This window comes from Nonomuraea sp. NPDC001831, from assembly GCF_042892035.1.
Classification (GTDB): Bacteria; Actinomycetota; Actinomycetes; order Streptosporangiales; family Streptosporangiaceae; genus Nonomuraea.
In genome coordinates this window covers 1-47706 of sequence record NZ_JBIATU010000033.1, presented here as the reverse complement: position 1 = coordinate 47706, position 47706 = coordinate 1, and the positions used below count along the sequence as shown (strand labels likewise).

41 protein-coding genes and 1 pseudogene are annotated in these 47706 nt (G+C 66.7%); 9 read left to right on the top strand and 33 right to left on the bottom strand.

The genetic code is table 11. The features are described 5' to 3' along the window. Positions 1–292: 292 nt before the first annotated feature. The 3 genes from ACFYYW_RS48510 to ACFYYW_RS48500 all read left to right on the top strand — a co-directional run bounded on the left by ACFYYW_RS48510 (position 293) and on the right by ACFYYW_RS48500 (position 4978). Positions 293–2488 (top strand): hypothetical protein, encoded by a 2196-nt coding sequence (locus tag ACFYYW_RS48510; RefSeq protein ID WP_387661266.1) that lies wholly within the window; start codon positions 293–295, stop codon positions 2486–2488. A gap of 458 nt (positions 2489–2946) precedes the next feature. Beyond that, entirely contained in the window at positions 2947–3567 is a 621-nt protein-coding gene (locus tag ACFYYW_RS48505) for an SLATT domain-containing protein (RefSeq protein ID WP_387661263.1), read from the top strand. Next, positions 3557–4978 carry a reverse transcriptase domain-containing protein gene (locus tag ACFYYW_RS48500; protein WP_387661260.1) on the top strand — a complete coding sequence of 474 codons (1422 nt, stop codon included), beginning with the start codon at positions 3557–3559 and terminating at the stop codon, positions 4976–4978. Before ACFYYW_RS48505 ends, ACFYYW_RS48500 begins: the two co-directional genes overlap by 11 nt. A 91-nt stretch (positions 4979–5069) precedes the next feature. On the opposite strand, the gene ACFYYW_RS48495 is transcribed toward ACFYYW_RS48500, so the two are convergent. From ACFYYW_RS48495 to ACFYYW_RS48435, 13 genes are all read right to left on the bottom strand, one after another. After that, the gene (locus tag ACFYYW_RS48495) at positions 5070–5207 is read right to left on the bottom strand and encodes a hypothetical protein (protein WP_387661257.1); all 138 of its coding nucleotides are present in this window, start codon (positions 5205–5207) and stop codon (positions 5070–5072) included. A gap of 49 nt (positions 5208–5256) precedes the next feature. Continuing rightward, positions 5257–6669: a tyrosine-type recombinase/integrase gene (locus ACFYYW_RS48490; protein WP_387661254.1), complete on the bottom strand. Its 1413-nt coding sequence runs from the start codon at positions 6667–6669 to the stop codon at positions 5257–5259. After that, the gene (locus tag ACFYYW_RS48485; RefSeq protein WP_387661251.1) at positions 6669–6866 is read right to left on the bottom strand and encodes a helix-turn-helix transcriptional regulator; all 198 of its coding nucleotides are present in this window, start codon (positions 6864–6866) and stop codon (positions 6669–6671) included. Before ACFYYW_RS48485 ends, ACFYYW_RS48490 begins: the two co-directional genes overlap by 1 nt. 196 nt (positions 6867–7062) lie before the next feature. Next, positions 7063–8400 carry a hypothetical protein gene (locus ACFYYW_RS48480; RefSeq protein ID WP_387661248.1) on the bottom strand — a complete coding sequence of 446 codons (1338 nt, stop codon included), beginning with the start codon at positions 8398–8400 and terminating at the stop codon, positions 7063–7065. Beyond that, positions 8397–9320 (bottom strand): bifunctional DNA primase/polymerase, encoded by a 924-nt coding sequence (locus ACFYYW_RS48475; protein WP_387661245.1) that lies wholly within the window; start codon positions 9318–9320, stop codon positions 8397–8399. Before ACFYYW_RS48475 ends, ACFYYW_RS48480 begins: the two co-directional genes overlap by 4 nt. A 100-nt stretch (positions 9321–9420) precedes the next feature. Next, on the bottom strand, positions 9421–9642 hold the full coding sequence (locus ACFYYW_RS48470; protein WP_387661243.1) for a hypothetical protein: 222 nt from the start codon (positions 9640–9642) through the stop codon (positions 9421–9423). Between the two features lie 142 nt (positions 9643–9784). Further along, positions 9785–12004, bottom strand: coding sequence for a cell division protein FtsK (locus ACFYYW_RS48465; RefSeq protein ID WP_387661240.1), 2220 nt, complete (start codon positions 12002–12004; stop codon positions 9785–9787). Continuing rightward, positions 12001–13104, bottom strand: a complete 1104-nt coding sequence (locus ACFYYW_RS48460) for a DUF2637 domain-containing protein (RefSeq protein ID WP_387661237.1) — start codon at positions 13102–13104, stop codon at positions 12001–12003. The genes ACFYYW_RS48465 and ACFYYW_RS48460 overlap by 4 nt, the downstream gene beginning before the upstream one ends. Further along, positions 13101–13322, bottom strand: coding sequence for a hypothetical protein (locus ACFYYW_RS48455; protein WP_387661235.1), 222 nt, complete (start codon positions 13320–13322; stop codon positions 13101–13103). The genes ACFYYW_RS48460 and ACFYYW_RS48455 overlap by 4 nt, the downstream gene beginning before the upstream one ends. Beyond that, positions 13319–13483: a hypothetical protein gene (locus ACFYYW_RS48450; RefSeq protein ID WP_387661232.1), complete on the bottom strand. Its 165-nt coding sequence runs from the start codon at positions 13481–13483 to the stop codon at positions 13319–13321. Before ACFYYW_RS48450 ends, ACFYYW_RS48455 begins: the two co-directional genes overlap by 4 nt. 178 nt (positions 13484–13661) lie before the next feature. Continuing rightward, positions 13662–13961 (bottom strand): WhiB family transcriptional regulator, encoded by a 300-nt coding sequence (locus ACFYYW_RS48445; RefSeq protein ID WP_387661229.1) that lies wholly within the window; start codon positions 13959–13961, stop codon positions 13662–13664. Continuing rightward, a complete protein-coding gene (locus tag ACFYYW_RS48440; protein WP_387661226.1) occupies positions 13958–14173 on the bottom strand; it encodes a hypothetical protein in 216 nt (71 codons plus the stop codon). Before ACFYYW_RS48440 ends, ACFYYW_RS48445 begins: the two co-directional genes overlap by 4 nt. A gap of 89 nt (positions 14174–14262) precedes the next feature. Further along, the gene (locus ACFYYW_RS48435; protein ID WP_387661223.1) at positions 14263–14430 is read right to left on the bottom strand and encodes a hypothetical protein; all 168 of its coding nucleotides are present in this window, start codon (positions 14428–14430) and stop codon (positions 14263–14265) included. A gap of 291 nt (positions 14431–14721) precedes the next feature. On the opposite strand from ACFYYW_RS48435, the gene ACFYYW_RS48430 reads away from it, so the two are divergent. After that, positions 14722–16107, top strand: a complete 1386-nt coding sequence (locus ACFYYW_RS48430; protein ID WP_387661221.1) for a hypothetical protein — start codon at positions 14722–14724, stop codon at positions 16105–16107. A gap of 93 nt (positions 16108–16200) precedes the next feature. On the opposite strand, the gene ACFYYW_RS48425 is transcribed toward ACFYYW_RS48430, so the two are convergent. The 6 genes from ACFYYW_RS48425 to ACFYYW_RS48400 all read right to left on the bottom strand — a co-directional run bounded on the left by ACFYYW_RS48425 (position 16201) and on the right by ACFYYW_RS48400 (position 21700). Continuing rightward, positions 16201–16710, bottom strand: a complete 510-nt coding sequence (locus ACFYYW_RS48425; RefSeq protein WP_387661218.1) for a hypothetical protein — start codon at positions 16708–16710, stop codon at positions 16201–16203. Positions 16711–16787: 77 nt separating this feature from the next. Next, positions 16788–18245 carry a S1 family peptidase gene (locus tag ACFYYW_RS48420; RefSeq protein WP_387661215.1) on the bottom strand — a complete coding sequence of 486 codons (1458 nt, stop codon included), beginning with the start codon at positions 18243–18245 and terminating at the stop codon, positions 16788–16790. 174 nt (positions 18246–18419) lie between these two features. Further along, positions 18420–19334: a phosphotransferase enzyme family protein gene (locus ACFYYW_RS48415; protein ID WP_387661212.1), complete on the bottom strand. Its 915-nt coding sequence runs from the start codon at positions 19332–19334 to the stop codon at positions 18420–18422. Between the two features lie 3 nt (positions 19335–19337). Continuing rightward, positions 19338–19823, bottom strand: coding sequence for a GntR family transcriptional regulator (locus ACFYYW_RS48410; protein WP_387661209.1), 486 nt, complete (start codon positions 19821–19823; stop codon positions 19338–19340). A 560-nt stretch (positions 19824–20383) separates the two neighbouring features. Continuing rightward, complete coding sequence (locus ACFYYW_RS48405) at positions 20384–20971, bottom strand: nucleoside-diphosphate kinase (RefSeq protein ID WP_387661206.1); 588 nt, start codon at positions 20969–20971, stop codon at positions 20384–20386. A gap of 369 nt (positions 20972–21340) precedes the next feature. After that, on the bottom strand, positions 21341–21700 hold the full coding sequence (locus tag ACFYYW_RS48400; RefSeq protein ID WP_387661203.1) for a hypothetical protein: 360 nt from the start codon (positions 21698–21700) through the stop codon (positions 21341–21343). Between the two features lie 175 nt (positions 21701–21875). Here ACFYYW_RS48400 and ACFYYW_RS48395 point away from each other — a divergent pair, with 175 nt between their 5' ends. The 3 genes from ACFYYW_RS48395 to ACFYYW_RS48385 are packed head-to-tail and all read left to right on the top strand — an operon-like array spanning position 21876 to position 24397. Beyond that, complete coding sequence (locus ACFYYW_RS48395; RefSeq protein WP_387661200.1) at positions 21876–23228, top strand: hypothetical protein; 1353 nt, start codon at positions 21876–21878, stop codon at positions 23226–23228. Beyond that, positions 23225–24124 carry a phosphotransferase family protein gene (locus ACFYYW_RS48390; protein WP_387661197.1) on the top strand — a complete coding sequence of 300 codons (900 nt, stop codon included), beginning with the start codon at positions 23225–23227 and terminating at the stop codon, positions 24122–24124. Before ACFYYW_RS48395 ends, ACFYYW_RS48390 begins: the two co-directional genes overlap by 4 nt. Before the next feature lie 27 nt (positions 24125–24151). After that, a complete protein-coding gene (locus tag ACFYYW_RS48385) occupies positions 24152–24397 on the top strand; it encodes a Tn3 family transposase (protein ID WP_387661194.1) in 246 nt (81 codons plus the stop codon). A 159-nt stretch (positions 24398–24556) separates the two neighbouring features. Here the strand turns inward: ACFYYW_RS48385 and ACFYYW_RS48380 are convergent, their stop codons facing one another. The 7 genes from ACFYYW_RS48380 to ACFYYW_RS48350 form a co-directional block, all read right to left on the bottom strand. Beyond that, the gene (locus ACFYYW_RS48380) at positions 24557–27256 is read right to left on the bottom strand and encodes an AAA family ATPase (RefSeq protein ID WP_387661191.1); all 2700 of its coding nucleotides are present in this window, start codon (positions 27254–27256) and stop codon (positions 24557–24559) included. 90 nt (positions 27257–27346) lie between these two features. Further along, positions 27347–30130, bottom strand: coding sequence for an ATP-binding protein (locus ACFYYW_RS48375; RefSeq protein WP_387661188.1), 2784 nt, complete (start codon positions 30128–30130; stop codon positions 27347–27349). Positions 30131–30226: 96 nt separating this feature from the next. Next, on the bottom strand, positions 30227–33013 hold the full coding sequence (locus ACFYYW_RS48370) for an ATP-binding protein (protein WP_387661269.1): 2787 nt from the start codon (positions 33011–33013) through the stop codon (positions 30227–30229). Positions 33014–33027: 14 nt separating this feature from the next. Continuing rightward, positions 33028–33930 (bottom strand): alpha/beta fold hydrolase, encoded by a 903-nt coding sequence (locus ACFYYW_RS48365; protein ID WP_387661185.1) that lies wholly within the window; start codon positions 33928–33930, stop codon positions 33028–33030. Between the two features lie 88 nt (positions 33931–34018). Continuing rightward, the gene (locus tag ACFYYW_RS48360) at positions 34019–34999 is read right to left on the bottom strand and encodes an RNA polymerase sigma factor (protein ID WP_387661182.1); all 981 of its coding nucleotides are present in this window, start codon (positions 34997–34999) and stop codon (positions 34019–34021) included. Positions 35000–35072: 73 nt separating this feature from the next. Then, positions 35073–35909: an alpha/beta fold hydrolase gene (locus ACFYYW_RS48355; protein WP_387661179.1), complete on the bottom strand. Its 837-nt coding sequence runs from the start codon at positions 35907–35909 to the stop codon at positions 35073–35075. 96 nt (positions 35910–36005) lie between these two features. Then, positions 36006–36698 (bottom strand): alpha/beta fold hydrolase, encoded by a 693-nt coding sequence (locus ACFYYW_RS48350; protein ID WP_387661177.1) that lies wholly within the window; start codon positions 36696–36698, stop codon positions 36006–36008. Between the two features lie 1524 nt (positions 36699–38222). Here ACFYYW_RS48350 and ACFYYW_RS48345 point away from each other — a divergent pair. Then, positions 38223–39147 (top strand): annotated as a pseudogene (locus tag ACFYYW_RS48345) (IS5 family transposase). A 300-nt stretch (positions 39148–39447) separates the two neighbouring features. Here the strand turns inward: ACFYYW_RS48345 and ACFYYW_RS48340 are convergent. Continuing rightward, complete coding sequence (locus ACFYYW_RS48340) at positions 39448–40356, bottom strand: HIT family protein (RefSeq protein WP_387661174.1); 909 nt, start codon at positions 40354–40356, stop codon at positions 39448–39450. Further along, the gene (locus ACFYYW_RS48335) at positions 40350–40838 is read right to left on the bottom strand and encodes a TIR domain-containing protein (RefSeq protein WP_387661171.1); all 489 of its coding nucleotides are present in this window, start codon (positions 40836–40838) and stop codon (positions 40350–40352) included. Before ACFYYW_RS48335 ends, ACFYYW_RS48340 begins: the two co-directional genes overlap by 7 nt. Positions 40839–41187: 349 nt before the next feature. Between ACFYYW_RS48335 and ACFYYW_RS48330 the strand changes: the two genes are divergently transcribed. Continuing rightward, positions 41188–42429: an IS256 family transposase gene (locus ACFYYW_RS48330; RefSeq protein WP_387661168.1), complete on the top strand. Its 1242-nt coding sequence runs from the start codon at positions 41188–41190 to the stop codon at positions 42427–42429. Between the two features lie 91 nt (positions 42430–42520). Here the strand turns inward: ACFYYW_RS48330 and ACFYYW_RS48325 are convergent, their stop codons facing one another. From ACFYYW_RS48325 to ACFYYW_RS48305, 5 genes are read right to left on the bottom strand one after another with little or no spacing between them, the layout of a single operon-like run. Further along, positions 42521–42931, bottom strand: a complete 411-nt coding sequence (locus ACFYYW_RS48325) for a hypothetical protein (protein WP_387661165.1) — start codon at positions 42929–42931, stop codon at positions 42521–42523. 7 nt (positions 42932–42938) lie between these two features. After that, the gene (locus tag ACFYYW_RS48320; protein ID WP_387661162.1) at positions 42939–43958 is read right to left on the bottom strand and encodes a hypothetical protein; all 1020 of its coding nucleotides are present in this window, start codon (positions 43956–43958) and stop codon (positions 42939–42941) included. 20 nt (positions 43959–43978) lie between these two features. After that, entirely contained in the window at positions 43979–45868 is a 1890-nt protein-coding gene (locus ACFYYW_RS48315) for a hypothetical protein (RefSeq protein WP_387661159.1), read from the bottom strand. Continuing rightward, positions 45865–46596, bottom strand: a complete 732-nt coding sequence (locus tag ACFYYW_RS48310) for a TIR domain-containing protein (RefSeq protein WP_387661156.1) — start codon at positions 46594–46596, stop codon at positions 45865–45867. Before ACFYYW_RS48310 ends, ACFYYW_RS48315 begins: the two co-directional genes overlap by 4 nt. 31 nt (positions 46597–46627) lie before the next feature. After that, entirely contained in the window at positions 46628–47590 is a 963-nt protein-coding gene (locus ACFYYW_RS48305) for a transcriptional regulator (RefSeq protein WP_387661153.1), read from the bottom strand. Positions 47591–47706: the final 116 nt, after the last annotated feature.

Here is a 47706-nt window from a genome sequence, read left to right as displayed (position 1 = left end):
TGTTGATCGCGGTGGTTGCCTATGTCCCGAGACACACTCTGTTGAAGTTTCCTATGTCTCGCGACATGGGTTTCCTATGTCCTGAACCAGCACACTGCCGGGGGCACCAGGCTCTACCAGCAACAAAGCGCCCTTGACCAGCGGGAACATCGGTCAAGGGCTTCCTGATGTGTCCGGCGCTGTCCGGCTGTCACTGATCGTCTGCGGTTGATCCTTCCCAATGCCTTCCCACAGGCAGTCGTCGCTGCCGTTGAGATGGCGGCACCAGCCCGGTGCGGCCTAGCGTGGAAGAGTGATCAGGCGGTTCTACCCCCGGGCGTTCGAACACCTCCAAGCTGCACATCACGCGAAGTCGACGATGGGCTCGTTGTGGCAGACATTGCTCGATGCTGGATGCATCGACAACACCGTCACAACCTATGGAGACGGTTCTGGACACGTCCTTGCACAGATCGACTGGAATCCAGTAACTCGGCGAGATTTCACAGAGCAGTTCAGGACATGCCTAGACGAGCTCTGGGCGTGCCTCGACTCTCTCGTCCTGGAGACGGTCGAGATGTTCAGTGTGCGCAAACGGCCCCGAAACCCTGCTCGTCCCCGGTTCTTCCCACTAGCGGACTCCCTGGATGGCTTCGAGGCACTTCTGGAGGAATCCTGTCTGGACGGTGTCCTGCAGCTCCATTTCGACATGATCCGTGACTGCCAACCATTTCAGCCTTCCTCAAACGACCAGCGAATCGATGCCCTTCGCGACGGGCTTCGCGACCTCCTTGTCTGGCAGCATGCGTTGGAGGCCGGAGGACAAATCGGCGCGTGGGCGACTCCTGTCGAGCCGGAGGTCTGCATCGAAGACCCCCTGGAGTTGGAGCGCCTCGAAGTCTCCGAGCCCGGCGAACTCAACGACGAGCGGGTGGTGGCCGAGTTCCGACTCCGCAACTACAGCGTCGGTCTTCCCGTGGCAGCACAAGCCGGGACCTATGTAGATCTTGGCTTCGCCGATGGATTCATCCCCGCAGGAGTCGACGATACCTTCGGCCGTCGCCTGGGCGCAGTGATCGAAGCTGTCCTCCGCATCGCGGCTTCCTTCGCTTGGCTCTCCGCTCAGGTGCCCGGCTCAAGGCGCGTGCTGATCGGACACAACACCCAAGAGACAACATGGACTGACGCCACCCGGTCGGTACACCGCTGGTCTGAAGAGGAACTCGCGGGTATTGCGAGCTCGGATATAGGACTAGGGGTAGCGCCGCAGGCCAAGGTACTCACGCTCATCGTGGCCACACCTGACGGAGTGTTTGAACGATTGGTCCCTCATGCAACGCCGCTGCGCAGCCACGATCGTCCCGGCCTCGCGGCAGAAACCGCCGTGCAAGACGCGGCCGCGACCTGGGGCCTCCCTGATTTCGTGATGCTGCCGACTGTCGAGCGCAAAGGACCAGGGGTAAGGGAGATCAGCGACGGTCTGATCGTGGTCGGCGAAATCGGAGTCATCGTCCAGGTCAAAACCCGCGAGACCGGGCCGGGCACCAGCGCCCGTGAGACGTCTTGGATCACGAAACAGATCAGTGCCGCTGTCAAGCAAGTGAACGGTACCGCGCGTCGGTTGGCGGCCGAGACCACAGAGATGGTGAACGGGCGAGGACAGAGCATTCGTATCCATGGCCCCTCAACCCGCTGGGGTGGCGTGGTCATCATCGAGCACCCTGACCCACCATGGAACTATGAGATACCAATAACCGAGAGTCGTATCCCGGTCGTGGTCTTGCTGCGACGAGACTGGGAATTTCTATTCAACCAGCTCCACTCCTCGCACGCAGTAGTCAGCTATCTCCACCGCGTTGGCGTCTCTACAGAGGTCCTCGGCGAGGAGCCGCAACGCTACTACGAACTGGCTGCCGCCGACGCCGAGGCAAGTCCTGGCCCTATCGATCCGACAATTCAAGGACGGGGCGATTTTCGGTCCGTGCCACTGCTTCCATCCGCACCAGCCGGCAGCGATGACGACGAAGCTCACGGCATGGTGCGCCTCATGCTCGAAGACATCGCTAACACGCACATCGAAGCCGAGCACGTGCAGGATCGGCAAAGGTTCCTGGCTTCCCTCGACAGCTTGCACGTGGGCAACCGTAGCGAGCTGGGACGCATGCTCCTCGACGGTCTACAGCAGGTGCGCCTAACAGGAGCCGACTCCATCTCATGGCGTTTCCGGACCTTCCTGGCTGGCCAGAATCGCGACCAACTCGGTTTCGGCGTCTGCTCTACCCTTACCGAGACCACGCGATTGGCTTTCAGAGCGTGGCTCCTGTTGCGCCACCATGAACGAGGCCCGCGGGAGAACCTGTCAGAGCTGACATCAATCGGCGTGCTGCTCACACCGAGGATCGATGGCCATCGAGACTGGGACACCACGATGATCGCTGTGCAAGGCGACCCTGAACTTACCGAGGAAGAACTCCAGCAGTATCAGCAACTCTGGAACACTCCCCGGTGACTTGTGATGCCTGACTATCGGCAAGCATGGGCCTTGGACGGCAGGGCGATGCCTCCCCGGGACGTCGGCCATAGCTGTGGGCCAGTGGGGTGTCCTGGTTCGAAGCGCCACTCCTCCGACGTCGCCACGGTGACAGGCCGTGGAATGGCCACCGCCCGTTTCACCGGTCGTACTAGGTGCGGTAGGAGTTTGATGGACTGCGCGAGCTGCGGAAACGGGGCGCCAGCATGCATGAGGCTCGCATCAGAGCAAAGTGTACGGTAACTGCTATGGTTGAATGCGGCTCGGCCACTTGCCCATGCGCCGCCGCCGCTTCGGGGGACATGTCGCATGGGTAGCAGTAGTAACATGCCGTAATACTGCGGGATTACGGTTCGCCTTAGAACTGAATCTAGGGCGAGGCTCGCGCCGATAGGATCGCGGGTGATTTTGTCGAGAGGTCAGGGCAAGGGAGACCAGTGGCCGGGCTGCCAGACGACATCTCGCCAGCGATAGAACGGCTGGAGAGAAGAAGTTATACTACATATCTGAGTCGGCTCAACGCCTACCGCCGCCTAGCGCATGCGAATACAGCCTGGAATGTCGCCCTTGTTGCACTGTCGACTTCGACGGTAATCGCTTCCGTTGGAATGCTCGTCGAGAAAGAGATGTACGGCAAGGGCGGCGACGCCCTAATGGTCGCCTTGGCAGTGTTTTCTCTATCAATCTCGCTTGTAGTTTCCAGTGTTGGGTATGGAACGAGAGCGAAGGCGATGGAGGAAAATTATAAAAGAATTCAGCAAATATCCGTCTCGACAGAAAACTTGAAGGAGTATACCGGCCCGGATAGGCGCGAAAAATACCAGAAGCTGCGAGATGAGTATGACGTAGCGATGGCATCTTCCGAGAACCACACCGAGCATGATTATCGGAGGACACAGTCCATACCGCCCCGCTCCGGATTTGGCTTCTGGCGCCGCGCGCGTGGGTTCTTCGGCTGGCTAAGATATTGCACAGCCATGGCCTTTCCCTACGTGAGCCTGGTCGTTCCAGTCGCACTTTTAGTTCCGTTCGGCGTTTGGTTCGTTAATGGCCTCTGATTTAGCTAACGAAATCTCGACAGATACTTCCGCTCCCCCGGCTCCGCATACAGGTTGGCCAATTTCCCTGCCAGAGCAGGCCTCAGCTTCAACGCTGTTCAGATCAATAACGTCGCCATCCAACCTCAGGCGCCTATATCATCATTATGTCGAGGACAAGGGAGCTCTCGGCAGGGACGGAATCCATCCCAAATCGCTTGCTAGCGATCTTGACGCAGTCACGAAACTCATCTCACGAAAAATGAGGACGGGATCGTATCGGTTCACTGGGTATCGCGAAGTGCTGGAACTTAAAGGGGCCGGTAAGGCGCCGCGAGTTCTTTCGATTCCCACCGCACGCGATCGAATAGTTCTTAGGGCGCTTGCTGAATGCCTTACCAGGCTGTTTCCGCATACGCGAGGCGTTATACCGCATCAGCGAGTGTTCGAGGTAGCCACTGTGGTTGCCGCTGGCACGTACGACTCGTATGTCAAGCTTGATGTGCAAAACTTCTATCCGTCAATTATGCATAGTCAAATCGAGCAGAAGTTGCGAACCAGGATCCGAAAGAAGGAGATCCTTGGTGCTGTTCTAGGCGCCCTGAGAACACCAACGGTCCCAAATGGTCAACGGAACCGCACGCCGAATCAGCGAGGAGTGCCGCAAGGCCTGGCTATCTCAAACTTGCTCGCCGAGCTAGTGATGAGTAAGATTGACGCCGCCGCCTCGGCGCTAGATGACTGCGCATATTTTCGCTATGTAGACGACATCCTCATCCTTTGTAACAGCATTTCAGTCAATCGAGTGCGAGACAGTATTGCCAGCCAGTGCGAAGAAGCCGGTCTGAAAGTTCACTTGGCGACCGCTGGCGACGCAAAATCGAGCAGTGGCTCTATTTCGGACGGGTTCAGTTATCTCGGCTACAAGTTCAGTAGCAATAGGGTTTCCGTTCACAGGAAAAGTATCCAGAATATCGAAAGATCAATTGCACGCATATTCACGCGATACAAGTATGACAGAGATCTCCAACAACTGCAGGGACGGATCGATTCAATCGTCACCGGCTGCGTTTATGGAGGCGTTTCATATGGCTGGCTCAACTACTATCGCCAGATGAATGACATCGCGCTGCTTAAACGCCTAGATGTCATGATAGAAACAATGAAGAGCCGCCACAAGATACCCACAACCTTTAGAACTAAGCGCTTCGTGCGGGCATATTGGTCGATTAAGCATCCGTTCGGAAAAGACCGGAGCTATGTGCCCAACTACGACTCAGCAGATATGGCGCAGATGCGCATGGTGTTGATAACTCATTACGGCGAAGAAGAAGTAGCTAGGATTCCCGACAGCAATGTACCCACCGCATTCAAGCGCGTAATGCGAAAAGTAATCATTGATCTAGAAAAGGACATTGGCCACATATCTTGAGCCTTCCCCTCGCCGTGGTCGCCGTCATCGCCGTTATCGAGCTTGGATTCGTGATGTCGTCATGACGGAGTTGAGACGAGTCCAGTGCCGATCAGGCAGGCCTCCAGCACGTGGGGCAGTACTGGAGGCGGCGTAAGCCCTGCCGGACGGCGGCGATCATCTCGTCGGGCGTGAAGAAGGCACGATTGGCCACGGAGGTGCGGCGCAGCACCGACCAGATCCCCTGCACCGATTTGTGGTTAGCCTGGCACGTGACCAGCCTCCCCACGTAGGGTCACTTACTCGCTGAGGGCAGCAGAGATTCTTTGCTTGGCTGTTTCATCCTGACCGACGATGCACTTGGCATAGATGCGCAGAAGCACGTCAACGCTATGCCCTGCCCACTCCGCCACCTGGGGCGCAGGAACTCCGGCATTCAGCCACGTGGAGACGCAGGCGTGGCGCAGGTCGTACAACCGAGCAGCCAGAGGCGAGGCGAACTCCTTCTCTGTCAGGGCGGTCTGGCGAGCGGCCTTCCAAGCGCGTCGATAAGTGATGAACGGCAATTCGCCTCCTTGGACGCCGTAGAAGAGCCGACCGTGTGCGCCCTTGTCGAAGATTGTGAGGTGGGTGCGGAGGATGCGGACCAGGGGTGGCGGGATCGGCACGGTCCGGCTCTGGCCGATCGCGCGGTGTTTGAGTGCGCGTTCCTCTCGTGCTCTACCGCTGTCGGTCCAGTCTCGGCCAGCGTAGGGCGCGGCCTTGAGGAGGTGTAGTTCTCCCCAGGCGTTGATGGGTTCTTCCATCTGCCCAGTCTCTGGGTTCCGGCTTAGGGGTGGAAGGGTGATGTTGTCTCGGCGTAGGTTGACGACCTCCTCTGGGCGCAGGGCGGCGTAGTACATGAGGGCGAAGAAGGCCACGAGACGTTCGCCGCTCGGCTTCTGGGCGGCCACGGCGGCGAGGAGTGCCTTGGCCTGGGTGTGGTTGACAACGCTGCGTCGGTCCACTTCGTAGGCGTTGTTCGGCCGCTTCCACTTCAGGGTCTTGAGTGGGTTGGCGGGTAGGAGCTTAAGTTCTACGGCGTAGTCGAGGGCGTTGGACAGGAGCATGCGGTGCTTGCGGACGGTGCTGGGAGCGGCGCGGGTGCCGTCCAGCAGGGATGTGGCAGACTCCAGTAGGTCGCGGGCGAGGCCGGCATCGTCGATGAGTGCCGAGATGGGCTTAGTGTTGTCGGCCAGCCAGCGCAACGCGTCTTCGGCCTCGATTGGTGCTTGCTGGCGTTGCTTGGTATTGAAGCCCCAGCGGTGCATGGCTGAGCGCAGAGTGCGGTCTTCCGGCTTGCCGCGCGTCGTGATGTACATAGCGGGTGTGGCGGCGGTGAGGGCGCGGGCGATGTCCTGGCGGTACTTGGCGGCGGCGTTCTTCCACTTCATGTCGGCGAACTTGCAGGCAAAGTCGTACCAGCTCATCTCTGGACGGTCGGTGCGGGCCCAGGAGACGGGTTCGCCGGTGAGGGTGCTGAAGGCTTCGCCGTTGCGGGCGGCGGTAAGCAGGGCTCCTCGGAAGGTGTCGGCCTGGGCGGCGAGCTTGAACGTGCGCTTCCAGGTCTTCGTGGTGGTCTGCCAGGCCACGCGGTAGGAGGTGACCTTGCCTGCCGCGTTCCTGCGGGTCTCGATGGCGTAGACGCGGACGTTGTAGGTGATGTCCTTCATCAGGCGGCCTCCTCCATCGTGGCGAGCCAGCGGTCCAGGTCGGCGCGGCGGATGCGGAGATCGCCGTTGGGCAGCTTGAGGCAGCGCGGGGCGCGGCCCTTGGCTCGCCAGTCGTAGAAGGTGGAGCGGGAGATCTGGAGTTCGACGCAAAGGTCGGCGAGGGTGAGCATGCCTCGCTGGGTGGTGCCGGTTGCCAAGTGCGGCTCCTTGCGGATCAGGCAGTTGGAGTGTTCGGCCCCGTTCTTGGTGGCTGTGGGCCAGGTGTTGATCAGGACGAAGGAAGAAGAAAGAACGGGTCGGTGCGGTGGAGCCCCGATGGTGGTGATCGACTTCGTTCGTGGCCTACGAAGAAAGGGCTGTCCCTTGTCACTGCTGCTTGCTGAGCTGCGTCGGTCATGAGGTCTTGTTTCTTCTTTGTTCGTTCGGCCTGGTGCGGCGGTAGCGGACGGACGGGCGGCCGCCGGTCGGCGTGGTGAAGGTCTCGTACTGGCCGGTGGCCGTCAGGCTGGTCAGGAGCTCGTCGAGGGTCTGTTTGGGCACGTTGCGGGAGAACAGGGCGCTGATCTCCGAGCGAGTCAGGCCGGTGTCGGCCGCCTGGTCGAGGGCGCGGCGTATGCGGTCGATCTTCGGGTCGCGCATCTGCTTGTCCAGGACGAAGACGGCTGAGGCGATGGAGTAGCGGACCAGGCTGGCGGCTGCTCCGAGGTCTTCTGTGGCGATGTGGGTGCGGGCGTCGAGGGCGGCGTAGAGGGCGGCGATGCGCAGGCAGTACGGCGCTGAGCGGCGGGTGAACTCGGTCCAGGCATGGTCTTCGTCGTCGGCGGCGGTGAACTCCTCGTACAGCTCCGTCGACCACAGAACGCGGGCGTCCTCGTCGAGGACAATGCGCCTGATCTGGCGAGCCCCCTTGACGGCGTCGTGGAGCCTGCCGCTGAGGCTGGCCAGTAGGTCGGGTGCGACTCCTTCCGGGATGGGCAGGCGCTTGGAGCGCTCGACGTAGATAGGCAGGAAGCGGTTGTAGGAGCCGCCGGCCATGTCCGCTTCGGCCAGGCGCATGCGGAACTCTTTAGGCGTGATGTGGCCGATGATCGCGATGTGCGGGTTCGAGGCTCGGTAGGCGTTGCGGGTCAGCACGGCGAGCGTCCGGCCGTCCCATGCCTGGCGGAGCATCGTGCCGAGCGTGGAGCCCTCGCGCTTGGCGCGGGCCATGACGGTGGAGAACTCCGGCTCGGTGACCGACAGGCGCTTGTCCATGGTGCCGCCGGGGTCGTCCGGGCTGTCGGGGTCGCGGATGCGCTCGATCAGTCCTTCGCCGGAGGACAGGCCGGTGACGCAGAGGTCGCCGTAGCCGATGCCGGCGTGGTGCAGGAAGATCTCGGCGGTGTCGGTGGCCTGGCCCTTGCGGCCGGAGCCGGTGCGGCCGAACAGCAGTGGCCAGATCAGGAGCGGGTGGCGGGTGTTGCCGATCTGGACGTACGGTCCGGGGCCGATGACCGCACCGCAGGCGGACAGCGCGGAGACCAGGACGCCAACCGGGTCAGCCTCGGTGGACGGGTCGGCGACCTTCACCAACTCCCCCGGCAGCCCGTAGAACATGGCCGGGTCAGCGGCCGGCGGCGGGACCGGCAGGCCGAGGGTCAGGTCGCCGGACTGGTCGCGGTGCAGGCGGGTGATGGTGGCATGGGCGTCGAGGTTCTCCAGGATGGTGGTGGCGTCGAGTGGGTTGGTCATGCGATCCCCCGGCGTGGCTGGCGTGCTCCGGCGGTCAGGCCGGAGCGGATGGTGGCGGCCGCCTCTCGGGGGGACAGGCCGATGGCCTGGGCGGCGGTGTGCAGGGCGTCCTCGGTCAGGCGGTGCGGCAGGAGGCCCGTGGCGACGAGCTGGCCGAGGGCGAAGGCGGCGGCGTTCAGGGTGTGGTTGCGGGTTCCCGGCCCGGCGTCGAGGACGTGCTGCAGCTCGTTGTGGAGTGCGGTCATCGCGTAGCCCGTGGACTGGTTGCCGAGGGCGGCCAGGACGTCATGGACCGAGACGTGGACCGGCTGGTGCTCGTGGTCGGAGCGGGCCAGCCGCTCTGCCAGCCAGGACGGCATCGGGGCGGGCTCGGCGGCGTGGATGGTGTCGTAGGTTCCGGTGCCGTCCGGGAGGTCGACGTAGCTGCCTGGTGCGACGACGTAGCCGCCGCTGGAGCGGGTGTCGATCAGCCAGCCCAGTCCTTGGCCCTTGGCCCCGGAGGTGTTGCCGAGTGTCAGCCCTTCGGGTGCGGTGAAGTACAGGTGGGTGCCGCCGCGCCGGGTCCGGACCTGGAAGGTCTCCAGGGGTAGCGGTTGGCCGGCCTGCTCGCACAGCAGGGCCAGGGCGTCCGCCCCGTCGTTGACGCCGGGTCGGTTCCAGGGCGGTGGGGGCTGCTCGCCGTTCTTCGGGGTGTCCAGGTCGATGACGACGAGGTTGGACGGGCCGGTGGCGATGCCGATGTTGTACGAGGTGCCGGTCCAGAAGCGGCTGATGGTGTCGGCGTCGGTCGTGTGGTGTTCCTTCCACTTCCAGCCCTTGAGCGGCACCTTGTCGCCCGGCGTGAGCGGGAAGACGTGCCAGCCTCGGGCGGCGGCGGCCAGGGCGTAGGACCGCGTCTGGCGGGGCGGATGAGGTGTCATGCTGGTGGTTGCTCCTTGAGTCGGCCCCGCGGGGCCGGTGATCGGTTGGGGCGTGGGCCCCGGCGTCGTGCTTGGTGGCTGTGCGCCGGGGCCGCTCCCGTCAGTGGTGCAGGTGGCGGACGTAGTTCCAGACATGGCGGCCGAGACGCAGGCGAAGGCCGGTGGCGTCGCAGCGGCGGCAGTAGCGGATGCTCCGGCGCTGCGGGAAGCGGCCTTTGCCCTGGCACTTGCGGCAGCGGCCGAACGGGCTCACGTAGCACTTCGTGGCGTAACAGAGCGTGCTGATGATCGCGGTGATAGCGACGAGCAGAGCGAGGTACACGACAGCCTCCTGGGCCGACTTTCGGGCGTGGTCGGGGAGGGCCGCTAGCGTGCTAACGGCCTGTTCAGGGCGCATTTCTGGTGCTAGCGGGGGTGCTAGCGCTAGCAGGCTCGACTACTAGCGCTAGCAGCCCCGTGACCGGTCAGCCGGAGCGCTTCTGACGGTTACGCTCGGCGATGACCTCGGTGAGATCATCGAGGCGGATGCCGCGTCGGGTGACGGGCTTGCCGTCGATGCGGCGGCCAATGTCACCGACCCGCAGGCCGTGCGGCTTGAGGGCGCTGGTGAGCTGTTCGGACTTCCAGCCGGTGTAGACGTCGGGACGTAGTTCGGTCAGGCGGGTGCACAAGGCTTCGTTCCAGGCCGCCGTCTCCCCGGCGGGCCAGACCTCGGCGAGGTCGGCCAGGACGTCGAAGACGGGTGCGTCCTCGCGGGCCTGAGTGCCGGGTTCGGGCAGGGTGCCGGCCAGGCCGCGGAGCCGCTTGGCGCGGACGATGACCTTGTCGGCGTCGGTGGTGTCGAGGTAGTAGGAGCGGCGGGCAGCGGGCTTGCCGAGGCCAGCGAGGATGCCCCAGCCGGCCTCCATCACCGGCTGGAACACCGTGGCGCGGTAGCCCTGCTTGTACATCGAGGTGCCGAGGATCATGTCGTTCGCGGTCTGGTCGGCGACGCTCATGCAGTAGCGGGTGTTGACGTTGCGGGTGATGCCGGTCGGCAGGCTGTCCTTGTCCGGGATCTGGGTGCCCAGGAGCAGGATCACGCCCAGTGCGCGGCCGAGCTTGATGACCTTCTCGCAGATCTCGCCGGCTTCCTTGCCGTACTGCGGGTGCAGGAACAGCTCTTGGATCTCGTCCACGGTCACGATCAGCGGGTGCAGGCCCGAGCCCTTGAGTGAGGCCAGTTCGGGTGTGACCTTGTTCTCGGGTGCCTTGCCGAGGGCGTGGTAGTGGGCGATGCGCTTGGAGCGGCGTTCGCACTCCTTGTAGAGCCAGGCGAACATCGCGGCGCAGCGGGCGATCGTCTCGTCGTCGAAGCCGTTGCCGTATTCGGTGCAGACGGGTTCCAGGACCTTGAAGTCCCCCACTCCCTTCAGTTCGTAGATGCGCAGCTCGGCGCGCGGGTCGAGTGCGGCGGCCAGGACCGCGAGCCTGAGCCCGAACGTCTTGCCGGAGCCGGGCTGCCCGCCGACGAGCCAGTTGCGGAACACCAGCTCGGCGTTGACGGTCTCCATTCGTGGTGTCGTGGCGAACGGGAACGGCTTGAACACGTCCACCTGGCCGTCGCGCAGTAGCGGCCAGGGCGGCTGCTTCATCTGCGAGGAGGGCTCGTAGCCGACCCACAGGGCGAGGCGGCCGGGGTGGCCGGCGGCCGGTTCGGGCCAGACCTGGTCCATGGGGAGGCGCATGGCCGAGGCGAGGCGGCCTCGGCGGGCCACCACCTCGGCTGCTTCCACGCCGAAGGGCAGGTCGATGATGGCCAAGTGGCCGGGGCCGTCGCGGTGGATCTCCTGCGGGAAGCTGATCGCATTCGGATCCTTGCTCACGGCCTGGTTGATGCCGGAGATGCCGCAGTGCATCAGAGCCCGACGGACCAGTTCGGCGGTGAGCTTGCGGTAGCGCGGACCGTCGCTCACACGGTCCGTGATCGGGCTGTCGGCGGGACGACCGGCTCGGGCCAGCAGCGGGACGGCCAGGACCAGCGCGCCGAGGCGTGCCCAGCCAGGCAGGTCCGCCGCCAGGAAGACCAGCAGGCCGGCCAGGGCCGTGATGGTGAGCGCCAGCACGACCGACCAGCGCCAGCGGGACTGGCGTTGGCGCTGCTTGTCGAGCTTGAGCCACATCTCGGGGTCGTTGCGGTCGGCGGCGTACTGGCGCAGCGCCCAGTTGCCCTCTTCCGCCGTCGCCCAGTGCAGCAGCCGGCCGATGGACTTGAAGACGCCGGGCACCGCGTACCAGAGCACCTTGAGCAGGTACTTCGGCGAGCGAACGGCGTGATAGCCCAGGACGTACGCGGTGTCGCGGGCCTGCCAGACGATCATCGCGCGGACGGACTGCCAGGTACGGAGCCAGGCCGGGATGATGGGCGCGCGACTCTGGGCGGTCCGTGCCGCAGGCGGTACCGCGTCCTCGTCAGGCGGGTCGACCGGCGGGCCGATGACACGGTCGACGATGTCGATGGACTCGTGGTCCAAGACCTCGTCGTCCGGCTCGGCGTCCTCGGTCTGGCGGGCACGCCGGCGGGAGTCGAGAGGGACGACCTCGGCCTCGCCGTTCTCGTCCTCATCGCGGTCGGGCCACTCGAAGCCGTGCAGTTCACGACCGTGCTCCGGACGGCGGTCGGGCTCGTGCGGTGTGTGGGTCATGATGAGTACACCTCGTGTGCCTTGGCGGTAGCGGGGTGGCGGGGCGCGGCCGCTGTTCTTGGCGGAGTGGGGGCCGCGCCCTGCTTCTGTGACGGTGTGCGGTCGGACCGCGCTTCGTCCGGTCGGTCGTCCGCGGTCAGGCCGTGCGGTCCGACCGCCTCAACGGCAGCGGTCGGGGTCCGGTCCGGCGGTCCTTCCGTCCGCAGGCGGGCCAGGAGTGCTCCGGCGCGGTCGGTGGAGACTGACTGACCGGTCTGCCGGATGGCATCCCGAAGCCGGTCACGGGTGAGCTGGACCTTGCGCGTCTCGTGGTCGGCGGCGATCTGCCGGCCGAGTGGCATCAGGTCGTCCACGTCGGCACGGGGTCGTCGGGCGGTCTTCTTGGTTGCCTTGTGCTTGGGCTTCGGTGGCAGGGCGGGACGCTCGGGAACGGGCGCGAGTCGGATCCGGTCAGGAGTCAGCTCGCCGAGCCGGTAGAGCGCTCGTTCGCGGCGGGTGGCCTTGAAGCGCCACAGCCGGCCGTACCGATCCTGAAGGTCGGTGCGGGCGAGGATGCGGTCGCGCTCGCGGCCGAGGGCGTTCGGGTAGGAACGGATCTCCCACAGCACCATCCGCCGCCACAGCGCGAACGTGGACGGGAAGGCCAGCACCCACCGGGAGAGCCGGATGGACTCCATGTGGTCGGGCCTGGTCAGGTCGGCACGCTTGCGGATGGCGTACGCACCGACCTCCACCGCCACCACCCACAGGCCGGGAAGCATCGCGTGGGCGATAATCCCGAACAGGGTGTCCTCGGCGGCCACGTTGAGATAGACCGTCGCGGCGGTCAGCGCCCAGGGCACGAGTCGGAGCAGGCGGAGGCGCATGCCGAGCCTGGCCAGGACGATGTCGAGCGCCGAGAAGACCGCGATGCCGAGGTCGATCCCGAGTGGAACGATCCACGCGAACCAGCCGAAGGACGGTTCGGCGGCCCTGGCCACCGTGGCGAAGCTGATGACGAAGCCGAGCAGGCCCAGGCTCGCCACCGCGGCGGCGGTGACCGAGACGGCGGTCTGTTCGCCCTCGCTCAGCGGACGAGGCCCGTAGACAGCGGCGGTCATCGGCCCCACCGTCCCCAGCAGCGCAGGCAGCTGGGCCGGTTGCACCAGTTGGCGCGGCGGCTGGACCAGACGCGGAGCACCTTGTCGGGCGATCCGGCGGAGTGGACGCTGAAGCGTACGACCTGGTGGATCCGGAACCGTTCCTGGGCGATGCGTACCAGCTCGCAGGCCAGGAAGCCGGCGGCGAACACCACCAGATAGAGCAGAACAGTGATCATGCGGTTCTCCTGAGCGGGACGTGAATCTCGGGGTCGAGGTCGGCGGCGAACACCGAGCGGCGGCAGGCCGCGCAGTAGAACTGGACGGGGCCGCCGTCGAGCTGGGCCTTGCAGCGTGGGCAGCACGTGCCCGGCCACGGCGAAAGGCGGATGGCGTTCATGTGACCTCCCTTCAGATGCCGGACTGTGAGCGGGCGAGGATGCGGCACATACGGCAGCCGGGCAGGCAACGGGTGCCGTGAGCCGTACAGACCTCGACCTGGCGACGGACGCCGCAGCCGCGGCACCCGAACGGGCTGCGGGAGCGCCGGCCGCAGTCGGCGCACTGGAAGCGAGCCATCAGGCGGCCACCTCCCGCAGGTCGCGGAGCTCCTCGACGGTCAGGCCGGCCCAGACGCCGGCCTCGGGAACCACGGCCAGCGCGTACGCCAGGCAGGCGGCGCGGGCCGGGCACTCGGCGCACAGCGCCTTGGCCTTCGCCTCGCGGGCCTCCCGGACGTCGTCCGGCTCGGGCTCGAACAGGTCGGGGCCGGTGAAGAGCTCGGCGTCGTCGCTCTCGCAGGCCGGGTCGGCGTTCAGCAGGACATCGCGAAGGTCGGACAGCTGCTCGTCGCCCCGGCTGGTGGTCACCTCGTTCATCGGCGCACCCCCAGCAGGGTGGCGAGGGCCTCGGCGACGGCGAGCTGGTGGCAGGACGGGCAGATCGGCGGAGTGGGCGCCTCCTCGGCCGGGTCGATCTCCTCGGCGCCACCGCAGACGAGGCAGGTCCATTGGATGGCGGTCCAGGTCACGGCCCGCATGGGCAGGTCGAGGTCGGACGTGGGCTGTGTGTTGCTGGACCCGTGGGTCATAGTTGAGACACCTCTTCTAAGGGGTGCCGGGGCGCGGATCAGGTTTGGCGACTTTGGGCCGCGCCCCGGCTTCTTCCGTTTGGTGTGGTTCAGCCGAGTCCGTCGCTGAAGACGGTCAGGGCTTGGGCGACCTTCTGTACGGCGTCCACGGTGGTGTTGACGGCGACCGCGGCCTTGTGCGGCTGAGTGACCACGAAGAAGGCCGCGACGATCATCAGCACCGTGGGCAGGAAACGGCGGGGTCGGAGAGCAGGCATCGGGCGGTGGTCCCTTCTGGTCGTCGCGAAGCCTGTTTCTCCTGATGGCAGCCCCCCTCACGAAAGACTGTCCTGTACAGGTATAGAACAGGCTCGGCGGGTCCGTCAAGGTCCTTTCGGGACCCGCCGTGTTCGTGGCACCAGAAAACCGCGCAGGTCAGGGGGTGCGGCAGCGTTCAAAAGACGGTGCAATTGAGCGAAGGTGGGTGCACTACGGCCCGGATGGGGTGCAAACTGTCTGCGACATTGTGATCACCCAGGGTTGTGAAGCCGTTGCGCGACGGGAGTGCCATGAAGCTCCGAGAGCCGAATCACCAGCTCGCGGCGGTCATGGCGAGAGCCGCGTGCTCGAACAAGGCCCTGGCGCGACGGGTGCAGGACGTGGCCACGACTCATGGCGCCGACATCCGCTGCGATCACGTGTCGGTGAAACGCTGGCTCGACGGAATGCACCCCCGCGGACTCACCCCGCACTTCATCGCCGAGGCCCTCGGCCGCAAGCTGGGCGAGCGAGTCAGCGTCCGCGACATCGGCATGATGTACGCCGAGGCGACGCCCTTCGTCGTCCCCTCCCAGCAGCAGGCCGGCGGCTTCGCTGACGATGTGACGGTCCTGATCTCAGGAGATCTGTCGTCGAATCCCCGCGTGGTGGAGAGCGAGGTGTCCCCCAACACCTGGAACGACTCCATGGTCACGTGGCTGGTGACGCCTGAGGGCTCGGTACGGTCGTGCGCCGAAGGCCGCCTGATCACTGCGGGCTGCGTCGAAGCCGTACGAGAGACGACCGCCCTGTTCGCCAAGCTCGACTATCGGTTCGGCGGCGGACACGCCCGTTCCACGGTCGTCCAGTACATCGCCATGGAAATCGAGCCGCTGCTCAAGCACGTACGCCCGGACACGACGCTCGGCCGGCAGTTCCTCTCGGAGACGGCGGCCATGCTGCGTCTGGCCGCCTGGATGGCATACGACACAGGGCTGCACGGCCTGGCCCAGCAGTACATGACCAAGGCGCTCATGCTGGCCCGCGAGGCAGGCGACCGGATGCTCGGCGGCCGCATCCTGGCCGGCATGAGCCACCAGGCCAACTACCTCGGCCACTACGGCATGGCCGCAAACCTCGCCAGGTCCGCACGCATGGGCGCCGAAGGCGCGTCCACTCCGACGGCCATGGCCCTGTTCAACGCGATGGAGGCTCGCGCGCTCGCCTCCCAGGGCGACCAGGTCGGCTGTAGTCGTGCGCTGGGTGAGGCCGAGCGATGGTTCGAGCGCCGGAATCCCGAGGACGACCCGGTCTGGCTCAAGTACTTCGACGAGGCCGAGCTGGCGGCCGAATTCGCTCACTGCTTTCGCGACCTGGGACAGCACCATCGAGCAAGAGACCAAGTGCTGGAAAGCGTGAAGCTCTCGGAAAGCCTCTACGTGCGAAGCCTGTCGTTCGTGCGAACCATTCTCGCCACGAGTCACGTGGCAGGAGGCGATCTGGAGCAGGGCATCGCCGTGGCTCGCGAGGTTGTAGCAACGGTGGCCGACCTCCGGTCGGCCCGTACCCGCCGCTATGTCCGGGAGTTCATAGGCCAGCTCGCCCGCTTCCAGAACGATCCGCTGGTACGGGATTTCAGGACCTACACCGAGGCGTCGCTGACACGGGCACGTTCAGAAGCCGTAGCAGCAAGATGACCCCACGAACTGCAGGCAGAGCCAGCGCTCGGGGGTATGCCGACGTCCAAAGTCGCAACGGTGAGATGCACTCAGGCGCTAATCGTGACGCCGCTACGCGCGTGTCAACCCCATCGCGTCGATCATGAAGTATCCATCGTGCTTGCCGCATCGGGCTGGCGGTGGACCGGCGAAGCGGTAAGACGGCGTGAAGTTCGGCAAGATCCAGGTGCCGCCACCCTTGAGAGCGTCTCCATCCAGAAAACGCCCTACTCCTGGTACCGTGACGCCGCGTCTTCCGCCGGCACGAATGGGCACAGCGCTTTTCGGCCACATGGGAATCACTGTCCGTGTGCGCCGCTCATCTTTTGCAACCATAACCAGGCAGGATTCTCCATCGATCCATTCCAGCCGTGCCTCCAGAGGCATCAACTGGCTTCCGTTGCCCTCCTGAACGAGGATCGCGGGATCAGTGCCGACCGTCCAACGACACAACTGAGTAGAACATTGCCGCTCCAGTGTGGTGCTGACGACGGGGGATTTCTGTGCGAGAAGAGAGTCGGACGTGCATGCCGACGTGGCTGCGACGACGACAACGAAAGTAGCGACCATTGAGTGCTTCATGGTGACCTCCGTTGCCAAGGCGGCGAGGACAATCGAGGCGATGGCCAGGCCGTCCGACCGACCTGGCCATCGTAGGACTACTGGCTGTTGGCCAGCGTCCAAACGTGGAAATTGAGAGCGAGAGGCAGATTCTCCACGTGAGTCAAAGCGCAGCCTGTGGTGGTGGAGTTGATGTAGCCACTGCCGTAGAGAATGCCGTAGGCATTTGCATCCCCGAACCAGAACGGGCTGCCGCTGTCGCCGTGCCAGCAGGAGTTTGACGTTGCGGGGATGTCGGTGACGGTCATGTCGCTGTACACGCCTGTCGCATAACCCAACCGGCGGACCTTGCCGCACGTGCGGCCAGTGAGGGCACCGAACTTACACACCGAGTCTCCGACCACTGGGCCTGGGTCCTCATCTTCGACGTACGCCTTGCAGCCTCCGGCGCAGTAGAAGGTTCGTGTCAGTGTCAGCGTGCTGGGGGTATAGGCGGCCAGGTCGCCGTAGGTGCTCTGGTAGAAGCTGTAGAGGCGCGTGGTGTCGCAGTTCCCGCCGTCGCCGGACTGGTTGCAGTAGGTCCTGACCTCTGTGGATGCGCAGTGCCCTGCGGTGCCGTGCCGTCTGTTGTTGTAGTCGCTGAGCCTGACCAGGTTGAAGCCGGAAGTGCAGCTTCCTAGCGTGCCTCCGCCCCGGATGTAATTGTCGTATGGGGTCGCCATCGGGCCGGCAGCCTGCTCAATGTTGACCTTGATGGCAGGGTTGGCCACTGCTGAAGTGGCAGTCGCGCGGAGAACGTCGGCCTTGAGTGACGTCCGTGCCGTGTCCGAGGGCACCACCAGGGAGTGCACGGTGCCCGTCCTGGCGTCGTAGAAGCTTGCAATGTCCTTGAGCGATGGATCACTCCTCAGACTCCGGTGGACGCGCTCCTTGGCTTGACGCAGCTCGATCTCCGAATAGCCGAGCTGGCCTTGCAGCTCCACCTGCATCGGCAAGGACCTGACCTTGGTCGCGACCTCCGCCGGAATCGCTGATTTGAAGCCGATCCAAACGCTTCGCCCGTCGTCGGACCGCTCGACGCCGGACCACTCAGTGGCGTAGGTTCGCCGCAGTTGAAGGATCGCCTGCTTACTGCTCGGCCATGCTCCATCCCGGTCGATGGCTTCGCTGAGGGAGATCCCTTCGGACTCCGCCTGCCCCTTCAGGCTCGTCATGATCTCGACGACGGTCAGGTCATCGATCTTGACGTTCGGGTAGGTCACCGGTCCATCCGGTCGATTCGCCGTTGCAGCAAGGTCAGTCCTCTGCTTCTGATCAGCGTAGGACTGAATCGCCTGTTCCAGAGTGATGCCCTTGACCCTCGCCTGCCGCTTGAGCCGCTCCAGCGTGGGGCGCTGGACCTTCGGCTGCTGATCGACGGTGAACACGACCGTTGCAGCGGGTTCGGGTGCGGCCTGAGCTGGAGTGGCGTCGAGGCCAGTGAGAATCAGGAGGCCGGCGGCTGCGGTGAGAGCGAGTCGGGAGCGGCGTAAGTCACCTAAGTGAGAGGATCGCATGATTAGGATCGTTCATGATGATCTCGCTGCACACAATAACCGGCGCGGGGCTTTCCGGATGCATACCGCTATTCGCTATACGGCACGCGATAGCTTTGTTCTGCACAAGTAGATATCCAGCGAGTTTCGGTCTAGGACCGAACGGGATTCAATCTACCATCTCATGATCTCGCGCTAGAAGGGGCGCCAGTTACGAGGCAAGTCATCGTGCACGAGCGAAGCCATACGACGGTCGAACTCGGCTCTGATGTCTGGGCCGTGGTCCACATTCTGCATGAGCCAAGTGGTCATGGTGATCTCGCGAATTCGACGGAGTGTGTGCAGCCCATGCCACTCTGCTATATCGAAGCCATAGGCGTCCACAGCCTGTGTGTACTCCTCAGAGCTGAGCCAGCGGAAGCCCTGGAAAGGAACCCCGATGGCTGTGCTGAGGTCCCATTCGCGGGGGCCGAAAGCGAACCTCTCGAAGTCGAGAATGATCACATTCCCGTCTGTACGGCGTAGCAGGTTGCCCTTGTGAGCGTCGCCGTGGATGTGGCCGACGGGCAGCGCGAACTCCAGAGCGTTGTATTCGGCGTAGAGCTCCTTGATGCGCCGACGCAGGAACTCGATGTCCCCTTCTGAAACGCTCGGGGCGCAGTTCAAGCGGTCCTCTACGCGACCCAACGGGTCGAACAAGGGCAAGACCAGGCCCACCGGTTTGGGTAGGGCGTGGAGCTCTCTCAGCATCGCTGCCAAGTCCCCGAAGCCCGGAGAGGGGCCATCACTGTCCACGTGCTGCCAGAACGTCACCACGCGGCCCTCTTGGACGAGTGCCTGGGGACAGTCAGGGAGGAGCTTCACGCTCGGGAAGTCGACCGCTTCCAGCCAGCGTGCGATCGCGACCTCTTTCCGGACGTCACTCAGGAGATCCACGCTGCGAGCGATTCTCACCACCACCGGAGCGGATGCGAGGCGGAACAGGATGTTCTCCCCCACTCGCAGAGGAACCGCGTCCCGGCTGTTCAGTCCGACGTCATGGCAGACCGCCATCAGCGCCATTTGTGCGTCTTGCAGTGAGAAGCCTCGTGCGGTGTTGGACTCCGTCATGAACTAGTCCTCGCTGTTCCTGTCTGAAGGTGGTGGCTTGGTGGCCACGAACCGGCCTTTGCTGGGGATGACGACGATCAGGCCCTCCTGCTGAAGCAGTTCCAGGGCCTTGCGTACCGTGATGCGTGCCGTGCCGAACCTTGCCGCCAGGACAGGTTCGCCAGGCAGACGGACGTCCGGCGCGAACTCGCCGGCCTTGATGGCCGCGCGGAGCTGGTTCGCCACGTCTTCGTAGCGGGTGTTCGGCTGTACGTCCGGCGCGGCTTGGCCTTGCACCTTGCGGCCTCGTCCCATCTGGCTGACGACCAGGCCCTCGCGCTCCAGCTCGGCGAGCGCCTGGCGGACGGTGCCGCGGGCCACGCCGAACTCGGCCATCAAGGCCGCCTCCGACGGGATCATCCCGCCTGGCGGGTACTCCCCCGTGGTGATCCGGCGGCGGAGATCCTGAGCCATGGTGGCGTACGTGGGCTGAGCTTTGCCTTGCGTCATGGGGCTCCCTTGCGAGCAGCAACAAGACTCAAGGCTAGGACGACAGGGCCTGAGCGGGTTCGCGTGTCTCTTCACAGAGGCCGTCAGGGACATAAGCTCACCTCGCCCGAGAGAAGCTGCGCCCAGATGCGACCCGCCGCCTGACGGCGCCATGGGCCGGCATACGTCACGCGAGGAGGTGCCGTCCGCTCCGTTCGGCGGATTCGATAGCTGCCCCCGCACGCCACTAACTCGTAGACGATCGGCTGGCATGCGCATGTGTAGTCGAGCGTTCGGGACTGCGCGGGCTTGTCTGGCGTCCAGTCGAGGAACGATGTCCTGCCGTGGGCGAGGCGTGGTGGATGCGGGGCGAACCCCGGACATGGCCATGCATCCTTTTCTGGAGCCGGAGGCCGAGTCGGGGCGCCGTCAGAGGCCCTCCCGGCCCTCGTGGCTTCATTGCGCGGCATCCATCGCTCCAGCTCTCCGGCCGAGCATCTGGTCAGTACGCCCCGAGACGTCTTCCAGTTCCTGAGCCCCGGGCACCACGCGGAGCTGCCCGGGGCCGGCGGCGGGTTGGTTCATCGGGGGTACGCCTCCTGGTGGAGGATGTCCCGGTACGACTCGCCGAACCAGATCTTGAAGTCGGCCGCGGCATCGGCGGGATTGTCGCTGGAGTGGACGAGGTTGCGGATGAGCCGCCCCTCGGCAGCGGCCTTCTCAGCGCTGTCGTCGCCATAGAAGCCGCGGATCGTGATGGACGGAGCACGAGACGGGTCGTAGTGACCGAGCAGGTCCCGTACCTGCTGGGCGGTGTCGTTCGTCTCCCCGCGAGCGAGTGCCACCGTCACGGTGGAGCCGACGTAGTGACCGATGAGGTCGGCACGGACGTCGAACGGAAAGCGATGCCGGAGCTCCAGCATGTCGGCGTAGTGCGCGAGGATCTGCCGGGCGGTGACGATCACTTCTCGGGTCCGGACGATGGTCACAGTGCCGTCGATCCACTGGAGGATCGGCCTGACGAGCCCGCGGTCCGTCGCGTCGGGCTTGCACATCACGACCGTCCAGCGGCCCCAACCGCCTGGCGGCTCATCGAAGGTAGGCACTGCCATGCCGTCACCTGCGACCGACGCAGGCCACGCTGGGTTGCCGTCGTCCAGGCGGGTCACGAATGGCCGCATCATCCGGCCCTCCACAGGAAATCGGTATGCCGCACTGAGCCGATGCGCGGCTGCCAAGCGCCAGCATCATCAGCATGGTCACTGCCCAGGTCCACGAGGGGATGTAGGGGGTCGAACGCGAGGATGCGCTCCCATAGCCCTTGAGGAGTAAGGGCCTTCCGGTAGCTACCGTCCTCGGCCGTTTCGCCGAGGTAGGCAGCGGTGAAGTGCTGGCTACCGGAATCCCAACGCACGAGCCATTGGCCACAGGCGTGGTGCTGCAGGTGGGCGGCCCACGCCCATCCGAGCTCGTCCGGGACGAACGGTAGGCCGCTCGCGAAGGATGGAGGGTCGGTGTTCATGAAGCCTCGGCGGATGTCATGGGGACGGAAGTTGATGTGAGAGGCCCACCTGCGGGAGCCGGCCGTCGCTGCGCAACGAAACGAGCGGCGGCGTGTCCGCGGCGGGCGCTTCGCCCTCGTCGACGGCCCACACCTGTGCCTGCCAGACCACTTGGGTGACGCCCTCGTTGGCCGACGTACTCATCGCGGTCATGAGGAAGAGGCGTGCAACGGCGTCGTACCGGTCGGCGGGCAGGTCGAGCGTGCCGCTCAGCTGCCATGTCCGGCCGGCATCGCTCGACATGAGAAGAGCGAGCAGCGCCGATCGCCTCGGTAACACGGACGCCTCGGCCGGCTGATGGAAGGTGGGGCGGAGGGCCGCGTTGAGGGCCTGCATCGTGTTCTGCTCCTCACTTACGGTGACGGTTCTCCTCCACCTTGGATTCGTACGGCTCAGGGGGGAACACCAGCGAGGCAGGCAGTCAAGAGTCAGACCACGGTCAGATCTCGGTCAGTTAGGTGGGGCCGCGGACGCACCACTATGCGACGATGCGCTCAGAGGGAGGCAGCCAATGTCAGACCCGAATCTGCTATTGCAGCAGGCGCGTGAGCGATTGCCATCCCCTGCCGACCCCGGCGAGCACGCCTCGCGCCAGGAGCTGGCAGACCTGGTCAACGCCTGGTTGTTCGAGAACCACCACCGACACGGCGGCCTGACCCAGGAGTACATCGGCAAGCTGGAACGCGGCGAAGTGCGCTGGCCCAACGCTCACTACCGGGAAGCGTTCCGTGCCATTCTCGGCGCCGAACGTGACAGGGACCTGGGCTTCAACAGATCCCGGCGTGCCAACTCGGTCGTTACCGTGACAGATGTGGATCGCAAAGGCTTCATTCGCACTGCGCTCGGGGCAGCCGCCGCCATCCCCCTCGCCGAGCTGGCCCTGCCCGCCCAGGCCATCGCGGCACCGTCCGTCATCCAGCCATCTGACATCGCCGAACTCCGCAACATCGCCCACGTCTTCACCACCTGGGACCACACCTACGGCGGCGGCCTGGTGCGCGAGGCCGTCGTCGGGCAGTTGCGTTTCGCGGTCGGCCTCCTGAAGCAGTCCCGCTGCCCGTCCAAGTTGCACGCTCCCCTGTACGCCGCAGTCGGCTGGCTGGCCCACGCCGCCGCGTTCATGGCCTTCGACGCCTACGCCCACGAGGACGCTCGCCGCATGTTCGCCCTCGCACTCACCTGCGCCGAACAGGCGAACGACTGGCACCTCCGAGCCAAAGTGCTCTCCTCCATGGCACGACAGTCCATCTGGTGCGGCGACGCCGACAACGGGCTGACCTTGGTCGAGTTCGCGATGGTACGAGCCGACCGCCTGACAGCCGCCGAACGAGCCATGCTGCGCGGAGCCCAGGCACGCGCCTTCGCCAAGCTGGGCCGGACACAGGAAGCATTGAAGGCCATCGCAGAGGCGGACACGGAATACGACCACATCCGCCCCGGCGAAGAGCAGCCCTGGATGCGCTACTACGACGCCGCCCAGCACTCAGGCGACACCGGCCACGCCCTGTTCGACCTGGTCATCATCGACAGGACAACAACCGGCAAGCCGACCGGCGACGCGATCGACAACAGGTACCTGGGCGAGGCATCGACGAGGCTGGCGAACGCCGTGGCCGGCCACACCCCCGCCTACGTCCGCTCCCGCGCGATCAGCGGCATCAAGCTGGCCTCCCTCACCATGGCAACCGGCGATCCCGAGGAAGCCGCCTCCATCGGAGGACGAGCCGTCACCGACGCCGGCACCGTGCGCTCCCGCCGCGCCCAGGACGACATGAAGGAACTCGCCAAGTTCGCCCTCCCCCACAAGACCCGGACACCAGTGGCCCTGCTCCGTCACCGGATCCGGGAGGCCGTCCAGACATGACCCAGACCAGCGACGCCGAAACGGCCGCGTGGACCGTCCTCGACGTAGCCAGCCGCCGCGCCGGCCTGGACCCATCCGGCGCCGAGCTGATGCGCCTCGGCGAGAACGCCCTCTTCCGACTCCCCGGCGGCATCGTCGCCCGCATCTCCCGCCGCGACCAGGTCGCCGCCGCAGCCCGCGAGGTAGCAGTGGCACGCTGGCTCAAAGCCAACCACGTACCCGCCGTCCAAGCATGGCCAGACATCGACCAGCCCATCGAGGTCGACGGCCGAGCAGTCACCTGGTGGCAAGAACTCCCACCCCACCGACACGGGACGGCCCTCAAAGTCGCAACCGCGCTACGCCGCCTCCACGACCTCCCCCCACCGACCGACTTCGACATCGGCCGCTTGGACCCGTTCGTACGACTCGCCGAACGAATCGACCGTGCCATCACCCTCACCGAGGCAGACCGGGCGTGGATGCGCACCCACCTGGACGAGCTGAAGGCACGCTACGTGGACCTGCCCGAGGGCCTGCCGGAAACGGTCGTACACGGCGACGCATGGATAGGCAACGTGGTGAGCACCGATGCCGACACGGCCGTACTGCTCGACCTGGAACGCTGCTCAATCGGCCCGCCTGAATGGGACCTGACCTCCACAGCAGTGAAAGCCTTCACCCTGGCCGGCATCACCGCCGAGGACTACGACACCTTCGCGAGGACGTACGGGCGAGACGTCACTGCATGGGCAGGGTTCGAGACGCTCCGGGACATCCGCGAGTTCCGCATGACCTGCATGGCCGCCCAGGTGGCCGCCGAGAATCCGCTTCGGCATGACGAGGTGTTGCTGAGGTTGGCGTGCCTGCGTGGCCGGCACGGCTCCAGACCGTGGACCTGGACAGCTGTTCCGTAGCGGCCTGCGTCAGGTCCTCAAAGGATCGTGGGCAAGCTGTCGGCCTCCTCTCGGCAGAACGCGATGGCGGCGGCGCTGAAGGAGTACAGCGTGATTCTCCGTACCGTCTACCCCGCCCGCTACCTGTTCGGCGAGGCCTGCCGGCGGCGCATCGCCAGGCAGCTGGACAAGCGCGAGAGCCTGCACGCGCTGCGCCGCGAACTGCGCTACGCTCCGGCGGCGCCTTCCACAGCCCGCACCTCACCGGGCAGAGTGAGCAGGCATGGCGCCTGACCATGCGGACCAACGCGGTCGTGACCTGGACCAGCGACTATCTGGGGCTGACGGTGGCCGCGCTACAGGCCGAGGGCCGCTATCAGGTGCCAGCTGAAGGTCGCGGCAGGGGGCGCTCACTGACGGGCGAACCATGCGGTGAGGCGATCGTGGTGCCGGTCAGGGCGGATTCCCGGGGTGCTGGAGTGCGTCGCGGAGAGAAGCGCGGGAGGTGATGCCGAGCTTGGGGAAGACCTGGTAGAGGTGGGTGGAGACGGTGCGCGGGGACAGGTTCAGGCGCTGGGCGATCTGTTTGTTGGTCATGCCGGCGGCGGCGAGTGTCGCGATCTCGTGTTGCTGGGGTGAGAGGCGGGTGTCGCCGGTCGGGGCGGGGAGAAGTCCTGTGGCCCGGAGTTCGCTGCGGGCTCGTTCGGCCCAGGGGGCGGCGTTGAGCCGGGTGAAGGTCGCGAGGGCGGCGGTGAGGTGGTCGCGGGCCGACTGAGTGGCCTTGAGGCGTCGGAGGCGTTCGCCGTAGAAGAGCCTGATGCGCGCCAGGTCGAACGGCCAGGTTGCGGCTTCGGGCAGGGTCAGAGCCTGTTCGAAACGGTCGTCGGCGGAGGTCATGGCCGTCGCACCATGGGTCATCAGGGCCAGCCTCGGGGAGAGCTCGGCCGTGTGGGCCCGGTTCAGCGCCGCGACGTGGGCTTCGGCCTCGGTGGGGCGGCCGGAGCGGACGGCGGCTTCGACGAGGTCGGGGACCAGACACAGAGCGGGCCCCTGGAGATGCGCGCGGTCGCCTGCGGGCGCGATCGAGGTCGCGTGCAGGAACGCCGCTTCGTAATCGCCTCTGGCGAGAGCGGCCCGCGTTCTGATCTCGGCGGCCAGGATGCGGAGGAGCTGGAGGCGGCGGGGCGCGGCGAAGCGGGTGATCTCATCTGCGAGTTCTCCTGCCCGGTCGGTGTCACCGTGCACGGTGGCGAGCATGCCTTGGCGGTGGAGGAACATCTGAGCCAGGAGGTGGTAGCCATGCCGGCGGCTGAGCCGTAACCCGTCCTCGCTGAGGTGGGCGGCCTGATCCCACGCGCCGGATTCGTAACAGTGCCGGCTGAGGAGGTTCATGGCGTGGATGGCCAGCGTCAGGTGCTCGTCCGCATGGCGGTCCTCCAGCAGGCGCAGCAATGCCGCTCTGCATTCCTCCAGACGGCCGACGTACTGGGCGGCGATGCCGATCCGGATCACTTCGACGGGGCCGGCCGCGGCGAGCCGGGCGATCGCGTCATCGAGTCGGCCGGGGTCGTGAAGCGCGGGATCGGCGAAGCAACTGATGAGCAGTGACAAGGAATCCGGGACTGGCGGAGCCAGCTGCGTGGTGGCGAGCCGGAGTGGCGTCCAGAGGTCCGGGCGGGCGGCGAAACCGCTGATCCACGTCAGCGTGTACAGGCCCTCATGAAGGATCTCGCGCGGTATGTCCGGCTGGGTCAGCCCGGCGTCGACGGCCTTGGCCAGCGGCCCGTGCGCCCCGTCGACGTCGCCGATGCCGCTGAACAGGAGGTGCTGGGCCGTCGCGATCGCGGTCATCAACGAGGCGGCGTCGGTGCCGCTGGCCGGCAGGTGTTCCAGGAGGCGGGGCGCGTCGCGGAGGTTTCCCGTGGCGTCGGTGCCGAGATAGGCGGCTTCGGCTGCTCTGCGGCTGCGGTCGCGACGGTCCGGGCTGAGAGTCGCGGCCCGGGTGAGCGCGGCGACGGCACCGGTGAGGTCGCCACGTTCTCGTGTCCGGTGGGCCAGCCGTTCCAGCAGGGAGGCGACGTGCTCGTTCGGCTCGATCGCCGCTTCCGCGAAATGCCAGATGCGGCGGTCCTCGTCTCCGTCGGGCCGAGTGGCGAGCATCTCGTGAGCTTTGCGTTGTTCTGCGGCCGTGGACAGCTCCAGGACGGCGGAGCGGATCAGTGGATGGCGGAAGGTCAGGCGCACCGCCGCTGGATCCAGGTTGATCAGTCCGGCTTCGCGCGCGTCCCGCAGGGCTTCGGTCACCACTTGGCCGGGTAGCAGCGACTGAAATGCCGCGATTTCTCCGCTGCCGTCCAGGGCCGCCAACAGCAGTATTTGTCGACTGGTCTGAGGGAGGTCGGCGACTCTGGAAGCGAAGATCGCCTGGAGGCGCTGGCTGAGTGGAAGGAACCGCGGCAGCGGTGCGTATCCGGAGATCTGGTCCGCGGAGAGGGCGGTCGGCAGTTCCCGGAGGATCAAGGGGTTGCCGCGGGCCTCGGCCAGAAGGCGTCGGCGCACCGGGGAGGGCAGGTCGGGGAAGCGGTCCGCAAGCAGCGCGGAGGCCGACTGGTCGTCCAACGGGGCGAGGTCGTGGACGCGCGGGGCTCTCGGTTGGTGAGTGTCCCTCGTGACGGCCAGCATCCCGATCCGGGTGCCCGCCAGATCGAGCGAGCGCAGCACCATGGCGCTTCCGGAGTCCAGCCAAGGAAGGTCGTCAATCGCCAGCAGGAGGGGCCGGGGGCGCGAGGCGTGCCGGAGCATGGCCAGGGTGGCGTCGGCGATGGCGCGCTGCCGCGGCGCCGGCCCGGAGGCCAGGCCCAAGGCGGTCGTGAGAGCGCCCTGGTGCCGCTCGGGAAGGCGGGTGAGTTCGTCGAGCAGGGAATGGAGAAGCTGATGGAGCCCCGCGAAGGGCAGGTCCCCTTCGAAGGGCGTTCCGCAGGCCCGGAGAACTCGGAATCCGCCGGCCGCCGCTCGGGTCGCCGCGGCGTGCAGGACCGCGCTCTTGCCGACTCCCGTCTCTCCGGTGATCATGAGGGATGCGCCGCCCTGGTCGACGGCGGCCTCGACGAATCCGCCGATGGCAGACAGATCGCCGTCCCGGCCGTACAGCACGCTCGCCTCCTCCCGCGCCCTGTCGCCAGGGTAGGCCCGACGGCGACCCCGCCGATTCCGTCAAATGACGCAGATCGCGGTAGGCATGCCTCACCCTGTCCGGGGTTCGTCCCCGTTCAGCGCGTCCCGCAGTCCGGCTCTGGTCGTCACGCCGAGCTTGGGATAGATCTGGTAGAGGTGCGTGCTGACCGTGCGGGGCGACAAGAGAAGCCGCTCGGCGATCTGTTTGTTCGTCAGACCTGCTGCCGCCAGCATCGCGATCTCCCGCTGCTGCGGTGTCAGCGCGTCGGGGCCGCCGGCGTCGAACCTCCCTGGCGTGCCGCCGACCGCCCGCAGTTCCCTGCCCGCCAGGGCGGACCACGGCGCGGCACCCAGCCGTTGGAAGCCGTCGAAGGCATCGCTCAGCTGCCTGCGCGCCTCCACGGTGGCGCGGCTGTTGCGGAGGCGTCGTCCGTAGGACAGCTGGATCCGGGCCTGCTCAAAGGGCCACTGCTCCGCTCCGGCGACGGCGAGCGCTTCTTCGAAATGTTCGGCGAACCGGCTCTCGCGGGCCACCATGCCCGCGGCTCCCGAGGTGACGAGCGCCAGGCGTGGGGAGAACGCGGGGATGTCCAGTTCTTGGAGGGCGGCGACATGCCGGGCGGCCTCGGTGAGTGAGCCGGACCGCTCCGCCGCCTCGACCAGATCGAGAGCGGTCCACAGGGTGTAGGGGACGTAGGGCCGCAGTGTCCCGGCGGGACTGATCGCGGATGCGTGGGCGAAGGCCTGTTGGTACCTTCCTCTGCCCAGCTCACGGAGGGCGTCGATGCCGTGAGCGTAGGCGAGCAGGAGTCCGACCCCGCGCGGCGCGGCCCAGCGGGTCATCGCCTCGGCGGCGGCCTGGGCGTGGTCGAAACGGCCCTGCGCGGCGGCGATCACCGCATCCTGATGGACGAACAGCCATCGGAAGAGCGCGTAGCCGTGCTCGTCACAGAGCCGCACGCCCTCCTCGCACAACTCCAGTGATTCGTTCCACAGGCCGGCGAAGAAGTCGTCGTTGGCCAGGACGACCTGGGTCTGGAGCTGTGAGGTGATCGCACCGCCTTCCCTGCCGTGCTCGATGACCTTCCGCATGGGCCCGCGGCAGGAACGCGGCCGGTCCACGTAGGCTCCGGCCACGACGACCCTGGCCACGTAGGCTGTATCTGGCTCCTGGTTCAACCCGCTGATCAGGTCGTCGAGTTCGTCGAGCACCGGCAACGCCTGATGGGCGGGATCGCCGAACGTCTTGGCCAGCACGATCAGGTAGCGCGGAGGCGGCGGCTTGAAGCGCTTCAGCAGGTGGTCGAGCGGCTGCCACAGCTCGGCCCGGCCGCTGAAGACACAGATGGCGATGAAGAACCACAACGCTTCGATCAGCCCGTGATCATCGCCGTCCAGGATCTCGCGGATCGCGATGGCGCCGAGGACCATCCTGTGCGCGGCGTCGACGTCTCCCTCACTGTTCATCAGGTACGCGGCCGTCGCGACGGCCGCCGCCAGCGTGGCGGCGCCGCCGGGGTCGGCATCCTGGGCGTCGGCCAGTAGGCGGGGCACGCTGGCGATGTCGCCCGTCATCTCCGCCCCGACATAGGCAGCACGCGCCAGCCTGCGACCGCGATCCGCGCCCGAGGGAGCGAGATCCGCCGCGCGGAGCAAGGCGGAGACCGCACCGACGGCGTCGCCTCGACGCAGGGCCCGGTCGGCGGTCTGTTCCAGGAGCGCCGCGATCGACTCGTCCGGAGCCTCGGCCGCCTCGGCCAGATGCCAGGCACGCCGGTCCGGCTGGTCCGGCATCTGGGTCGCGATCGCCGCGTGCAGGCCGCGCCGCTCCCGGTCAGTGGACATCGCGATCACCGCGGATCGCATCAGCGGATGCCGGAACGTCAGGCGGCCACGCTCGGCCTCCACCCGGATCAGTTGGGCGCGCTCCGCGGGGGCGAGATCGTCGATGGCGCCCGCTCCGAAGGCCGCGACGAGGATGCCCAAGTCACCGGTCGCGTCGAGTGCCGCGAGGAGCAGGGCATCCCTGGTCGCGGCGGGGAGCGGATCGACCCTGGCCGCGAAGAGGTGCTCCAGCCGCTGACTCAGCGTCGTCATCGGGGCCGTCGGCCGTTCATGGCGCCGATCCACGACGCGCGCGGGCAGCTCGAGCAGCGCCAGGGGATTTCCCGCCGCTTCCTCCAACACTTGCTGGCGAACGCGCGGTGCCAGTCCGGGGAACCGCTGATCGATCAGGTCGGCCGCGGCGGCCCGGCCGATCGGCATCACTTCGAGGGTCGTGACCCCGCCGCCGTCGAAGAAGCTCGACTCGCCTGTGCGGAAGGCCGCGAGAAGGCCGATCCGGGGTCCGTCGAGACGCCGCGCGACGAACGCCAGGACGGCCGCGCTCATGCGGTCCAGCCACGGCAGGTCGTCCACGATGACCAGGAGTGTGCCCTCTCCTCGGGCGAGCATGAGCAGTGACAGCACGGCGTTGGACACGGCCAGCCGATCGGGAGGCGGCCCGTCGTCGAGTCCAAGCGCTGTGGCCAGCGTGCCGCGCTGGGCAGGGTTCAACTCATCAAGCCGTGGGAGGAACGGCGTCAGCAGGCGATGCAGGGCCGCATAGGCCAGATCCGTGTCGCCTTCGACTCCGGCGGTCCGGATGACCGGGATCCCTCGTGTCACGGCCGCCTCTTCGGCGGCTTCCAGCAGCGCGGTCTTGCCTACACCAGCCTCGCCGTAGAGCACGAGGGCATCGCCGTTCGCCGCGACTCGCCGTACGAACTCCCCGACGACCTTCAGTTCGTGCTCGCGGCCCAGCAAGGTGCCGTCCCCATACGACCGGTCCGCATTCCCTCCGGCGAGCGTCACAGCCGGCACGCTACCGGCCTTCGGACCGTCGCACCACGGGTGGGATCGGGCGGTCCGAGGGGCTCGTCCTTCACGGCATGACTTCGCGGCGCCTGGTCATTCGTCTGCCGTGTCGGTGAGGGCGTCGCGGAGGGCGGCTCGGGAGGTGATGCCGAGTTTGGGGAAGACCTGGTAGAGGTGGGTCGAGACGGTACGTGGGGACAGGAAGAGGCGGGCCGCGATCTCCTTGTTGCTGTAGCCGGCGGCGGCGAGCAGGGCGATCTGGTGCTGCTGCGGGGTGAGGGTGGCCAGGCCGGTGGCGTTCTTGGGGACGGTGGCGCCGGTGGCGCGGAGCTCGCGATCGGCTCGGTTCGCCCAGGGAGTGGCGCCGAGGCGGCGGAAGGCCTGGGTGGCCGCGGTGAGGTGGCGGCGGGCGTCGACGGCGCGCTTCGCGCGGCGCAGGTGGGTGCCGTAGCCGAGTTGGACACGGGCGAGGTCGAAGGGCCAGCGATCGTTCCCTGGGTCGGTGATGGCGGTTTCGAGGGCCGCGGTGTCGGGGTCGGCGTCGGTGATGGCCGCACCGGCGAGGATGACCAGGCGGAGCCGTGGGGACAGCCGGCCGAGGTCGAGTTCATGGGCTGCGGCGATGTGCGCCGCGGCTTGGCCGGGACGTCCGCTGTGGAGGGCGGCTTCGACGAGGTCGCCGAGTACCCATAGGGCGTGTGGGTCGTAGGGGCTGAGGGTGCCGGGCGGGCTGATGGCTGCGGCGTGATGGAAGGCGGCGTCGAAGTCGCCTTGGCCGAGGGCGGTCAGGCCACGGATGTGGGAGGCGTAGGCGCCGATGATTCCGGCGCGGCGGGGCCCGGCCCAGGCGTCCATGTGATCCGCGGTGTCGGCGGCGCGCTGGAAGTCGCCGCGGGCGGCGGCCAGGAGGGCGTCGATGAGTCGGCCGGGCCAGGTCAGCAGGCCATAACCGTGGGTGTCGCAGAGTTTGAGTCCTTCGTTGATGTGCTGCTGGGCCTCATCCCAGCGGCCGGTGTGGAAGGCGTCCTGCCCGAGGAGGAAGAGTGCTTCGATGGCCGAGGTGACGGCTCCGCCCTCGCGGCCGTGCTGGATGACACGCTGGAGCGGTTCGCGGCAGGCCGACAGCCGGTCGAGGTAGGCGACGGCGGTGCCGGTGCGGATGATGCGGGCGTGGCTGACTTCGTGGTCGAGGCTCTCGACGGCGGCGTCGGCGCGGTCGAGGAAGTCCGAGGTTAGGCGGGCGGGGTCGCTGAAGGTGCGAGAGAGGATCGCCAGAAGTTCGGGCGGGCGCGGCCGGAGCCGGTCGACGGCGTCGATGAGGGGCGGCCACAGCTCGGCTCGACCGCCGAAGAAGCAGACCATGAGCAGGGTGTAGAGCACCTCGATGACGACGATGTCATCCCCTCGGCAGGGGTCGAGGTGTTCGCTGACGGCGGTGGTGAGGAGGCGGTGGGCGGTGTCGACGTCGCCGTCCCCGTGCAGGAGCTGGTAGGCGCGGGCGCCCGCGACCGAGAGCATGTCGTCCGGGCCCGGCTGGGCTTGGCGGGCCTGGTCGAGGAGGCGGGGGGCGTCGTGGAGGTCGCCGGTGACGATGATGCCGAGATAGGCCGCTTCGGCCAGGCGTCCGCTTCGGCCCTTGCCGACAGGGCTGAGGTCGGCGGAGCGCAGCAACTGGGTGACGGCGCCGACGGAATCGCCGCGCCGCAGGCTGGCGATGGCGACCCGTTTGAGGAGGGCGGCCACCTTCTCGTCGGGCTCCTGGGCGGCCTCGGACAGGTGCCAGGCGTGCCGTTCGGGCCGGTCGGCGAGGCGGACGGCGAGTTCGGCGTGGGCGAGACGGCGCTGCTCGCTGGTCGACAGGTCGACGACGGCCGATTGGAGGAGGGGGTGGCGGAAGGTGAGCCGGCCGGTCGGTTCGTCGGCGTGGACGAGTCCGGCGCGTTCTGCCGGGCCCAGGCCGTCCTCGGACCGGGCCGCGGCGATCGCGCGGATCAGTCGCAGGTCGCCGGTTCCGTCCAGTGCCGCCATGAGGAGGAGGTCGAAGGCCTGCGCCGGAAGCGCCAGGACCCGGGTGGCGAAGACGTCCTGGAGGCGCCTGCTCAGCGGGAGCGCGGTGGGGAGGGTTCCCGCGACGGCGTGAGTGAGGTCGCCGAGGGAGACGGGGAGTTCGAGCAGGGCCAGCGGGTTACCCAGGGCCGCCTCCAGCAGGCGGCGCCGCACGCGGGGCGTCATCACCGGGTAGCGGTCGGCCAGCAGCTCCGCCGCGGCCTCGTCCGACAGCGGCTCCACCAGGAGGATGGGGAGGTCGCCCTGGTCGAAGAAGTGGGCTTCGCCTGTACGGTGAGCCGCGACCATGCCCACCCGCTGTCCTGCCAGACGGCGGGCGACCATGCCGAGCACGCTGGCACTCGCCCGGTCCAGCCACGGCAGATCATCGATGATGATCAACAGCGGACGTCGCGCGGACGCCTGGTCCAGCAGAGCCAGGACGGCGTTGGCCACGAGGAGCTGGGCCGGGGCCGGCCCGGCGGCCAGTCCGAGCGCGATGTTGAGGGCGTCGCCGAACAGGGGGCTCAGCCGGACAAGCTCGTCGAGACACGGGTGCAGGAGCTGGTTCAGAGCGGCGTAGGAGATCTCGACCTCGAACTGCGAGCCGGCCGCCCGCAGCACCCTGCCGTCGGCCTCGTCCGCGTGAGCGGCGGCATGATTCAGCAGCGCTGTCTTTCCCACACCGGGATCGCCTGCCAGCAGCAGCGCGCTCCCTGCTTGATTGCCGATTCCCGCGATCAACTCCTCCAGCCGGCGGGTCTCAGCCGCTCGGCCGACCAGCGGCCTCGGCCCTGCGGCGGCCCGATCCTGCCCCGCGCCGAACCTGTCCATCTTGCGACCTTCCGTCATCGGCTGAAACCTGTCCAGCCTCCGGTCACGAAGGAGACGACACCTTCGGCGAAAGCGGCCGGTTCCTCGATATGGCCGAAATGGCCACTGCCGTGGAGGGTGAGGAGCCGGGAGTCCGGGAGGAGCCGGTGGAGCTCGGCCGCCCAGCGGGGACCGCAGATGAAGTCGTGGGCTCCGACGATGACGAGCGCCGGGATCGTGACACTCTTCAGGTCGTGTCGGTCGTCGAACGGTTCAGGCCGCTGGTCGGTGTCCAGCCCAGAGATGTAGGTGCCGGTGATCGCGTCCCGGAACGGCCGGTACTCCTCCTCCCGGGCACGGTGGTCGGCGACGTAGGCGGGAAACAGCGCACGCGCGGCATGGGTGAAGGCCGCGTCGTCACCGATCGTGGGGACCGACTCCCAGACGTCCAAAATCTCCGGGCGGGCGTCGGGACGCTCGGCGAGGAGCGCGCGCAGACTCCGGTCAGCCTCGGCGAAGTGCTCCGAGCCCGCTGACGGAGCGCTCTCGTACAGGATGATCCCGGCGAGGCCGCCGGGCCGGTGGACGGCGTGGTACTGGGCGACGAAGCCGCCGTGGGAGTGGCCGAGCAGGTGGACCGGGCCGCGGCCGAGGTGGCGGAGGAGGCGTTCGAGGACGGTCGAATAGCGGTCGCGGGTGTAGCCGTGCGGGTGGGCGGGCAGCCGGTCCGATCGCCCGGTGCCGATCGGCTCCAGGTAGACCATGGTCAGGTGTCTCTCCAGCTCCGGCATCCGCAGGTAGTCCCACGTGAAGCCGGGCCCTCCCGGATGCGCCACGCAGATCGGGCCGGTGCCGTGCACGTGGAAGGCGACCGTCAGGCCTTCGGCCGTGAAGGAGTGGAGGCCCTGGGACAGAGGCTCTGGGGTGGATGCGGTCATCAGGACTCCCGACTCGAAATCTGGGGGCAGGGACACCGGCAAGATGTCGGCGCGACCTCAAAGTTCGATCGGCAGGAGGTGATCTACATCACACTCGCTCCTCATGGGGCCAGATGCCCAGGAGCTCCGCGGGAACGGCCGCGGGCCGGAGCGGGCGCGGGTGGTGCAGCCGCAGCTGAGTCACTCTGCCGCCGTCCAGGTGCATGATCCAGGCGACCGACGGCGGGCAGTGCGCGGGATCGTCCGCAGGATTGTCGATGACCATCTCCCAGACCGCCAGCGTCCGGCACGCGGCCACGTTGACCGGCCGTTGCCGCACCCCGGCGGACAGGTCGCGGTCCATCGCCCGTTCCAGCAGCGCAGCACCCCCGATCCGCGCGGCTCCACTCATCAGAGCGACCTCGGCGGACCACTCACCTCGCAGGAGCGCGCCGAACCGCCCGCTCTCTGCGGCGGTCAGGGTGTCGCGCGCCTCCGCCCAGCTCGCCTCCGTCCGTGATCGAAGACCGCTGTACGCGCTCTGCGCCGTGCCGGCGAGAGCGTCGAGGAGCTTGGCGCGGGCTTGGCTCAGCCGGCTGCGTACCGTGCCCACCGGCACGCCGCACACCTGGGCGATGGCCTCATAACCGGTCACGCCCTCGCTGAAGTGACGCAGGATCAGCGGCAGCCGCAACGTGGGAGAGAGCGCCTCGATCGCCTCCCACACCCAGGTCCGCGTGGCGTGGTCGTCCAACGCCCGGCCCAGATCGGCGTCGTGGCCCGCCAACGGCGGCTCAGCCACGGGCTCGACCCGCCGCGCCTCGCGCAGCAGGCCGCGGCACCGGTTCCGCACGATCATCCGCAACCAGGGGCCCACCGCCTCCGGGTCACGGATGTCCCCGATCCGCCGCAACGCGGTGAGCGCCGCGTCCTGCACCACGTCCTCAGCGTCGGGACCTGGCCCCAGAAGACTCAACGCCACCGCCCGCATGCCCGCCCGGTGCCGATCCAGGAGCACACCCACCGCGGCGGCCTCTCCGGCCTGGGCGGCCAGTACCAGCGCCGCGTCACGCTCTCGAAGGTCCGTCATGTTCGACATCCTCGCGTTCCTGTCCCGCTCCCGGAGGCGGGCCCCGCTCCGGCGCGAGGCCCGCAGCCGTCGATCAGTCCGTCGCCTTGGCCGCGGCTTCGATCTGCTTCGCGGTGATGTCGGGGTGGCTCATCATCGGGACGTGCGAGGCGCCCTTGACCTCGATGACGTGAGACTTGGCGCGCTTGTAGAACCAGCGCTCCAGCGCGGGCGGGATCGCCTTGTCCTCGGTCGCGACGATCGCCCACGACGGGATCGTCCGCCAGGCGGCGGCCGTGGTGACGTCGGTGAGGGCCTGCTGGGCGAACGGCCGCTGCGTGATCTGCATCAGGTCGGTGGTGGCCTTGGGCAGATCGGCGGCGAACGCGGCCCGGAACTTGTCGGCCCGCAGGTACAGGTCGACACCGGCCCCGCCGTCGGCGAGCGGATAGGGAACCCCCTGGACGGAGTCGCCGATCAGGCTGCCGGGGAACTTCCCGAGCAGGTCTCCGAGCTGCTCCCCCTCGTCCGGCGCGAACGCCGCGACAAAGACCAGCGCCTTGACCGCGCTGTTCCCGGCGGCGGCGTTGGTGATGACCGCCCCGCCGTACGAGTGACCGACCAGCACGATCGGCCCCTCGATCGACTTCAGGACGGACGCGAGGTACGGCGCGTCCGTCGGGAGGCCACGCAGCGGATTCGCCGGAGCGATGATCTTCGTGTAGCCGTCCTTGCGGAGCCGGTCGATGACGCCGTTCCAGCCGGACGCGTCGGCGAAGCCGCCATGGACGAGCACGACGGTCGGCTTCACCTTCGTGTTGCCGGTGGCCGACGCGGTCGAAGCGGGCAGCGCGAGGAGCGCCGCCGCGGTGGTCACCGCGGCCCCGGACGCGAGAATCCGGCGACGGGTGAACAAGAGACGAGAAAGCATGACGGGACTCCTTGCAAGGGGAATTGCGTGATCCCGTCCCGCCTGGAGCCAGCAGGCAGGACGGGCAATCGGGTGGTGCCGGAGGAAACGGCGGGCTCAGACTGTGATGCTGGTCGCGGCCTGAGCGATGACGGCCGCGACGGCGGCGGGGTTGGACACGTAGACCGCGTGGCTGCCCGCCACCTCGGTGACCGTCGACCCGGCCCTCTCCGACATCGCCCGCTGGGCGGGCGGCGGGATCATCCGGTCGTCCGCGGCGACCAGGTACCACGACGGCTTGATCCGCCAGGCCGGCTCCGACACCGCGCCCGCGAGCGCGTCCACGCCCCACGGCACCTGCGAGTCGGCCATGAACGCCGCCAGGCTGTCCGGGACGTCCGCGGCGAACGACCCGGCGAACTTCTCCCTGTCCAGGAACAGGAAGCCGTCCTGCGGCGGCAGGATCGGCGGCACCGGCGCACCGGGCGGAGGGTCGGCGATCAAGGTGTTCACCGACTCGCCCTTGTCCGGCGCGAATGCCGCAATGTAGGCCAGGGCGGCGACGTTCGGGTGGGTGCCGGCCTCGGTGATCACGACACCACCGTAGGAGTGCCCGACCAGCACGGCCGGTCCGTCCAGAGCGTCCAGGGTCCGCTGGGTGACGGCCACGTCGTCGGCCAGGGACAGGGTGGGGTTCTGCACGACATACACCCGGTAGCCATCGGCGGTCAGGTGTTCGTACACCCCCTGCCAGCCTGATCCGTCGACGAAACCACCGTGCACCAGCACGATGTTCTTCACTTCGCTCACGACATTGCCTCCGATCCCCCGGGATTCCGACCCGGCTCGATGGGGAGATGACCGGAACGCTAAACCTCCTGCTGCCTCCACCGAATGCGCCAAATGACGTAGACCACGCAATAGCCGCAGCAGCTACGTCAACTGACGTAGCCCACGCAGAACGGGACTGCGGGTCAGCTCAAGCTTCACCCCGTCAGTCAGCGGTGAACGCTGAACAGACTTCTGCAGACTCGCCCCTTGAAGCACTCGAACCACCTGCATGGGCTACGGCGCCCCTTGCGATGCTTGCCCGCCGCCAGACATCGGCCGTGCCTCTGCGGGTGCTTGTGGGCCTAACGAGGCTTCGCATGGGCCTTGCGCGTGATCGCCGGATGGGCAACCGGCTGAGACATCACATCCGTCCGCTCGATGACTAGCGGAGAACCGACAGGGGCGAGGGGCAGGAGAGGCTGGGAGCTCTCCCCCAGCTCCCAGCGACATCACCGCTACGCGCGGCGCTGACCCTTGTTGAGGCTGCCGGAGTGCACCGTTGGTGACACCCGTACGCGCTCCACACGATGAGGAATGACATACAGTCCCAGCACTACGGTGGCTCAGAGCCATCGCGGGCCGTCAGGGGTGCACCTGACTCCCGGAAACTGGCACCGCCCGTGGCTCCTGCCTCATGTCTGGCCGCTCTCACGTCATGATCTTTCCCAATACCTTCCCAGACAGCACCCGCATCGCGCCGCGCGATAGCATCATGCCTGGTCAGGGACGCAAGGGGACGCGCAGGATCATCCGACTCCTAAAGCGGGTGCCGCAGGTTCGAATCCTGCCGGGGGCACTCACCTAGATCGGCATTTCAGGCCCCTGACCTGCGGTTTCACAGCCGCAGGTCTTCTGTTTTATGTCCTTCGTATGCAGCAGACGGTGCCTACATGCAACCGTAAGACCATGATCAGGGGACACACGCGGGATGATCTTGATGACGTTTCCCCAGGTCGGCCACATTTTTAGGCCGCCACGTTCGCCGGTACCCGCTGCCGGTCCCGCGGCATGGGGCGAACACAGCCAGCCTAATCCTGCCAAATACGTGCGCTACCTCCGCTTGAAGCCCACACTTGCCAGTACGCGGGCTGCTCCGGCGACAATGACGGTCCCGCCAGGCCCACCCCGCAGAGGTCGTTACGCAGCAGCCCCACTCGGATGTGTTCGAGAATGACCCCCCGTCCACATCGCGGCCGGGCAGCAGCGCGAGCTCGGCGGCCTACAAGCGCGTGCGTCAAGTGCGGCCCCACCGGGATTTACGAGCACGGCGCCCTCGAGATCCAGGTCGAGCGCGATCTGGGTGTCGACGAACCGGAGCTCGCCGTGAACCGTCATACCGGCCATCCAGGACATGATGTTGTGAGGCGCGCCAAGTGACCCCCTGAAAGCGACGACACCCGGAAAGGTGCACGACTTGAGCCTGTACGGAGTTGAGATCAAAGGGATTGCCCGCGCTTCGGTCTGCGCTCCTGGTAGGCCTTCGCCATTGCGCGTGGAGACCCCATCACCGATGAGGAATGGTCCTTGATCGAGCCTCACCTGCCGCTGGGTGAGCGAGGTCCGATCCCTGATCTGCGGCAGCAGTTCAACGCGGTGATGTGGCGGTTTCGTACCGGCAGTCCGTGGTGGGACGTGCCCGCCGCCGAATTCGGGCCCTGGTCCACGGTCCATGACCGGTTCCGCTCCTGGGCGGTGAGCGGGGTGTTCGAGCGGCTGATGCAGGCGATGATCACTGAGGCCGCAGCTCGCGGGCAGGCCGACCTCGACCTGATCAGTGCGGACTCCACCACGGCCCGCGCTCACCATCACGCTGCTGGGATGGCGCTGGACGGCGAGCTGGCCGCAGCGCTACAGGAAGCGGCCGAGCAGGAAAAGGGGCTGCGCCAAAGGGGCAAAACGCCTATGGCGATGGCGCCGACGACGAGGAGGGAATCGCACGCCGGCGCCTGCGACGGCGGCACCGGTTCCGGCTTAAGGCGGCCCAGCTGGGTCGCTCGCGGGGCGGGCTGACCAGCAAGGTGCATCTGTCGGCCGACCGGCGATGCCAGCCGCTGTCCTTCGTGCTCACGCCCGATCAGGCCGGAGACAGCGGGCAGTTTCGTGCGGTGCTGGAGCGCATCAGGATCCGCCTGCTCATCGGCCGTCCGCGTACCAGGCCGGGCGCGGTGGCCGCCGATAAGGCGGTACTCTTCCCGCGGTAACCGCGCCTACCTGCGCTGGCGCGGGATAGGCGGTCATCCCGGAGAAGGCCGACCAGGCCGCCAACCGCAAGAAGCGTGGCTCACGCGGAGGCCGCCCGGTCCGCCATGCTCGGAATCTCCACAAGGAGCGCAACGCGGTGGAACGGTGCGTCAATCGGGTCAAGGAGTGGCGTGGGCTGGCCTTCCGGTTCGACAAAACCCCCGACAGCTACCTGGCCGATCTTTAGCTCCGGGGAGCCGTCTTGTGGCTCCCCGGCCTCCGACCGGCTGGACGGCTTCGAGACCGTACTGAAGGACGCGTTGCGGGCCGCGCCGGTGCTGCACCACGACGAGACCTCGGCCCGGGTCGTCAGGTGAGCGCCTGCGACGCCAGGCCAAGCGTGCCCTGGCTCGGGTTACCGAAGGCGATGAGGGCCATCTCGGCCAGAGTCTGCAGCGCCCCTCCTGCTAAATCTTGGCGGTGTCACGAACCTACCTGGCAAGTGCCACCATGAAGCTGTCCCGGCGCAATGGCGACGGCAGTGGGTTCAGGATGCTGACACGATCAAAATTCCCCCTCCCAGAAGCAGCAGCGCGATGTAGAACGGGGCGATAGACCACGAGGCCCAGATCGACCGGTCGGGCACGTACGTCCGGAGCGCCTTCTTCCACTTCGACATCGCAGGGGCATCATTGGGGAGCGGCTCGTCGGCGTCGACTGGGTCTAGCGTGAACAGAGGCACCTTGCGGCTCGACCTCGCGACGGTGTTGTAGAGCCGACGAAACTGCTTCTCGCTGCGGAGGTAGTTCGCGTCGAGATAGGCGAACAGCACCACGGCCACCATGCCTAGGGCGGCCAGTGGCCATGAGTGCTGTGTGAGCGCGAAGCCGAACGTGGCGGTGACGATGGGCAGCAGCCACCCCTTCGCTGACGCCGAAGCTGCTGACTGTCGCGTCACCACGGCCTGGATGTAGTCAAGGTGCTTGCGCCTGTCCTCCGGAGCGATCGGTGGCTCGACCGAGAGCATGAGCCGCTGCACCGCGTCCCGGACGTCGAGCATCGTGCGCTCCTTCTGTTTCTCCGGGTAGTCCGTCTCAGCAGGCCAGATCGGTCCCATCGCATCGTTCTTCCAGCGGGGGACGAGGTGAACGTGGAGGTGGGGCACGGTCTGCGTCGCGGCCTCGCCGTTCGACTGGATGACGTTGAGGCCCTCCGGCCTCACCGCATCACGGATCGCGTCGGCGAGCAGTAGGGCGGCTCTGGCCAACTGACCTGCCTCATCGGGCTTCAGTCCCCAGATGTCGGGCATGTGCCTGCGAGGAACGACCAGCACATGGCCGAGGACCGCAGGCTCGGTAGGGAAGAAGGCCACGACGTTCTCATCCCGGTACACCTCCCGGACGTCGGGATCGTCACGGCCAACAATCTCGCAGAACTCGCACGTCTCACTCACCACATGCGGACCTTCGCCTGCGCAACCCAGCCCTCCAGGTTGTCGGCGAGCTTCAAGTACGTCGCCCTCGTGTCGATGTCTCCGCGCCAGTCCTTGACCGTCGGGTCGAACACTGGGATGCCGCTAACGCTGGACGCCTTGTCGAACGGGTTGGCACCCTCGCGGTCCGCGCTGCCGAACGACGAGAGACCGTGGATGCGCACCCCGACGAGCGGCTTCTTCTCTTTCCACGCCTTCTCGATCTCGTAGATCACCCAGGGACGGCTGGCCGTCTCTTGACCGATGAGCACCACGACTGCGCGCTTGTAGCGCATCTGCTCGTCGATCCAGTCGACGACGGCCTGCTGGCCGCGCCGCTGCACTGTCTCCCAGTCCTGAGCGTTGAGCAGCGGCTGGCCCTCTAGTGCGTTGATGTTGCGGACGAGCTGGACGCGGTTCACGTCGCGCTCGTAGTGGAACGAATAGAACACCGTCTTGATCGCCACTGCGGGTTCCTCACTCTGACTCGGGCGAGCGACTTTCAGCCTTTGCCTGAAGGCTACGACCGACCACTGACATTTCACCGATGCACCGGGTTGAGGTATTCGGAGCTCCCAAGCAGTCTCGCTTTGGCCGTCACCCATCCTCGATGGATACGCGCGAACCCGGAAATGGTCAGTGTTGGCTCGAGAAGCGATCTTCCCGACTCTGCTTCGGTGCAGGCAAAGGACACTCGTGAAGGCCACGTCCACGGGTGTGGTGTACGAGTTTGACCTGGTCACAAGCGTGGCGGCCGTGAAATGAACACGGCCATCGCGTGATCCTTCGAGTGCGAACAAGAAGGAGATCAAAGCGATGGCCGCAGACAACAGTGTGACGCCCGCTGCATGGCTGACGAAGCAGATCGAGACCGAGGACCCGGATCTGTTGCGATCCATGGTGAAGACCATGGCCGAGGCGTTGATGTCGGCCGAAGCCGACGGCCTGTGCGGGGCGCCGTACGGCGAGCGCAGCGACGAGCGGACCAACTCCCGTAACGGCTACCGGGCCCGGCAGTGGGACACCCGCGCCGGAACGATCGAGCTGGCGATCCCGAAGCTACGCAGCGGCTCCTACTACCCCGACTGGCTGCTGGAGCGGCGCCGCCGTGCCGAGCAGGCGCTGATCAGCGTCGTGGCCACCTCCTACCTGCTCGGCGTCTCCACCCGGCGGGTGGACAAGCTGGTTGAGCAGCTCGGCATCAAACACATCTCCAAGAGCCAGGTCAGCCAGATGGCCAAGACCCTGGATGAGCAGGTCGAGGCCTTCCGCACCCGGACGTTGGACGCCGGCCCCTACACGTTCGTGTGGCTGGATGCGCTGACGCAGGAGGTGCGTGAGGGCGGCCGCACGATCAACGTGCACGCCCTGGTCGCCACCGCCGTGAACGCCAATGGGCAGCGGGAGATCCTCGGGCTGGAGGTGACCTCGGCCGAGGACGGCGCGGGCTGGCTGGCGTTCCTGCGCGGCCTGGTCGCGCGCGGCCTGTCCGGGGTGCAGCTGGTGGTCTCCGACGCGCACCGCGGGCTGGTCGAGGCGATCGGCGCGAGCCTGCCGGGCGCGGCCTGGCAGCGCTGCCGCACCCACTACCTGCTCAACCTGCTCACCACCGTTCCGAAATCGGCGCAGCCGTGGGTGGCCACGCTGGTGCGCACCATCTTCGACCAGCCCACCAGCGAGCAGGTCCGCACCCAGCACGCCTGGGTGATCGACGCGTTGGAGGCCAAGTATCCGGCCGCCTGCGAGCATCTGGACGGCGTCCGCGAGGACCTGCTGGCCTTCGCCGCCTTCCCCCGCGAGGTCTGGAAACAGATCTGGTCCAACAATCCACAGGAGCGGCTGAACAAGGAGATCCGCCGCCGCACCGACGTGGTCGGCATCTTCCCCGACCGGGCCGCGATCGTCCGCCTGGTCGGCGCCGTTTTGGCCGAGCAGACCGACGAATGGACCGAAGCTCGCCGCTACATGGGCCTGGACGTGCTGGCCAAAGCCCGGATGCGGGTGATCCCGGGCGACACACCCGCCCAGAACCAGATCCCACAGACACTCACCGCTTAACCTGCAGAAACAGGATCACGCGAAGATCGATTCATACACCACGTCCGTGGACGTGACCCTCGTGAACACCCCTTCAGCGCGCGCGAAATGCTTAGGCCGTCTGCTCAGGCAGTGTGTGAAAAGTGGATCGTTCGATGCGTCCGGCCTGGATGAGCAAGCCAGCCTGGACCCGCCCTGTGATGTTGTTGTGCACCGCATAGCCAGGTACGGGCGCCAGGAAGTGCAGATCTTCGACGCAGCTCGAGTCCGCTAGGAGCAGCTGGGACAGGCGGGCTCGCCATTCGCCTTCGACTGCTGCCACCGTTGCATCGTCTGCCTCTGCCAGCGCGCTCACGAGCACGGCCCGGGAGGCTTCCAGCTCTCTCAGCGTCTCTCTCTCGTCGCCGGTCCTGCCCAGGACGGCGGCGAGCCGCGTTTTTGTCTGGGCCCAGGCATCGGAGACCATCAAGGTGATCAGCGTCGATGCACCGGATGCTGCCAGCGCCACCAGCTCTGCTTCCATGACTTCCTCACGTTTCGTCGTTCCAGGGCTGCTCAGGCTTTTCAGGGTCTGGCTCGGTCAGGTCGAATCGGCGTACGATCTCCTCCGCTACCTCTGGCCGGCCGTAGTTCCGCACCAGCAGTGCTATCTGGTGTGCGAAGAGATCGCGCTCCCCGTCTAGATCGAGGGAGTGCAAGAACGCCGCCAAGTCGTCGACCGGCGATGCTCCATTCATCGAAGACTTAGAATCGACTAAGTAGTCGGTCCCTGCCGGCACCGTCTTGTTGTTGGCCGCGGAGGACAGCGTGGCGAGCAGGCCGATGTCGCTCACCGTCTTCTCCACCTGGTCATCGTTCTTGACGAGCCACCACACAACAGCGCTGCCGGTGTCCTTGAGCACATCTTCGCCGAGGTATTCGCGCTTGCTCTGCTCGTATTTACGGCCGTGTTCCCAGACCACTTGGTCCTTGCGTACCTCGGCCAGCTTGTCGAGCCGTTCCTGGTCCTGAGTGCTGAGGGTGACCTGCACGGATTCGGCCATGGCTAGGACGTGGCCAGTGGGGTCCTTCTGCATGGTGCCCAGGATCCCGCCGAGTTCGTGCGCGACCAGTGGGGCGCGGCCCGGCTCCCGGCGTTCGGTGACTTCCCTCGCGCGGGTGAGGATCGCGTCCACGGCCAGTGCCGCGAGGTTCACCTGCCTCTCGTTCCACAGTGGATGGACCGGCGTCCAGAGCACAACGGCGGAGAACAGGAAGTCGTAATCGGCCTCCTGGCTGGGCAGCGGGACCTGGTCGATGCGCTGTTCCCGTGGGGCGATCGGGGGCGGCGGCGGAGGCTCGTACACGGGCTCGGGCTGTACCGGCGCCTTCGCCGACCAGTGTCTCCAGCCGAACCTGCCGAACCTGCCGAGCGCAATGAGCACGATCACCGCCGCGAACGCGATGACAGACAGCCAGATCGCCCGAGGGGCGAAGGCGATGAGGCCGGCCAGCACGAGCGCGCCAATGACGCAAAGGTAGACCATGACCGTGTTACGGCCCGAACTCATGATGCCCTCCACACTGTTGATCAGGGGATCCGGAGGCCTTGACTGATGGAGATTTTGCGCAGGACGACATCGAGGAAGGCGGCGGACCACTCTGCGGATCGGGACACTGCGCGTGCCTCGGAGTAAAGGCGGCCAAGAATCGTCCTGCGCTGGTCGCCGGCGGACACGAGCACATCGATGAGGGAATTGCGGTGACGATCGTCGTGGCAGGCCACGACGAGCCATCGCCGCATCTGCCCCTGCCAGGCAGGTTCGTCGAGTTCGAGGAATACCCGTCGCCACCCGTTGGCCAGCATGTCGCGGACTTCCGCTTCCGCGACCAGCGGTCGGTTGTGGTCGTCAGAGGTGGTGAACGCCACCGGGTCGACGAGTTCCAGGAAGAGACCGGGGTCTCGTTCGTACTCCTTCCTACTTCCTTCGAGCGGCTTGGTGAGCCGGGCGAGCAGCAGCCAGCGGAACCACGGGTCTCCGGAGACCAGTTCCAGCAGCGCGGTGCGGGCGTTGCTGCGGCTCTCCCTCCTGGCCCGGTGATGAAGCCGCACGATCGCCTGATCTGGATGACTGAGGGCAATGACCTTGACGCACATCATGATGACGACCTCGGACAACGCTTCGGAGAGATGATCGTCGGTCGCCCAGTTGTAGATCTGCTTGCGAAAAAAGCCGCCGTGCTGCTCGTCCTTGAGCGCCTGCTGCAATGCACGGTCCGCTGCTACCTGGCGACGGTAGACAGTCGCCCCGCCGGTCCATTCGGCCACCGCGTCGACCAGTATCTGCCGGTACCTGGGGTGCAGGCACTGATCAGCGAAGTGCTCGACGAGGAAGTCCCGGGCCTTGTCCCCCAAGTCAGTACGGTCGATCATCTTCCCGACCCACTGCCGAATGCCGCTCCGCAGCTCGGGCATGTGGTGCCAGAAATGGGCGCGGACCGCCGCGTCGTACCCCAACTCCTCAAACCGTACGTGCCCCCGATCGTCGAGCTCCGCACCAATGCCTTTCAGGCTCTCCAGAAGATCGGAACGCTCCAAAAGATGGCTCTCGTCGGCATACGATACGGTCGAAAGGAGTTTCATGGCGGCGTCATAGACATGGTCGACGTGCGCGCCATGCAACATGGCGGAGGCGAGAAGCAGAGCGCGTTCGGGGCCGGAACGCAGCTTGGCAACCATTTCAGCCACTGCGGCATCGTGTCCAGTGCGTGCGGATTCCGCTGCCTTGTACCAAGCCTCGTAATTTCGACGTGGATCCTTGAGATATGCAAGGCGGACGAAGTCGGCGAACCGGGCAACGTCCCGAAGTGGCGGGTTCTTTCGCAGGAACTCCGGAAGAGGACTGCTCACCGCATCAGGCACCTCCGCCATCCGCAGGTGTCGGCGGAGCACCTCGTGCGCGTTCGGCCGTCGTATCCCGGCGTGGAGCCGGGTGAACTCCGGCCAGACCTCGTGCCCGTCCTTGCCCGGCAATACGACCACGAGGAGAGCCGAACGCTCGGCGATCATCTTGCGTACTGAGGACAGCTCATCCTGGAACTCGCGCCAGCCCCGATCGTCGAGCTGTGTCAGGTCCAGCCATACGCGGTCGTCGTCACCGACGGCAGCGGGCTCAAGCCGATACCTTCCGGTATCTTCGTCCCCCTGCCAGGCCAGCTCGTGGAAGCGCTCGTCGCCTGACGACAAGCCACGCAGGAGAGCCTTTGCCGTGGCAACCCTGCCGCTGCCGGGCTCACCGCTCAGCAGTACTGTCCGATGGAATTCGAGGAGGTCGTTTGCCTTGCCGTACCCCGGCGGATGGACAAAGCGCCGCCAGAGCCAATCCAACTCCTCGATGAAGGCGAACCGCGGGTCCCGGCTCTGCGTCGCCGCCTCGAAATAGTTAAGGTTTCCGCTCCCCGCATGGATCGGCCCGGTCACCGGTTATCGTCCTCCTCCTCTTTGTCACGCGTATCGCCGAAGTTCTGCCGGATCCCGCCCTGATTGTCACGGGCGATGTACATGGCCCCCGCCCCCGAGATGCGTGGGGAGTGCTGGTTGATATCCCCGGAGCCGAAGTGGGTCGGGCCATGGCTGCCCTTGGAGATCGTGCCGGCGTCACCGGTGAAACTCCCGGCTTGGACGATGTTCCCGTGTGCCTCGTCGATCGTGTTGCGCACATCGCCCGCCTCCGGCTCCCGCCGTGGCGTACGGTCGACAGCCTTGAGGCGTGGCAGTTTGGCGGCGAGTATGTCGCCGATCCGCTTGAGGCCCGATGGCAGGTCGTGCTGCACGTCCAGCCGGACCGACTGGACGTCCGCGAGCCGCTGCAGCGGCACCGGGAGGTCGGCGGGGTCGAGCCGCTCGGTCGTGCGGCCCTCGATGATCGGGATCACCTCTATGCCGCAGGTGAACGCCTCCTGAATCTCCTTGCGTACCCAGTCGTCCTCAGCATGGAGTCGTGGGTGATTAGACCAGTTCGGTCCGATGACGGTCAGGACGAGACCGCTGCGGCGTACCGCTCTGAGCAACGCCTCCGGGTACGTCGCGCCGGGCGGGATGGCATTAGAGGCGCGGAAGATGTGCTCGTTCCCGAAGCGGTGCGCAAGATTCTCTTCCAGCAGGGCAGCGGTCTTCTCACCGTCGCCCGTGCGGTAGTTGATGAACACCTCGTATGTCACTGACGCCCCCCACGTGGGTCTACTTGGAGTTGACGAATCGCAGAACCGTGCTGAGTTCAGGGGAAACCCGTCGCACCGCCGCGTTCTTCGGGTGGCGAGCGAGTGTGCGCGCGAGAGCACGCATGTCCATGGTGATGGTGGCCGAGTCGACCGTCGCAGCGGCGGGGAGGAGCCGTTCAGCCAGATCACAGGCGTGTTCCAGCTCGCCTGCCATGGCGTGGGCGAGCGCGCGACGCATTCCGTAGCGAACGCGGGTCCGTAACGCATGAGGTGGCACCAGCGCCATCTGCCCGCTCATCACCTCAGCCGCCTCGCCCGGACGCCCAAGGTCGTACAGACACCAACCGGTGATCATCGCGACCGGATCGGGGAGGTTGGTGGTGCCGATGATGGGCGGCCCGTCCGACTGCGATGCCGGTGTGGTCAGCAGGGCGCGAGCCCGGTCCAGGCTGCGCATGCAGGCGTCGTAGTCACCCGCGAGCGCGTGACCCTGCGCCTCGCGTTGCGCAGCCAGGCCACGGATGCGCGTAGGCAGCTTGGAATGCTGCGCCTGCCTGGCCAGATCGAGCGTCTGTGCGGCGTCGTCGCGGTACAGCGTGACGAGCGCGTGCCGGACGTGGCCGTACGCGGCCAGGTCGTGGTCTCCGCCCGCCGCGGCGAGCTCCACCGCGTGGCGGGTCCACCACAGCGCGCCCTGGTCGTTGCCGGCCTCCTGCATCATCCAGCCCGTGTACTCGGCGTAGCGAGATGCCAGCCGCAGAAGGCCCTCGCGAGTATGGGCTCCCGTACGGGCGGAGAGCTCCCGCAGCGAGTGCGTCTGCGCGATGAGCGCGGGCAGCAACGCTCCAGGGCCGGCCGCCTGGCCGAGTTGGCGGTAATTGTCGAACAACGTACGGGATGCGGCCAGGAGCGTGGCGTCGCCGGCTGGTGAGGCTGTCTTCGGATGACCGATGTTCATGCCAACGCTCGCGGCGACACCCATGGACATCAATTGCCGCCGGCTTAGAGGGTGTCTGACAATTCGGCTTGCCGGAGCCAGAGCATGAGTGAGGCGATGGTGACGCCAGCTAGGTAGCGGCTGGCCAGCTTGTCGAAGCG

What these genes read in the sequence shown, in the direction of transcription:
- ACFYYW_RS48500 (WP_387661260.1), top strand. Translation starts at nt 3,557, where the DNA reads ATGGCCTCTGATTTAGCTAACGAAATCTCGACAGATACTTCCGCTCCC.
- ACFYYW_RS48490 (WP_387661254.1), bottom strand. Translation starts at nt 6,669, where the DNA reads ATGAAGGACATCACCTACAACGTCCGCGTCTACGCCATCGAGACCCGC.
- ACFYYW_RS48480 (WP_387661248.1), bottom strand. Translation starts at nt 8,400, where the DNA reads ATGACCAACCCACTCGACGCCACCACCATCCTGGAGAACCTCGACGCC.
- ACFYYW_RS48475 (WP_387661245.1), bottom strand. Translation starts at nt 9,320, where the DNA reads ATGACACCTCATCCGCCCCGCCAGACGCGGTCCTACGCCCTGGCCGCC.
- ACFYYW_RS48465 (WP_387661240.1), bottom strand. Translation starts at nt 12,004, where the DNA reads ATGACCCACACACCGCACGAGCCCGACCGCCGTCCGGAGCACGGTCGT.
- ACFYYW_RS48460 (WP_387661237.1), bottom strand. Translation starts at nt 13,104, where the DNA reads ATGACCGCCGCTGTCTACGGGCCTCGTCCGCTGAGCGAGGGCGAACAG.
- ACFYYW_RS48455 (WP_387661235.1), bottom strand. Translation starts at nt 13,322, where the DNA reads ATGATCACTGTTCTGCTCTATCTGGTGGTGTTCGCCGCCGGCTTCCTG.
- ACFYYW_RS48450 (WP_387661232.1), bottom strand. Translation starts at nt 13,483, where the DNA reads ATGAACGCCATCCGCCTTTCGCCGTGGCCGGGCACGTGCTGCCCACGC.
- ACFYYW_RS48445 (WP_387661229.1), bottom strand. Translation starts at nt 13,961, where the DNA reads ATGAACGAGGTGACCACCAGCCGGGGCGACGAGCAGCTGTCCGACCTT.
- ACFYYW_RS48440 (WP_387661226.1), bottom strand. Translation starts at nt 14,173, where the DNA reads ATGACCCACGGGTCCAGCAACACACAGCCCACGTCCGACCTCGACCTG.
- ACFYYW_RS48435 (WP_387661223.1), bottom strand. Translation starts at nt 14,430, where the DNA reads ATGCCTGCTCTCCGACCCCGCCGTTTCCTGCCCACGGTGCTGATGATC.
- ACFYYW_RS48430 (WP_387661221.1), top strand. Translation starts at nt 14,722, where the DNA reads ATGAAGCTCCGAGAGCCGAATCACCAGCTCGCGGCGGTCATGGCGAGA.
- ACFYYW_RS48425 (WP_387661218.1), bottom strand. Translation starts at nt 16,710, where the DNA reads ATGAAGCACTCAATGGTCGCTACTTTCGTTGTCGTCGTCGCAGCCACG.
- ACFYYW_RS48420 (WP_387661215.1), bottom strand. Translation starts at nt 18,245, where the DNA reads ATGCGATCCTCTCACTTAGGTGACTTACGCCGCTCCCGACTCGCTCTC.
- ACFYYW_RS48415 (WP_387661212.1), bottom strand. Translation starts at nt 19,334, where the DNA reads ATGACGGAGTCCAACACCGCACGAGGCTTCTCACTGCAAGACGCACAA.
- ACFYYW_RS48410 (WP_387661209.1), bottom strand. Translation starts at nt 19,823, where the DNA reads ATGACGCAAGGCAAAGCTCAGCCCACGTACGCCACCATGGCTCAGGAT.
- ACFYYW_RS48400 (WP_387661203.1), bottom strand. Translation starts at nt 21,700, where the DNA reads ATGCAGGCCCTCAACGCGGCCCTCCGCCCCACCTTCCATCAGCCGGCC.
- ACFYYW_RS48395 (WP_387661200.1), top strand. Translation starts at nt 21,876, where the DNA reads ATGTCAGACCCGAATCTGCTATTGCAGCAGGCGCGTGAGCGATTGCCA.
- ACFYYW_RS48390 (WP_387661197.1), top strand. Translation starts at nt 23,225, where the DNA reads ATGACCCAGACCAGCGACGCCGAAACGGCCGCGTGGACCGTCCTCGAC.
- ACFYYW_RS48370 (WP_387661269.1), bottom strand. Translation starts at nt 33,013, where the DNA reads ATGGACAGGTTCGGCGCGGGGCAGGATCGGGCCGCCGCAGGGCCGAGG.
- ACFYYW_RS48365 (WP_387661185.1), bottom strand. Translation starts at nt 33,930, where the DNA reads ATGACCGCATCCACCCCAGAGCCTCTGTCCCAGGGCCTCCACTCCTTC.
- ACFYYW_RS48360 (WP_387661182.1), bottom strand. Translation starts at nt 34,999, where the DNA reads ATGACGGACCTTCGAGAGCGTGACGCGGCGCTGGTACTGGCCGCCCAG.
- ACFYYW_RS48355 (WP_387661179.1), bottom strand. Translation starts at nt 35,909, where the DNA reads ATGCTTTCTCGTCTCTTGTTCACCCGTCGCCGGATTCTCGCGTCCGGG.
- ACFYYW_RS48330 (WP_387661168.1), top strand. Translation starts at nt 41,188, where the DNA reads ATGGCCGCAGACAACAGTGTGACGCCCGCTGCATGGCTGACGAAGCAG.
- ACFYYW_RS48325 (WP_387661165.1), bottom strand. Translation starts at nt 42,931, where the DNA reads ATGGAAGCAGAGCTGGTGGCGCTGGCAGCATCCGGTGCATCGACGCTG.
- ACFYYW_RS48320 (WP_387661162.1), bottom strand. Translation starts at nt 43,958, where the DNA reads ATGAGTTCGGGCCGTAACACGGTCATGGTCTACCTTTGCGTCATTGGC.
- ACFYYW_RS48305 (WP_387661153.1), bottom strand. Translation starts at nt 47,590, where the DNA reads ATGGGTGTCGCCGCGAGCGTTGGCATGAACATCGGTCATCCGAAGACA.